General features: G+C 62.0%; 53 protein-coding genes (1 of these 53 running past the window's edge). 37 read left to right on the forward strand and 16 right to left on the reverse strand.

Going from position 1 to position 57,671, the window contains the following annotated elements; genetic code table 11:
- Positions 1-299 precede the first annotated feature (299 nt).
- Together NKH29_RS17560 and NKH29_RS17565 are read right to left on the reverse strand one after the other, a co-directional pair.
- Positions 300-917, reverse strand: coding sequence for a glutathione S-transferase family protein (locus NKH29_RS17560; protein WP_023718501.1), 618 nt, complete (start codon positions 915-917; stop codon positions 300-302).
- 95 nt (positions 918-1,012) lie between these two features.
- On the reverse strand, positions 1,013-2,086 hold the full coding sequence (locus NKH29_RS17565) for a pyridoxal-phosphate dependent enzyme (protein WP_031193821.1): 1,074 nt from the start codon (positions 2,084-2,086) through the stop codon (positions 1,013-1,015).
- 87 nt (positions 2,087-2,173) lie between these two features.
- Here NKH29_RS17565 and NKH29_RS17570 point away from each other — a divergent pair, with 87 nt between their 5' ends.
- From NKH29_RS17570 to NKH29_RS17640, 15 genes are all read left to right on the forward strand, one after another.
- On the forward strand, positions 2,174-2,656 hold the full coding sequence (locus NKH29_RS17570; protein ID WP_023718499.1) for an Lrp/AsnC family transcriptional regulator: 483 nt from the start codon (positions 2,174-2,176) through the stop codon (positions 2,654-2,656).
- A gap of 263 nt (positions 2,657-2,919) precedes the next feature.
- Complete coding sequence (locus tag NKH29_RS17575) at positions 2,920-3,624, forward strand: TetR/AcrR family transcriptional regulator (protein ID WP_353000196.1); 705 nt, start codon at positions 2,920-2,922, stop codon at positions 3,622-3,624.
- A gap of 111 nt (positions 3,625-3,735) precedes the next feature.
- Positions 3,736-4,599 carry a TauD/TfdA dioxygenase family protein gene (locus NKH29_RS17580; protein ID WP_023718497.1) on the forward strand — a complete coding sequence of 288 codons (864 nt, stop codon included), beginning with the start codon at positions 3,736-3,738 and terminating at the stop codon, positions 4,597-4,599.
- Between the two features lie 24 nt (positions 4,600-4,623).
- Positions 4,624-5,571, forward strand: coding sequence for a carbohydrate ABC transporter permease (locus NKH29_RS17585; protein WP_023718496.1), 948 nt, complete (start codon positions 4,624-4,626; stop codon positions 5,569-5,571).
- Positions 5,561-6,397, forward strand: coding sequence for a carbohydrate ABC transporter permease (locus NKH29_RS17590; protein WP_352790922.1), 837 nt, complete (start codon positions 5,561-5,563; stop codon positions 6,395-6,397). The genes NKH29_RS17585 and NKH29_RS17590 overlap by 11 nt, the downstream gene beginning before the upstream one ends.
- Before the next feature lie 28 nt (positions 6,398-6,425).
- Positions 6,426-7,715, forward strand: coding sequence for an ABC transporter substrate-binding protein (locus NKH29_RS17595; protein ID WP_353000197.1), 1,290 nt, complete (start codon positions 6,426-6,428; stop codon positions 7,713-7,715).
- Between the two features lie 386 nt (positions 7,716-8,101).
- A complete protein-coding gene (locus tag NKH29_RS17600; protein ID WP_352790925.1) occupies positions 8,102-9,640 on the forward strand; it encodes an ABC transporter substrate-binding protein in 1,539 nt (512 codons plus the stop codon).
- 108 nt (positions 9,641-9,748) lie between these two features.
- Positions 9,749-10,690, forward strand: coding sequence for an ABC transporter permease (locus tag NKH29_RS17605; protein ID WP_023718491.1), 942 nt, complete (start codon positions 9,749-9,751; stop codon positions 10,688-10,690).
- Positions 10,690-11,553 carry an ABC transporter permease gene (locus tag NKH29_RS17610; protein WP_023718490.1) on the forward strand — a complete coding sequence of 288 codons (864 nt, stop codon included), beginning with the start codon at positions 10,690-10,692 and terminating at the stop codon, positions 11,551-11,553. Before NKH29_RS17605 ends, NKH29_RS17610 begins: the two co-directional genes overlap by 1 nt.
- Positions 11,553-12,776 (forward strand): amidohydrolase/deacetylase family metallohydrolase, encoded by a 1,224-nt coding sequence (locus tag NKH29_RS17615; protein WP_352639604.1) that lies wholly within the window; start codon positions 11,553-11,555, stop codon positions 12,774-12,776. Before NKH29_RS17610 ends, NKH29_RS17615 begins: the two co-directional genes overlap by 1 nt.
- Positions 12,773-13,792 (forward strand): ABC transporter ATP-binding protein, encoded by a 1,020-nt coding sequence (locus tag NKH29_RS17620; protein ID WP_352639603.1) that lies wholly within the window; start codon positions 12,773-12,775, stop codon positions 13,790-13,792. Before NKH29_RS17615 ends, NKH29_RS17620 begins: the two co-directional genes overlap by 4 nt.
- The gene (locus NKH29_RS17625) at positions 13,789-14,781 is read left to right on the forward strand and encodes an ABC transporter ATP-binding protein (protein ID WP_352639602.1); all 993 of its coding nucleotides are present in this window, start codon (positions 13,789-13,791) and stop codon (positions 14,779-14,781) included. Before NKH29_RS17620 ends, NKH29_RS17625 begins: the two co-directional genes overlap by 4 nt.
- A 13-nt stretch (positions 14,782-14,794) precedes the next feature.
- The gene (locus NKH29_RS17630) at positions 14,795-15,286 is read left to right on the forward strand and encodes a RidA family protein (protein ID WP_352639600.1); all 492 of its coding nucleotides are present in this window, start codon (positions 14,795-14,797) and stop codon (positions 15,284-15,286) included.
- 28 nt (positions 15,287-15,314) lie between these two features.
- The gene (locus NKH29_RS17635; RefSeq protein ID WP_352937478.1) at positions 15,315-16,514 is read left to right on the forward strand and encodes an aminotransferase class V-fold PLP-dependent enzyme; all 1,200 of its coding nucleotides are present in this window, start codon (positions 15,315-15,317) and stop codon (positions 16,512-16,514) included.
- Between the two features lie 57 nt (positions 16,515-16,571).
- Positions 16,572-17,393 carry an IclR family transcriptional regulator gene (locus NKH29_RS17640; RefSeq protein WP_353000198.1) on the forward strand — a complete coding sequence of 274 codons (822 nt, stop codon included), beginning with the start codon at positions 16,572-16,574 and terminating at the stop codon, positions 17,391-17,393.
- A 269-nt stretch (positions 17,394-17,662) separates the two neighbouring features.
- Here the strand turns inward: NKH29_RS17640 and NKH29_RS17645 are convergent, their stop codons facing one another.
- The 3 genes from NKH29_RS17645 to NKH29_RS17655 form a co-directional block, all read right to left on the reverse strand.
- Entirely contained in the window at positions 17,663-19,252 is a 1,590-nt protein-coding gene (locus NKH29_RS17645) for a hypothetical protein (RefSeq protein WP_353000200.1), read from the reverse strand.
- A gap of 463 nt (positions 19,253-19,715) precedes the next feature.
- Positions 19,716-20,048: a hypothetical protein gene (locus NKH29_RS17650; RefSeq protein WP_023718481.1), complete on the reverse strand. Its 333-nt coding sequence runs from the start codon at positions 20,046-20,048 to the stop codon at positions 19,716-19,718.
- Between the two features lie 140 nt (positions 20,049-20,188).
- Complete coding sequence (locus tag NKH29_RS17655) at positions 20,189-20,695, reverse strand: hypothetical protein (protein ID WP_023718480.1); 507 nt, start codon at positions 20,693-20,695, stop codon at positions 20,189-20,191.
- A 102-nt stretch (positions 20,696-20,797) separates the two neighbouring features.
- Between NKH29_RS17655 and NKH29_RS17660 the strand changes: the two genes are divergently transcribed.
- The 4 genes from NKH29_RS17660 to NKH29_RS17675 all read left to right on the forward strand — a co-directional run bounded on the left by NKH29_RS17660 (position 20,798) and on the right by NKH29_RS17675 (position 28,445).
- Positions 20,798-23,995 (forward strand): AfsR/SARP family transcriptional regulator, encoded by a 3,198-nt coding sequence (locus tag NKH29_RS17660; protein WP_353000201.1) that lies wholly within the window; start codon positions 20,798-20,800, stop codon positions 23,993-23,995.
- Positions 23,996-24,535: 540 nt separating this feature from the next.
- Complete coding sequence (locus tag NKH29_RS17665) at positions 24,536-24,904, forward strand: hypothetical protein (RefSeq protein ID WP_156948050.1); 369 nt, start codon at positions 24,536-24,538, stop codon at positions 24,902-24,904.
- Positions 24,905-25,181: 277 nt separating this feature from the next.
- Positions 25,182-26,993, forward strand: coding sequence for a hypothetical protein (locus tag NKH29_RS17670; RefSeq protein ID WP_156948049.1), 1,812 nt, complete (start codon positions 25,182-25,184; stop codon positions 26,991-26,993).
- Positions 26,994-27,002: 9 nt separating this feature from the next.
- Positions 27,003-28,445 carry a hypothetical protein gene (locus tag NKH29_RS17675; RefSeq protein WP_352639592.1) on the forward strand — a complete coding sequence of 481 codons (1,443 nt, stop codon included), beginning with the start codon at positions 27,003-27,005 and terminating at the stop codon, positions 28,443-28,445.
- A gap of 237 nt (positions 28,446-28,682) precedes the next feature.
- On the opposite strand, the gene NKH29_RS17680 is transcribed toward NKH29_RS17675, so the two are convergent.
- Positions 28,683-29,483 (reverse strand): IclR family transcriptional regulator, encoded by an 801-nt coding sequence (locus tag NKH29_RS17680; RefSeq protein ID WP_353000203.1) that lies wholly within the window; start codon positions 29,481-29,483, stop codon positions 28,683-28,685.
- A gap of 241 nt (positions 29,484-29,724) precedes the next feature.
- On the opposite strand from NKH29_RS17680, the gene NKH29_RS17685 reads away from it, so the two are divergent.
- From NKH29_RS17685 to NKH29_RS17700, 4 genes are read left to right on the forward strand one after another with little or no spacing between them, the layout of a single operon-like run.
- Positions 29,725-30,777: a substrate-binding domain-containing protein gene (locus NKH29_RS17685; protein ID WP_031193806.1), complete on the forward strand. Its 1,053-nt coding sequence runs from the start codon at positions 29,725-29,727 to the stop codon at positions 30,775-30,777.
- A gap of 18 nt (positions 30,778-30,795) precedes the next feature.
- A complete protein-coding gene (locus tag NKH29_RS17690) occupies positions 30,796-32,304 on the forward strand; it encodes a sugar ABC transporter ATP-binding protein (RefSeq protein ID WP_023718472.1) in 1,509 nt (502 codons plus the stop codon).
- A complete protein-coding gene (locus NKH29_RS17695) occupies positions 32,301-33,266 on the forward strand; it encodes an ABC transporter permease (RefSeq protein WP_023718471.1) in 966 nt (321 codons plus the stop codon). Before NKH29_RS17690 ends, NKH29_RS17695 begins: the two co-directional genes overlap by 4 nt.
- Entirely contained in the window at positions 33,263-34,234 is a 972-nt protein-coding gene (locus NKH29_RS17700; protein WP_156948048.1) for an ABC transporter permease, read from the forward strand. The genes NKH29_RS17695 and NKH29_RS17700 overlap by 4 nt, the downstream gene beginning before the upstream one ends.
- On the opposite strand, the gene NKH29_RS17705 is transcribed toward NKH29_RS17700, so the two are convergent.
- Positions 34,208-35,149: an amidohydrolase family protein gene (locus NKH29_RS17705; protein WP_023718469.1), complete on the reverse strand. Its 942-nt coding sequence runs from the start codon at positions 35,147-35,149 to the stop codon at positions 34,208-34,210. The genes NKH29_RS17700 and NKH29_RS17705 overlap by 27 nt on opposite strands.
- 74 nt (positions 35,150-35,223) lie before the next feature.
- Between NKH29_RS17705 and NKH29_RS17710 the strand changes: the two genes are divergently transcribed.
- The 6 genes from NKH29_RS17710 to NKH29_RS17735 all read left to right on the forward strand — a co-directional run bounded on the left by NKH29_RS17710 (position 35,224) and on the right by NKH29_RS17735 (position 41,008).
- Positions 35,224-36,543 (forward strand): alanine racemase, encoded by a 1,320-nt coding sequence (locus tag NKH29_RS17710; protein WP_353000205.1) that lies wholly within the window; start codon positions 35,224-35,226, stop codon positions 36,541-36,543.
- Positions 36,544-36,584: 41 nt separating this feature from the next.
- Complete coding sequence (locus NKH29_RS17715; RefSeq protein ID WP_023718467.1) at positions 36,585-36,929, forward strand: RidA family protein; 345 nt, start codon at positions 36,585-36,587, stop codon at positions 36,927-36,929.
- A gap of 9 nt (positions 36,930-36,938) precedes the next feature.
- Entirely contained in the window at positions 36,939-37,949 is a 1,011-nt protein-coding gene (locus tag NKH29_RS17720; RefSeq protein ID WP_023718466.1) for a succinylglutamate desuccinylase/aspartoacylase family protein, read from the forward strand.
- A gap of 56 nt (positions 37,950-38,005) precedes the next feature.
- Complete coding sequence (locus NKH29_RS17725; protein WP_023718465.1) at positions 38,006-39,184, forward strand: hypothetical protein; 1,179 nt, start codon at positions 38,006-38,008, stop codon at positions 39,182-39,184.
- Positions 39,185-39,449: 265 nt separating this feature from the next.
- Positions 39,450-39,701 carry a helix-turn-helix domain-containing protein gene (locus NKH29_RS17730; protein WP_023718464.1) on the forward strand — a complete coding sequence of 84 codons (252 nt, stop codon included), beginning with the start codon at positions 39,450-39,452 and terminating at the stop codon, positions 39,699-39,701.
- Complete coding sequence (locus tag NKH29_RS17735; RefSeq protein WP_023718463.1) at positions 39,701-41,008, forward strand: type II toxin-antitoxin system HipA family toxin; 1,308 nt, start codon at positions 39,701-39,703, stop codon at positions 41,006-41,008. The genes NKH29_RS17730 and NKH29_RS17735 overlap by 1 nt, the downstream gene beginning before the upstream one ends.
- Before the next feature lie 89 nt (positions 41,009-41,097).
- Here NKH29_RS17735 and NKH29_RS17740 read toward each other — a convergent pair whose 3' ends face one another.
- Positions 41,098-41,541, reverse strand: a complete 444-nt coding sequence (locus tag NKH29_RS17740) for a MarR family winged helix-turn-helix transcriptional regulator (protein WP_353000206.1) — start codon at positions 41,539-41,541, stop codon at positions 41,098-41,100.
- A gap of 97 nt (positions 41,542-41,638) precedes the next feature.
- Between NKH29_RS17740 and NKH29_RS17745 the strand changes: the two genes are divergently transcribed.
- A complete protein-coding gene (locus NKH29_RS17745) occupies positions 41,639-42,403 on the forward strand; it encodes an FAD-dependent monooxygenase (RefSeq protein ID WP_353000207.1) in 765 nt (254 codons plus the stop codon).
- Complete coding sequence (locus tag NKH29_RS17750; protein WP_353000242.1) at positions 42,337-43,182, forward strand: FAD-dependent monooxygenase; 846 nt, start codon at positions 42,337-42,339, stop codon at positions 43,180-43,182. The genes NKH29_RS17745 and NKH29_RS17750 overlap by 67 nt, the downstream gene beginning before the upstream one ends.
- A gap of 271 nt (positions 43,183-43,453) precedes the next feature.
- Here the strand turns inward: NKH29_RS17750 and NKH29_RS17755 are convergent, their stop codons facing one another.
- Both NKH29_RS17755 and NKH29_RS17760 read right to left on the reverse strand, forming a co-directional pair.
- Positions 43,454-43,927 carry a phosphatidylglycerophosphatase A family protein gene (locus tag NKH29_RS17755; RefSeq protein ID WP_352483659.1) on the reverse strand — a complete coding sequence of 158 codons (474 nt, stop codon included), beginning with the start codon at positions 43,925-43,927 and terminating at the stop codon, positions 43,454-43,456.
- A 41-nt stretch (positions 43,928-43,968) separates the two neighbouring features.
- On the reverse strand, positions 43,969-44,262 hold the full coding sequence (locus tag NKH29_RS17760) for a hypothetical protein (RefSeq protein WP_352850207.1): 294 nt from the start codon (positions 44,260-44,262) through the stop codon (positions 43,969-43,971).
- A 13-nt stretch (positions 44,263-44,275) separates the two neighbouring features.
- Between NKH29_RS17760 and NKH29_RS17765 the strand changes: the two genes are divergently transcribed.
- Complete coding sequence (locus tag NKH29_RS17765; protein ID WP_051409644.1) at positions 44,276-44,902, forward strand: CDP-alcohol phosphatidyltransferase family protein; 627 nt, start codon at positions 44,276-44,278, stop codon at positions 44,900-44,902.
- Positions 44,903-44,958: 56 nt separating this feature from the next.
- On the opposite strand, the gene NKH29_RS17770 is transcribed toward NKH29_RS17765, so the two are convergent.
- The 6 genes from NKH29_RS17770 to NKH29_RS17795 form a co-directional block, all read right to left on the reverse strand.
- Positions 44,959-45,978 (reverse strand): LLM class flavin-dependent oxidoreductase, encoded by a 1,020-nt coding sequence (locus NKH29_RS17770; RefSeq protein ID WP_352483658.1) that lies wholly within the window; start codon positions 45,976-45,978, stop codon positions 44,959-44,961.
- A 156-nt stretch (positions 45,979-46,134) separates the two neighbouring features.
- Positions 46,135-46,338, reverse strand: a complete 204-nt coding sequence (locus NKH29_RS17775) for a hypothetical protein (RefSeq protein WP_023718458.1) — start codon at positions 46,336-46,338, stop codon at positions 46,135-46,137.
- Positions 46,339-46,355: 17 nt separating this feature from the next.
- Positions 46,356-47,498, reverse strand: a complete 1,143-nt coding sequence (locus tag NKH29_RS17780; protein ID WP_352483657.1) for a DegT/DnrJ/EryC1/StrS family aminotransferase — start codon at positions 47,496-47,498, stop codon at positions 46,356-46,358.
- A gap of 253 nt (positions 47,499-47,751) precedes the next feature.
- On the reverse strand, positions 47,752-48,675 hold the full coding sequence (locus NKH29_RS17785; RefSeq protein WP_352483656.1) for a carbohydrate kinase family protein: 924 nt from the start codon (positions 48,673-48,675) through the stop codon (positions 47,752-47,754).
- On the reverse strand, positions 48,672-49,118 hold the full coding sequence (locus tag NKH29_RS17790) for an RbsD/FucU family protein (RefSeq protein WP_023718455.1): 447 nt from the start codon (positions 49,116-49,118) through the stop codon (positions 48,672-48,674). The genes NKH29_RS17785 and NKH29_RS17790 overlap by 4 nt, the downstream gene beginning before the upstream one ends.
- A gap of 2 nt (positions 49,119-49,120) precedes the next feature.
- Positions 49,121-50,350 carry an ROK family transcriptional regulator gene (locus tag NKH29_RS17795; RefSeq protein WP_352494808.1) on the reverse strand — a complete coding sequence of 410 codons (1,230 nt, stop codon included), beginning with the start codon at positions 50,348-50,350 and terminating at the stop codon, positions 49,121-49,123.
- Between the two features lie 229 nt (positions 50,351-50,579).
- Between NKH29_RS17795 and NKH29_RS17800 the strand changes: the two genes are divergently transcribed.
- The 5 genes from NKH29_RS17800 to glgB form a co-directional block, all read left to right on the forward strand.
- Positions 50,580-51,596, forward strand: coding sequence for a sugar ABC transporter substrate-binding protein (locus tag NKH29_RS17800; protein WP_023718453.1), 1,017 nt, complete (start codon positions 50,580-50,582; stop codon positions 51,594-51,596).
- Between the two features lie 89 nt (positions 51,597-51,685).
- Positions 51,686-52,768, forward strand: a complete 1,083-nt coding sequence (locus NKH29_RS17805; RefSeq protein ID WP_023718452.1) for an ABC transporter permease — start codon at positions 51,686-51,688, stop codon at positions 52,766-52,768.
- Positions 52,765-53,553: an ATP-binding cassette domain-containing protein gene (locus NKH29_RS17810; protein ID WP_023718451.1), complete on the forward strand. Its 789-nt coding sequence runs from the start codon at positions 52,765-52,767 to the stop codon at positions 53,551-53,553. Before NKH29_RS17805 ends, NKH29_RS17810 begins: the two co-directional genes overlap by 4 nt.
- Positions 53,554-53,719: 166 nt before the next feature.
- Entirely contained in the window at positions 53,720-56,188 is a 2,469-nt protein-coding gene (locus tag NKH29_RS17815; protein WP_023718450.1) for a glycogen/starch/alpha-glucan phosphorylase, read from the forward strand.
- A 145-nt stretch (positions 56,189-56,333) separates the two neighbouring features.
- Positions 56,334-57,671, forward strand: the 5' portion of a protein-coding gene (glgB, locus tag NKH29_RS17820; protein ID WP_353000209.1) for a 1,4-alpha-glucan branching protein GlgB. 876 nt of this gene lie beyond the right edge of the window; 1,338 of the gene's 2,214 nt are visible here — the first part of the coding sequence; the start codon lies at positions 56,334-56,336; its stop codon lies off the right edge, out of view.

The raw sequence follows: 57,671 nt of genomic DNA on the forward strand, positions 1-57,671 counted from the left end.
ACCACCGTGCCATGGCCGCTCGCCCTTCAGAGCAAGCGCCGTTCTCTCTCCAAAACTTTTTGCAGAACCTTCAGGACACTATCACGTTTCCCGTACGGTCACTTGTGCCATGCGGGTTTTACCCCTGCAGCGGAGCTAGGCGCAGTGACGAAGAAAAGGCCTTGATGGCCGCCCTCAAGGCTGCCCGAGGCAAGGTCACCCGTCTCGCGCAATATCATCCAGGCCGACCAGCAAATGGCCTCGAGAACGCTTGGCTGGTGACCGACACATACTGGATTTCGAAAGCCTAGCGATCGATATCAATCACGCGTGTCGCCGTCGTAGGGTGTGGCACGCATTGAAGGGCGTTCCACGAAGGATCTATACCATCGTGTCAGTCGTGGCCTTCCCTGCAAGAAGTCGGGCAGTCCCCGGAATTCCAGCCAGCTTAGACAAGTGGCGAGCGCGATGTGGCCGACATGGAGCGGTGCGTCGAATTCGACCTCGCGTTCCACGAAGTTATAGGATTCGATGAGCTTCATCGTCATGCCTGCGCCCAAGGCAGGATAACGCAGATGTTCAGGGCGGCGCTCGTTTTCCCAGCGGATGGAAATGCCTGCGTCGCACATGCCGCCGGCGAGCGCCTGGAGGCGCAAGGCGGACCATTTTGCTCGCCCTGTTTCGGGGATGAGCCGAGGACTGCTTTCGAGATTGTCGAGATAGCTGCAGATTACGCTCGAATCGAAGATCGCATAGCCGTCGTCGAGAACGAGAGCGGGCACCTTGCCAAGCGGATTGATCGCAAACACATCATCGTTGCGATTGATGGGGCTCGTCTCGTGATGAATGACGCGCAGACGTCCGGCAAGCCCGGCCTCGTGGGCAAAGACCAGAACCTTGCGCGCGTAGGGGGAGTGGGTCTGGTAGATGAGCTTCATGGACCCGTTCTGCGTTGAGTCTGAAGCGTGGGCATCTCGAGCAGTCCGCGGCCCAGCCGCTCTTTTGTTCAATGGTCCGGGGTTTGGCGCCATCGTCATGCGTCCTTCTCCAGTTCGGCCTCGGTCACGATGATCAGCACCCGGCTCGATTCGTCGAGCGCAAGCTCCCGCGACGGGCCGGAAGTCGCGACGGCGGTGGCGAGGCCGGCGAGGCCGGCCGCACCCGACGGGGTTGTGCCTGGACCGTTTGCCTCGCGAAGTCGGCTCTTCGCGTCGGCAAGCGCCGCTTCGGACACGGTTATGACCCGAGCGTTGCCTTGGCGGAGTACGTCGAGCGCCGATGCGGCTGCTTCGCCACAGGCGAGCATGTCTGCCGACGTCTTGAGATCGCCGGATATCCGCACGGACCGTGCTTGCGACAGCCCGGCCGCGACGCAGGCTGCGGCCTCTGGTTCTACTACGACGATCATGGCTGGAGGCATCAACCAGTCCTTCAGCCCAGTCGTCAGGGCGGCGGCAAGTCCGCCGACACCGGCCTGCACGAAGAGGTGGGTTGGCCTCAGATGGCCGATCTCGTTGACCTGGCGACGAATTTCCGCAGCAAGCACGCCATAGCCAGCGACGACATCTGCTACAGCTAGGTCGTCCGGGTCGCTAGAGGTGTCGGCCACCAGAATGCCTTCTCCGGCCCGGGCCGCCGCGGAGGCCCGATCGACGGCATCGTCGTAGGTGCCGTCGACCCACACGATTTCGGCGCCTTGTGATTCGATACGCCTGACCCGCGCCGCAGGAACGCCCGTGTGGAGGTATATTTTTGCCGTCCCACCGGCAAACTTCGCCGCCGCGGCAACGGCAAGTCCGTGATTGCCGGCGCTGGCCGTGATTAACGCCGGCAACGGCGTCCTGGCCCGCTCTGGATCGAGCAATTCGTCGATATCCATCCCGGTAGCCCGGGCCAGAGCACACAGACCAGCATAAGTGCCGCCGAGGGACTTGAAGCTGCCCAGGGCACGGTGTCCCTCGTTCTTGGCAAGCACCTGGGCCACATCCAGGCTCGCAGCGAGGTTTGGCAGGTCGAGCAACGGTGTCGGTGCATAAAATGGCGACAGGCGCTGTAACAGCGCCGCGATCTGATCAGGGTCAAGGCCCGGCTGTGTGTCTATGGCCATGAGGCGAAGTTCTATCCCGGAAACCACGCCGGTTGGCGCCTATTATCGTTGCTCGCCTGCCTGATTTCGTCATACATGCCTGTCCTCATGACGAAAACTGCCGTCCTCGATCGCTTCGACTATGTGCTGCTGTCGCTGGTTCAGCGCGACAACCAGATCCCGGCGCGGCGTCTCGCCGAGCAGGTCGGGCTTTCCCAGAGCGCGGTTCTGCGCCGCCTGCGCCGGCTGCGGAAGGATGGCGTGATCGCAGCAGACATTGCCGTCGTTCGCCCGGGGGCCGTGGGCCTGCCGCTAACCATCCATGTGCTCGTTTCCCTGGAACGGGAGAGCGCTGTCGAGTTGGACGCCTTCATCGGCAAGCTTCGCGGGCGCTCGGAGGTTCGTCAGGCTTGGTATGTCACCGGTGAAACCGATTTCGTGCTCCTCCTGCAATTGCCAGGGATGGAGGCGTACGATGTCTTCACGCGGGAAGTCTTCCACGCCGATTCGAACGTGAAGGCGTTTCGCACCATCGTGACGATGCGAGAAGTGATCGGCGCAGCCGATGCGCAGCCGCTATCCACTGCCTGAGTTTGTGGCCTGTCCCCAGCAAGGTCATTGCCCTTTTGACCCGTAATATCAGTCAAGGGCGCGAACCAGGTTGAAGGTCGATATACGCGTTCCCGTATCTACTCACCCGCCCCACCGCGAATGTCTGCACCTGGCGCAAATTAGTTCCGCCAGTGCGTAGAAAGAGACTCTAGTACGACGGGTACATCGCATGGCAATTTGTGATAGCAACGCTGATCGCGTCTGGTGCCGGTCGGTGGGCGGTTACGGCTCGTTCCGGCATAGTGATCGTCGCGGCAGCGAGCGGCATGAATTTCGGAAGGCATATGAGAGCCAACATTTCAGGACCTCCCGGTGACGAGGCGCACTCTACGCGGACCAGAATCAAAGAGGTCGCGGCCGAGTTCTATGTCCTGCGCGGCCACGATGGTTTCAGCTTCGGCGATATAGCGACGGCGATCGGCACGACGCGCGCCAACATCCATCATCACTTCGGTAACAAGCGTCAGCTGATGGAGGAATTGATCGCGGACTTCGCTGCCAATGCCGAGGCCCGGATCAAACGCTTCTGGACGACTCCCGACATCCGGTTCTTCGACCGGCTCGATATGCAGCTCGAGGATCTGCGCCGCTTCTACGAACGTTTCAACGCTGAGAAGGGAGCTCGCAATATGTGGAGCCCGCTTTCGCGCCTTCGCCACGACCTCCCGGTTCTCGGCGAACCGGCGGAACGTGCCCTGGAGCGCGTCAACCGGGTCTATGATCAGAGCCTGCGTCATGCGGTAGACCAGGCGGTGAAGGACGGAGAGCTTTCCTCCCACACACTCAGCGACGAGCTCGTGCACATGCTGCGCATTACCCTTCTGTCCTGTCCACCAATGACGCAGGACACCGGAAGCTTCGACGAGGTCGCCAGGACCTTCGCAGCGCTCGCCGCGATCATCCGCGCCGCTTGGCAGGATGCGGGGAAGGGCTCGGGTCGAGGCTAGACATCCAGTGGATCAAAGCGAGGGTGAGTTGACAGCCTTTGGCTTTCAAGTTACTTACTTGCAGGTAAGTCAGCCCATGATGGCGACGAGGCGCGTATTAGGGAGGATCACGTGCTGCGCGATGACGCATTCACTCGTTTCGAGGTCAGCCCCTTCACTGGAGCGCTCGGTGCAGAAATTCGTGGGATCGATCTGGCGAGCGCGAGCGAGGATGCCTTCCAGGACGTTCGCCGCGCGCTCTACAAGTATCATGCGCTCGCCGTGCGCGATCAGGAGCTTGACGCCGCCGGCGTCCACAAGGTCGCCCGCCGGTTCGGACCATTTAGCGGCAATCCGGTGCACACGCCGATCGACGGCTTTAACGATATCGTGCGCTTCGTGCGCGAGCCGGACGACACGGGCAAGGTGATCGGCGAGGACTGGCACATGGACCTCGCCTGGCTACCGAAGCCGCCGGGCATTACGATCCTCTACGGTGAGGAGGTGCCGCCGGTTGGCGGCGACACCTGCTTCTCCAGCCTCGAGAAGGCATATGACTCGCTTTCGCCGCGGCTGGTCGAGATCCTGCAAGGCCTGACGGGCGTCCATAGCGGCCGCGGGGTCTTCGCCATCAACGCGGCCCACAGCCGGCTCGGCGTCAAGGCCGATGTCGAGGCGATCGAGAATGCCGTCGTCGAGCATCCTGTGATCTGTCGCCACCCCGAGACTGGCCGGCGCTATGTCTTCGTCAGCAGCGTGATGACCAATTTCAAGGGGATGACGGAGGAAGAAAGCAAGCCGATGATCGACTTCCTGATGGCGCGGGCTGTCCGGCCCGAGTTCAACTGCAGGCTGCGTTGGGAACCGAAGACGCTCGGTATGTGGAACAATCCCCATGTCCTGCACACCGCCATCAACGATTATCCCGGATATCGCCGGGTGATGTATAGGACAACGGTGGAGGGCACCGTTCCACTTGCCGCCAGGGACGGCTGACGCGCAACCGCTCAGGGAGGAGCAATGGCATTTGGTTCCGAGGCATCCGTCGGCCACAGGGGGGAGGGGACGGCGGAAGCGGCTGGCGAGACCAAGAGGCGGCGCTTCGCGTTTTCGCCTGCCTACCTCTATGCGACGCCCGTACACCTCCTGGTGCTTGGGATCATCGTGCTCCCCGCCATCTTCGTCCTGTGGCTGAGTTTCGAAGCCTCGTCATTCGGCCAATCGGCAACCTTCGTTGGGTTCGATAACTACATCCGCGTCCTCACCGATCCCTATTTTTGGTGTTCGGTCTGGAACACCGTCCTCGTCGTCGCCGTGGCGGTTCACATCGAACTGCTGCTCGGCCTTGGCCTGGCCCTGCTTTTCGCTTCCGGGCTTCCCCTCCAGCGCGTCATGCTCGTCGTGGTGCTCGCTCCCTACGCCATCAGCGAGGTGACGGCGGTCGCAATGTGGCGCTTCCTGTTCGATCCGGACGTCGGCCCAATCACGCTAATGCTGCGATACACCGGTCTGCCGACGCTCGACTGGACGTTCATCCCTTCCCACGGCCTCGTCCTCGTCGGCCTGCTCACGATCTGGCTGCACCTGCCATTCACATTCATCATCCTCTATGCGGCACGACTCGCGGTTCCGAAGGAGCTCTACGAGGCTGGGCGCACCGACGGGGCCAATGCGTTCCAGCTCTTCCGCAACATCACGCTGCCGCTCCTGGCGCCAGCGATGCTGATTGCGCTGCTCTTCCGCTACATCTTCGCCTTCCGCCTCTTTTCCGAGGTCTGGCTCCTGACCCAGGGCGGCCCGGCACGCACGACCGAGGTCGTTTCCGTTTATCTTTATCAGGAAGGCTTCCGCTACAACTCGTTCGGCACGGCGGCCGCGACGGCGTGGATGATGGTCGTCATCTCGCTGCTGCTTGCGACTGGCTATGTATGGCGGCTGCGCAAGGAATCCCTGGCCAATGCGTTCTAGGCGTCTCGCCATCGGTGCCGGAAAGATGCTCGCTGTTGCGGCAATCGTCGTCTGGTCACTGTTTCCGATCGGCTTCATCGTGCTCTCGTCGTTCAAACCCGGTCGCGAGATTTTCGCGGTTCCACCGGAGCTCTTCTTCGAACCGACCTTCGAGCACTACGCCTCGCTGTGGCAGCGCTGGCCGGCCTTTTTCGACGGGCTCGTCAACAGCCTGGTCATCACCACCGGGGCGACGGCGCTTGCCGTCATGGCAAGTCTGCTCGCCGGTTTTGCCTACTCACGCTATCGGGGCGTCCGTTTCCTGGAAGGATCGGTGATGTTTCTGATCGGATCGCGGCTGATCCCGCCGATCGTCGTGACGCTGCCACTGTTCCCGGTCGTCAATCGGCTCGGGCTCAACGACACCCATCTGGTGCTGATCCTGCTCTACGCGACGTTCTTTGTCTCGCTCGGCACGCTCTTGATGCGCACGTTCATCGATCAGGTACCGCGCGAACTCGACGAGGCGGCTGTCCTCGATGGCGCGCGGCCGCTGACGATCCTTGTGAAGATCATCTTGCCGCTCGTAGCGCCCGGCATGCTCGCCGTCGCCGTCTTCGTCGTCGTCTTCGCGTGGAACGAGTTTCTGTTCGCCTATATCTTCACCGCCAACCACGCCAAGACCGCGCCTCTGGTCCTTTCGGAGATGATCAGTTCGATCGATGGCGTCGACTGGGGCGTGCTCTTTGCTGCCTCTACCGTCCAATTGCTGCCGGTTCTCGTCTTCGTGGTCCTGATGAACCGGTTTCTGGTCGCCGGATTGACCGCCGGCGCGACCAAGGGGTGACGACGTCACCGAGAAAGGGAGGAAGACAATGCCTTTGCACATGACACGCAGGGCCCTGCTGAGGACCGCGATGGCCGCCGGCGCGACGGGCGCCTTGGGTCGGTTGGCCCATGCCCAGGCAAAGACGCTGAACGTGCTTTGCCATCGCGTCCACCAAGCCAACCTGACGACCGGTGCCGCCGGCGATGTCATCAGGCCCTGGGAGGACAGGAACAACGCCCAGATCTCCTGGACCACGCTCGACAGCAATCCGCTCCAGGACCGGCTATTCCGGGAGGCGAGCCTGAGCGAGACCGACTTCAACGTCGGCTATATCATCGACAACCGCATGACGTCGCAGATCGCCTCGCTCTTCGAGCCGCTCGACCACCTCAAGAAAGCCGAGCCGATCGAGGATTTCGACGATATCGCCGAGGGCCTGCGCCAATCGATGACCGTCGGCGGCAAGCTCGTCGGCATCCCCGTGCGCCATGCCACGCAGGGGCTTTTCTACAACGAGGAGCTGCTTCAGGAGGCCGGCATTTCGTCGCCACCGAACACATTGGAGGAACTGGTCGAGCAGGCGAAGAAGCTGACCTTCACCTCCAAGTCCGGCACGCCCGTCGTCGGCATAATCCTTGCGAGTGACCTCGCTGTCTTCCCGGTCATGTTCGCCCGCGCTTTCGGCGGCGATTTCATCGACAAGCAGCTCCAGGTGGTCCCCGATCCGGAGGCGATGGAAAAAGGCCTGTCCGTGCTTGCCGACCTCTTCAAGGCCGGCGCGCTCCCCCGCAGCTATGCCACAACGCGCAACGACGACATGGTGACGTGGATGCAGCAGGGGCGCGCTGCCTTCGCGGTGCTGCCTTTCGCCCGCTACGCGCAGCTCAACAACAAGGAACAGTCGACCGCACCGGGAAAGATCAAGGCGATCGAGTTCCCCGGCTCCAAAACCCTCGGCAGCGGTCACGAAATGCATCCGGTCGTCGAATCCTGGGCGATGGCCATTCCCGCCAATTCGACGGACAAGAAGCTCTCCTGGAGCTACATCCGTTTCGTAGCGAGCAAGGCGGCCACACTCGACATGGCGCGCAACGGCAATGGCCCCGTCCGCACCTCGACCTATGCCGAGCCGTCGTTCGCCGGGTCGCTGCCACAGGCGACGGTCGAGGCTGCCGCGCTCGCCAAGGCGCGACCGGCCTTCCCGGCTTTTCCCGAAGCCGCTCGCGCTCAGTCGACATTTCTCGAGGAGGTTCAGCTCGCCGTCCTCGGTCGCAAGAGCCCGAAGGAAGCGGTCGCCGCCATTGTCGATCGCGTCAAGCCGCTGATGCCAGCTTGATCGTATGGACTGACGTGGCCATGTCGCCTGCTCGACCAACCGGCGAGGATCAGCGCGGTCGTAAAGTCGTCGTCGGGTGAGGCGGTGTTCCATGGACCTGAGTTCGATCGCGCGAGCTCAGGACTGCTTAGCAGTGCGCTGGCGGCAGACAGCAGGTTCAGCGCGCCGCCACCGATATCCCACCACGCGGCCTAGGCGCCTGGGCGATCGCGTGATGCAGGCCTGTGGCAAGGCCACGCCTTGGCGCACGAGGATCATCAGCGACTCCAGCCGCGCGACGTCCTCTGGGCGAAAAAAGCTTGACGACGTCATATTCGGATGCGTTTACTTCGTCCGTAACTAGGATATAAATTCCATTACTATGGAACAGAGCGAAGGGAACCAAGATGAGGCGTTTCTTGCAAATCGTCGCTTCACTCGCCGCGCTTATGCTGCCGGCGACAGGCGCTGCCTGGGCCGAGCCCGCTAGAGGTGGAGTGATTGATGTGGCGACCATTGGGGAGCCGCCGACACTGGATCCGATGGCCTCGACCGCCGATCTGGTTGGCATTGTCACACAGCACATCTACGAGACGCTCTATACCTTCGACAAGGACTGGGGCATCACGCCGCTGTTGGCCGCCGACATGCCACGGATTTCACCGGATGGCCGTACCTACACCATCGCGCTCAGAACCGGCGTTAAGTTCCACGACGGCAGCGATATGAATTCGGCCGACGTGGTCGCTTCGCTGCAGCGTTGGATGAAGATTGCCACGCGCGGCAAGCAGGCAGCCGAAGTCATCGCCACGGTCGACGCCGTTGACGACCACACCGTCAAGCTCACCCTGAAAAAGCCGTTCGCGCCACTTCTGTCGCTGCTCTCACTCAACAATGCGGCCGCAATCATCATCCCGTCCGAAAACGTGGGACAGGAGCCGCTGACCAGCTTCGTCGGTACCGGCCCCTATATGTTGAAGGAACGCAAGCCGGACCAGTACATCCAGCTTGCCCGGTTCGACGGCTACAAGTCGCGCGACGGCGAACCCAACGGCTATGGTGGCGCCAGAAAACAGTATCTCGACGAAATCCGTTTCGTGCCGGTTCCCGATGCGAACACGCGCGTCGAAGGCGCTGTCTCCGGCCAGTTCGCCTATGTTGACTCGCTGCCGGTCGAGTCCTTTGACAAGATCTCGGGTGGCAAGACCCAGCCGGTCATCTTGAAGCCGTTCGGTTGGCCGGTATTCGTCCTCAATACCAAGCAGGGGCTGAATTCCGACATTCGCATCCGCAAGGCGATACAAGCAGCGCTGGCGCCGAACGACATGCTGCTCGCCGCATTCGGATCGAAGGAGTTCTTCGCAGCCGACGGCGACATGTATCCCGAAGGCTTTGCCTGGCACACGGACGCCGGCACCGAGCCCTACAAGCCCGATGGCGACACTGAGGCGGCTGCGGCGCTGCTGAAGGAAGCCGGCTATGACGGCAAGCCTTTGCGCATCCTCACCAGCCGCCAATACGAGTTCCACTACAAGCTGGCGCAGGTCGCGGCCGAGTATCTGAAAGCCGCCGGCTTCCAGGTCCAGCTCGACGTGGTCGAATGGGCGACGCTGACCAAGAACCGCACCGACCCGGCGCTGTGGGACATCTACATTAGCCACAGTCCGTTCCTGCCCGAGCCGTCGCTGACCGGCATAATGTCGGACTCCTCTCCGGGTTGGTGGGTTTCGGATCGCAAGCACCAGGTGCTTGAGGCGTTCAACGCCGAAGCCGATCCGGCCAAGCGCGTCGCGCTGTTCGCAGATGTCCAGAAGGCGATCTACGACGAGGTTCCAGCGTTCAAGGTCGGCGACTTCAACGCCTTGGCCGCCCAGGCCCCCAAGCTGAAAGCCGTGACGCCGGCGCCATGGCCCTATTTCTGGAACGCTTATCTGGAAGGCAACTGAGACGGTCCTGCTTTCCGCCTCCACTCAACGACAGGCGACCGGGTGCCGGCCGACAAAGCCGGCGCCCAGCAAACCGTTCGATGGTTGCTCAGGGATGCTATAACGCCGATGCTGCACTCAATCCTCAACAGACTTCTCGGCATGATCGTCGTCATGGCGCTGGTCGTCACCATCGTGTTCGTCATCGTACGGGTGACGCCCGGCGATCCGGCGGCAGTTATGCTGGGTCCAGACGCCACCGCCGCCGATATAACCGCGCTGCGGTCCAAGCTCGGGCTCGACGGTTCCATCCTCGAACAGTTCGGGCGCTACGTTCTCGATGTCGTCCAAGGCGACTTCGGCCAGTCGATCTTCCTCGGCGAGCCGGTCACGACCGCGCTCGCCCAACGCGCCGAACCGACGTTTTTTCTCACCGTCTTCTCCCTGGTAATCGCAACGCTCATCGCGCTGCCGGTCGGAATCCTGTCGGCCTATAAGCGTGGCTCTATCTTCGACCAGGCGGCAACTACCATTGCCATGTTCGCAGCCAGCGTGCCGAGCTTCTGGCTAGGCCTTGTGTTCATTCAGTTCTTCGCCGTGAAGCTCGGCTGGTTCGACACATCTGGCTATGGCGGGCCGGGAGCTTCGTTTGCCGACCGGCTTGATCATCTGGTGCTGCCGGCGCTGGCGCTCGGTCTCATAAGCTCGGCATTGATCACCCGCTTCACGCGCGCCTCGATGCTCGACGTGCTCAATGACGACTATGTGCGGACCGCCCGGTCCAAAGGCATGAGCGAATGGCGTGTGGTGCTGAAGCATGCCTTCAGAAATGCCTTGATCCCCATCCTCACCGTCATCGGCCTGACCGCGGCACTGCTCATTTCCGGTGCGGTGGTGACCGAGACGGTGTTCGGCCTGCCCGGCGTCGGCAGCTTGGTCGTCTCGGCGGTGTTACGGCGCGACTATCCGGTTATCCAAGGCGCGCTGCTGGTCATTGCCGGGCTGTACGTCCTGGTCAATTTCGCCATCGACATGCTCTATCTGGCTGTCGATCCGAGGGTTCGCTACTGATGGCCGCTATCTCGGTGCCGCTCCAGGCGGAGCCAAATATGCTTTCGCGGCTGATGACGCGGCCGACGGCGGCGGTGGGCATCGCCGTACTGATCGCCATCGTGCTCGCCGCGATCCTCGCGCCGGTCATCGCGCCCTACGCACCGACTAAGCTCTCCATTGCCAGTCGGCTGCATCCGCCGAGCCTCGACCACCTGTTCGGCACCGACGATCTCGGGCGCGATATCTTTACCCGCACGCTCTACGCCGCGCGCACTTCGCTGGCGGTCGGCTTTGCTGTCGTGATCTTCGCCTCGATCATCGGTGTCGTTTTGGGACTGACTTCCGGCTTCTTCAGAAGGCTCGACGCGCCGGTGTCGCGGTTGATCGACGCCATGATGGCTTTTCCCGACATATTGCTCGCAATTGCACTCGTGGCGGCACTTGGCGCCACCGCCGTCAATGTCGTGGTCGCCCTCGGCGTGGTTTATGCGCCGCGGCTCGCACGCGTCGTGCGCGCCTCGACGCTGGTCATTCGCGAACTGCCCTATGTCGAGGCGGCCCGCGCACTCGGCGTGCCGACCCCGATTATCCTGGTGCGGCACGTACTGCGCAACGTCACCTCTCCATTGCTGGTGCAGGCAACCTTCATCTTCGCCAACGCCATCCTGGCCGAGGCCGGTCTGTCCTTCCTCGGCGTTGGCATATCGCCCGACATCCCGACCTGGGGCACAATGATCGCCACCGGCCGTCAATACATGGATCAGGCCGGCTGGATCATGATGTTTCCGGGCGGCGCCATCGTCATCACCGTGCTGTCGCTGCAGCTCGTCGGCGACGGCTTGCGCGATCTTCTCGACCCTCGTCTCGCAAAGGACATCTGATGTTCAGCAATCGCTCTTCCCAAACCGAAAGGCCGCTGTTGATCCGGGGCGCAAAACCAGTCGGCTTCGGCGGCGAGTTTGGCCAGACGATCGACGTGCTGATCGGCAAGGATGGCCGTATCGCCGAAACCGGTTCGACCATTGCCGCCGGCGAGGATGTGACGATGCTTGACGCCAATGGCGCGTTCCTGTCGCCCGGCTGGACCGATCTTCACGTGCATGTCTGGTACGGCGGCACCGACATTTCGCTGCGGCCGCAGCAATGTGGCGCCGCCCGAGGCGTCACCACGATGGTCGATGCCGGCTCAGCCGGCGAAGCCAATTTCCACGGCTTTCGCGAGTTCATCATAGAGCCGGCGCGAGAGAATATATACGCGTTCCTGAACATAGGTTCGATCGGTCTCGTCGCCTGCAACCGTGTCAGCGAGCTGACCGACATGCGCTCGATCGACATCGACCGCACCATTGCAACCGTCGAGGCCAACCGCGACGTCATCGTCGGACTGAAGGTGCGTGCCAGCCACGTCATTACCGGCGGCTGGGACCTGACGCCGGTCCGGCTGGCGAAGAAGCTCGGCCGCATCCTCAAGCTGCCGCTGATGGTGCACGTTGGTGAGCCGCCGCCACTCTATGACGATGTTCTCGGCCTGCTGAGCGAAGGCGACATCGTCACTCATTGCTTCAATGGCAAGGCCGGCGGCTCGATCATCGAGGACGACGATCTTTATCGGCTCGCCGAGGATGCGGCGCAGCGCGGCATTGTGCTTGATGTCGGCCACGGCGGCGCCTCGTTCTCCTTCGATGTCGCCAAGGCGGCGCTCGAGCGCGGTCTGCCGCCGAAGACGATCTCGACCGATCTGCACAACCGCTCGCTCGACGGCGCGGTGTGGGATATGGCAACCACCATGTCGAAGCTGTTGTCGCTCGGCATGGCATTCGACGATGTGGTGACGGCCTCGACGACGGCGCCGCGCCGCGCCATCCGGTTGCCCGCCGACGGACTGCTGGAAAAGGGCAGGCCGGCAGAATTCACTTTGTTCGACCTCGCCGACGCCGAGCTCACCGTGAAGGATTCGCAAGGGGCGACAAGCACGCTGCACCGGCTGTTCGAGCCTCGCCACGCTATCCTCGGTGCCGAGGCGATCATTGCCCACCGCCACCTGCCGCCGGAAGGTTCTGCGGGCAGTGTGCACGTCTGTCCGCATTGCGGGTGGAAATCATGAGCGGCGCGATCGCCAGCGACGTCATCCTGTCGGTTCGGGACTTGCGGACCTGGTTTCAGACCCGCCGTCTTACCGCCAAGGCGGTCGATGGCGTCACCTTCGACCTGAAGCACGGCAAGACGCTGGCCGTGGTCGGAGAATCCGGTTCCGGCAAGTCGGTGACCAGCCTGTCGATCATGGGCCTGCTGTCACGGCCCGGAAGGATCGCCGGCGGCCAGATATTGTTCCGCGACCGGCAGGAGCGTGTCCACGACCTCGCCGGATTTACTCAGAAGGAATTCCGCAAGGTCCGCGGTCGGGAAATCACGATGATTTTCCAGGAGCCGATGACCAGCCTCAACCCGCTCTTCACGGTCGGCGATCAGATCGGCGAAATGATCGCGGTGCACGAGCCGGTGACCCGGGAGCAAGCGCGCAGCCGTGCGCTCGCCATGCTGAAGCATGTCGAGATTCCGGACGCCGTCTCGCGGCTCGACGACTATCCGCACCAGATGTCCGGCGGCATGCGCCAGCGCGTCATGATCGCCATGGCACTCGCCTGCAGTCCGTCGCTGCTGATCGCCGACGAGCCGACTACGGCCCTCGACGTCACCATCCAGGCGCAGATCCTTGATCTCTTGCGTCGCCTGCAGGTCGAGATGGGCATGTCGATCCTTTTCATCACCCACAATCTTGGTGTCGTCGCCGAGATCGCCCATGATGTCGTCGTCATGTATGGCGGCCGTGTCGTCGAGCAGGCACCGGTCAACGACCTGTTTGCGCACCAGCGCCATCCCTACACGAGGGGGCTGCTGGCCTGTACGCCCAATGCCGCGCGCGACATCGGTGACGACGGCAAGCGCCGGGCGCTCTATTCCATTCCCGGCAGCGTGCCGCCGATCACCGCATTGCCGCCGGGTTGCGCCTTCGAGCCGCGCTGTGACTTCGCCATTGCGCCCTGTCGCGCGGCACCGCCGCCATTAATGCCGGCAGGGCCGCATGGCGCTTCCCGTTGCATCAGGAGTGCAGAGCTGTGAGCGCCGGGGTGATACCAAGTCGTGCGGCGACTGCGCCATTGCTCAGCGTGCAGGGTCTGACAAAGCACTTTCCCGCCCGCAATGGCCGGATCGTTCATGCTGTCGAGGATGTCAGCTTCGATGTCGGACGCGGCTCGACGGTCGGGCTGGTCGGCGAGTCCGGCTCTGGCAAGACCACCGCCGGGCGCGCCATCCTCAGGCTGGTGGAGCCGACCAGAGGCAAAGCGCTGTTCGACGGCGTCGATCTGTTTTCGCTGTCCACACGTGAAATGCGCGGCTATCGGCAAAAGCTGCAGATCGTGTTCCAGGATCCATTCTCCAGCCTCAACCCGCGCATGCGCATCGCCGCCATCATCGGCGAGGCACTCGACGCGCGCGGCTTTCCGCGAGGCAAGCGACGTGCCGACAGGGTCGCCGAACTGCTGACCCTGGTCGGCCTGTCGCCTGATCACGCCACGCGCTACCCGCACGAATTCTCCGGCGGCCAGCGCCAGCGCATCGGCATTGCGCGCGCGCTCGCCGTCGAGCCGGAATTCGTCGTCGCCGACGAGCCGGTCTCGGCGCTTGACGTGTCGGTGCAGGCGCAGGTGCTCAACTTGCTCGGTGAGTTGCAAAAGCGGCTCGGCCTGACGCTGCTGTTCATCGCGCATGACCTCTCGGTGGTCGAATACCTTTGCGACGAAGTGGTGGTGATGTATCTCGGCCGCGTCATGGAGCGTGGTCCGAGCCGTCTTCTCTACGCCGCGCCGCGGCACCCATACACCAGGGCATTGCTGGCGACAGCACCCGTGCCCGACCCGACCCGCCGACGCACTCACGTCGCCTTGCGTGGTGACATTCCAAGCCCGATTGACCCGCCTTCCGGCTGCGTCTTCCGCACCCGCTGTCCGGACGCAATTGCTGCCTGCGCCGGGATCATTCCGCCCGTCGACGACATCGGCGGCGGGCATCACGTGGCCTGCATCCGGCACAACGAAAAAACGATCTGATTGGAGTTTGTGTATGACTTTTTCCGAGCTCATGAAGCGACCGGAAAGCACGCCCTACGACCGGCTTTTGGCGCTTGGAATAACGCTGCCCGAGGCGCCGCCGCCGATCGCCAATTTTGTCACACACGTGCAGGAGGGCAAGCTGCTGTTCCTATCCGGCCAGGGGCCGAGTGAGGCCGACGGCCGGGTCTATACAGGCAAGGTCGGTGCCGACGTGACGGTCGACCAGGCCTATGCCCATGCGCGGCTGACCGGTGTCAACCTCATTGCCGTCATGCAGGCAGCGCTCGGCGATCTGTGCCGCGTGCGACGTGTGGTAAAGCTGTTCGGCATGGTAAACGCCACGCCGGATTTCGCCGACCACCCCGCAGTGATCAACGGCTGCTCGGACCTGCTCATCGACGTTTTCGGCGAGCGCGGCACCCATGCCCGCTCTGCGGTCGGTCACGGATCACTGCCGGGAGGGATCAGCGTCGAAATTGAAGCCGTCATCGCCGTTGATTAGTCGCATCGAATAGTCGGAGCACAAGACCATGCCTGTCGAAGATTTCCGCAGCCAGTTGGGCCTCAGGCCCGTCATCAACGTCTCAGGCACGATGACCTCGCTCGGCGCCTCCATTGTCGTTCCCACGGCTGTCGAGGCTGTGTCCGGCATTCTCACCGAGTTTGTCGAAATGGCCGATCTGCATCGCAAGGCCAGCGCCGTGATCGCCGAATTGACGGGCGCGGAGGCCGGTTTCATCACCGCCTCCTGTTCCGCGGCAATCAGCCTGGCCGTGGCGGCCAGCATGACGGGCCCGGACCTTGCCGCGATCGAACGGCTGCCGGATACCGCTGGACTGAAAGACGAGATCGTCATCCAGTCCGGCCACATGGTCAGCTACGGCGCACCGATCGAACAGGCGATCCGTCTCGCCGGCGCCAAGGTCGTGCCGGTCGGTCAGGCGACCAGCGCCTCGGCGTATCAGCTCTCAGGCGCTATCACCGAGCGCACTGCTGCAGCAATCTACGTCGTGTCGCACCATGTCGTCGAGTATGGGCAAATCCCGCTGAAGATGTTCGTCGAAACCGCCCATGCACGCGGGGTCCCGGTCATCGTCGACGCAGCGTCCGAATACGATCTGGCGGGCTTTCTCGCCAGCGGAGCCGATCTGGTGCTGTATTCGGGTCACAAATTCCTGGGCGGCCCGACATCCGGTATCGTCGCAGGCACGAAGGCGCGGGTGCGCGACGTCTACTTGCAAAACCGGGGCATCGGGCGCGGCATGAAGGTCGGCAAGGAAGGCATCGTCGGTGCGCTCGCTGCTCTCCAGGCCTGGAAAACGCGTGACCATGAGGGTATTCGCGCTCGCGAACGCCGAGCGCTCGACTGCTGGGCGCAAGCACTCGAGGGGCGGCCTGGCGTCACCGCCGCTATCGTACCCGACCCGACCAGCAATCCGCTCGATCGCTTGAAGGTGTGGGTGAATGCCGCCGAATCGCGCATTACAGCCTGGGATCTGGCCGACCGGCTGGCAGCTGGCAATCCGCCGGTGGTCGTCCGCGATCATGAAGTCGAGCACGGCTATTTCTTCCTCGATCCATGCAATTTGCATCCCGACGAAGAATTCATTGTGGCGGCACGGCTTGCCGAGGAGCTTGATGGCGCGCGCAAGTCGAATGCGATCATCGCCACACCATGGAACGAGCGTCTCATGGCCCGCGAGGCTGCGATCCTCAACTGGCCGGATTGAGGCTGGCTGTGGTAAATGCCCCGGCTGCCTTACAGTGCCCGCAAAACCGAGAATGCCATGCCCACGATAGCGCCCGACCTGCACCTGAACCCCGCCGAAGACCCGCGGGAACCCCGCCGCTCGCGCACCAGCGGTATCGACCGTGCGCTGCAGATACTCGACTATCTGCAAAAGCAGGGGCGGCCAGCAACTGCATATGAGATAGCGCACGACATCGGCGCCCCCCTGTCGACGATCTACGTCATCGTCGACGATCTGGTCGAAAAGGAACTGCTGGACCGCAAGGACGGCGGCCTGCTCTGGCTGGGTCCGCGGCTCTATCAGTACGGCCTGACCTACGCTCGCACATTGGACCTGCTCAACGTGGCAACGCAGGAGATGCACGAACTGGCTCAGAGTTCGAAAGAGACGATCCAGCTATGCGGCCGTGACGGTGACCATATGGTCGTGCTTGCGATGGAAGAGGGCAAAGATCATTTCCAGGTTACATCTCGCGTCGGGACCCGGACGCCGCTGAACTGGACCGCGTCGGGTCGGCTGCTCGTCGGCCATTTGCCGGAAGCCGAACGCCGCGCCATTTTCGCCCGATCCGCGATCGCATCTCCGACCGGACGCGCCGAGACGGACGAGGATGTGCTCGCTCGGGCGGCCGCCACAGCACTGGAGCAGGGCCTGTCGATCCAGGCTGGTGAATCTGACTTTTCAGTTGCCTGCATTGCGGCTCCCATCCGTGACAATCAAGGAGCCTGCCGTGCGACGATCTCGATCGTCGTCCCGGATATGAAGCTGAAGCAAAAGAACCCGGATTTGATTACGATGGTCAAGACCAGTGCGCGCCGCATCGAGTCGCGGCTCGGTTGGCGAGCCGACCGGCCATAACGAACGCCCGGCGCGAGTTGGCAAAATCGCGGGATGGTGCGCTTCTGCACATCCCGCTCACCGAACCAGAAATGATCCCATTGGGCTCAGCAGCCCGTCCAGACGAAAATTTGACGCATTGAACCGACGGGCGCCGAGTCTCCAGCCGTTCCAATCAAGCCTGCGCTCGCATCTTCAAGCTGGCCGATCTGGTGGTTTTCGGTGCCTGACAGGCTTGAGCAGTGAAACGAGAATGTGCTCTCTGGCCTGTTGATCAGACGCTCCCGTCGTCAGGCAACCGAGTACAGCGTCATCGCTGCATCGAAGCCGCGCTGACCTCTCGGGTCGAGGGCTGCCCTGATCCCCAGGGATCCGGGGCCCCTTGCGGTGTGGCCGCGCGCACCGAGCCTCGCGTCGCCGAAGAGGCCGGAGGCGATGTCGAAGCCCAAAGTGTACATGCCGGGCGGCTCTGCAGTGCGGGCAGCTTTAAACGCATCCGTCGAGGTCTTCTCCGCGATCTTCGCGCCGACGGTCGCGAGGCCGAGTTGCGCATTCCGGGCGACGATGAAGAACGCCGAATCCTCGCAGCCAACGCGCTCGTCAGCATCAAGGCCATCCATGAAAAGCTGCTTTCCCGGGCCCCATAGCGTGTCTGCGCCGGGCATCGCGACGCCAATATCAAACCCGATCTTGGCGGGGCCGTCTGGCTCTAGTTCTCGCATCCCGCTCAACAAGGCGTCGCGGCTGACCATCATTTTTCCCTTGTCTGCATAAACGCTTTTCAGCCCCTTCGCGCCTTCCGGAAATGGATCGGGCGTCAGCCCTTGCGGGAAACGCCGGGCCGGCGTCTGCTTCGCGGCGAAATCAACCGGCAGGCACGCTGTTTTAGGATCGTTGATCGCCGCGGCGGCGGCTTGCGCGATGATGTCTATATCGACTTGGAAACCACGGAATGCCTCCTGAACCATCTGCAGGGTTGTCGGTGCCGTGAAGGTGAACTTGCCTGGATTGAGCGTAATGAAGTCCATCAGGTTCATCTGGTCTAGCCGGCTGCTGCGCTCCTTCGCGCACTCAACCAGAACATCCTGGGCTTGCCGGACCTGCGCTGCGTTCGGCGGGATCGGTCCATCTGCGATGGAGATTGGAGCTAGGGTGACGAAATAAGGAACGGCATTGGCGTTCGGATCGGTCTGGAATGCGTTCAGCCATTGCTGGAGAAGCCCATACATCTGGCTGGGATCCGTTACGTCCCCCATGATCAGATTGATCGGGCCGCCTTCGTGGTAGACGGTCGTGCGCACGTCTTCATGGAAATGCCTCTGCATGCTCTCCATTTTCATCTTGGCGTCGGCAGAAAACAGCCCGTAGGACCCCGACAACTCCATCGAAACGGCTTGGGCCTCCTCGGAACTGGCTGTATCCATCTGCAGGACGGCCAGGAACATCCCGCCGCGTCCTACCCCGTTCACGAACATGTTCCCGTAGCGTGATTGGAAGAGCTCGGGATTGCTCGATATCGCCGCCGCCGAGCCGCTCAGCTTTGGTTCGTCGATGCCGTGAAAGGGCAGCGTTACTTTGGCGGAGATGAGCAGGAACAGGGAACTGCTCTGGATCTTGGAACTTTCGGCGAAGTCAAACCTTCCGGACGCGGAGAAGCACCCGCACCCGCCGCTCGCTTCGACATTGATGCTCAGCGACTTTTCGAGTTCGGCGGTGGTGTGAATACGGCGTATGTCGAATGAAGATATGGACCCCATTGCATCGTCGACGCCGGAAAATGCGCCATCGACGACATGACCCATCGGACTACCCGTCGCAAGATCGACACCTTTTCCATAGTCGTAGCCGGGAGAGTAAGGTACGGTTACTTGAGTAAGCATTTCAATCTCCTGATAGGCCTATTGGCATTACTCTTAAATGAACCAGTTCAGCAGAGTATAATCTGCATGATTCTATCTGGCCGCCAGAGTGCAGTCTAAGGGGCTAGTTGGCGGCGTCCTCCCCACATTCCTAGCAGGAAGGCTCAAGCGTCGTCGGGAGGCGCTACCCAAGCCATCTGTCGAGTTCCCGTTTCGGAACCAAAATTACAGGGCCGGGCGCTCCGCCCCGGGAACAGCTCCCAGACGTCTTTGATGTCCATGACCTTCTCTGCAAGGTCTTCAAAGAACGGTCCGACCGGAACCGATCCATGCATGTCAAGAAGCTCGATCGGAACCGGATCGCTCGCCGAGCTTGAGTTCGGAGCAGTTCCTGGCGCGGAGAGGCCACCCTCGCCGGAGGCACCAGACATCCAAGGCGGAGCAGGCGCGATCCTGCTTCGAGTGCGGATCGCGCATGCTAGAGCTAGTCTGATACGGATTGGACGAGGATGGTGATGTCGTAACTGGCATCCGCGCCCTGCACGTTTTTCACGGTTTGGAAATCCATGATCGCGGACAGGTCGATCATCCCTATCTCGTCATCGCCTGAAAGGTCGGTCTCGATAATATTAAGGTAGAATTCACCGGCTGGAACGATCTGTTTGATGTCGAGATTGTAGTCGTTTCCCGGAGTGAAGGATCCAATCGGGAAGCGAACAGGACCCATCACTCCAACAAGGTCGTCAGAACCTGTATAGTCGTTCGTCGAATGACATTTGATGCGGCTTATGTTCAGAGAGTAGGGACGCATGGTCATTGCTCCATCAACTTGTTGCGAGACGGAATGCTCACCTGCCCGAGCTTACGAATGGCTTACGGGGTGGTCACGGCCCGCTGCTTTCTGCTCGCTGAGGTGTTGTCGGCGACCGTGGACATCACCCGATGCCTGTCGCGCGGTCAGTCAATCCGGTAAATGACGTAGTAGGCCGAACCCTCAATCGCTGAGCGGGCGATCTTGGCGATTGGACCCATGCCTTGTTCTTCCTTGTCCATGGTGACGGAGCCGAGTGGATCGTTGCCATTAAGAGGGCCGTCTTCATCCCAAAGAGAGAGATTCTGGCTATACTCGAACGGCAGCACGAGGCCAGGTTCGAACGACTGGTCCGCATTGACTTCCCTGGTGGCTCCGGGAGAGGGCCAGACAGCGTCATCGACATTGCCTTCAGTCCCGGTGGTGATGAACAGGTTGTCCGGATCGGCCCGTATGGCGTCGATCGCTCCAAGAACGCTTGGCAGTGACTTGATCCCTTGCAGCAGGCTGCCGGCGAAGTCGTTCTGGATGAATTGCGGCGTCAGGCCCATGATGGCGTCGACTAGCGCCTGGTTGGCCGCGAAGTCGGTTCCGGTGGCGGGCTGGACACAATAGATGGTTTGAACGGTTGCGGTCGGCATGGTTTCCTCCATGAGTTGGAACGATGCCGACAGTGACCGAGCCGCGCTTACGTTTGGCTTACATGCTGAAATGACGCGCACCCGGCCCATCATCTGCTATAAGAGTGCAGCCTGGTGGATCTGGATGCGGCGGTGCACGGCGGCACGATAGCAAAACTTTCAATGCCAAGACCCGCGGGAATCTCGCGGCGGCCGCGCATTGCTGCACTGGTCGACAGGTGCCTGGAATCCGGCATGTGCTGGATTGCTGCCCCTGGCGGATACGGGAAGACCACCGCAGTCATCGATTACCTCCAGGAAAAGCGGGCTCCGCATGTCTGGTATCGCGTCGATGACGAGGACCAGGATATCGCCCGGCTGTTCTACTATCTGGCGATGTCGCCTGGGGCGCGGGAACTCAGCCTTCCTGTTTTCGGAACCGAATATGCGGAGGATGCTGCTGCATTCGCGCGTCTGTTCTTCCGCGCTTACTTGGCGCAGATGGTGCCGGACACGGTCATCGTCCTCGACGATATTCACCGTGCCGATACACCAGAATTCCGCGAAATTCTGGCTGTCCTGCTGCGGGAATTGCCCAACACGGTCCGGTGCATCTGCATATCGCGTACACTGCCTGGTGGGGGCGTGGCCGAACTCGCGCTCGCAGGCAAGCTGCCGGTCATCGGCCAGACGGCACTGGAATTCTCGGAGGACGAAGCACGCTGCCTCGTCGGTCTCAGGGAACCAGGCCATGAGAAGGGGATCGAGGTCGCCGCCGCCAAGGGGTGGGCGGTCGGCCTGGTCATGATCGCCAACCAGAAATCAAGTACCCCACAGTTGATGAGCGCCATGCCTCTGGGGCAGGGAAATTTCCAGGAGGTGGTCGGCAGACTGTTCCTGCAGAACGTTCCAGGCGACGACCAGAACACCCTGTTGAAGCTTAATCTGCTTCCCGAAATCAATTCCGGTCTTGCCGACGCCTTGCTCGGACCCAGAGTCGGCGGCCCGGTGCTGGAGCGGCTCTTTCAAATGCAGCTGTTGGTCACCCGAACAGGCCTCAGAGGCGGAGGATTCCAGTTCCACGACCTCCTGCGCGACTACCTGTCCAGGCTCTTCGAAGCGCGGCTGCCGCCGGAAGAGCAGGCAAGTTTGCGCGAAAGGGCAGCTCGGGTCCTGCGCGACGCAGGATTGGTCGACGCTGCCGTATCGATGGCTCTCCAAGCAGAAGCCTGGCCGCTTGCCCGCGAGTTGGTCATCGAGCACGCCGAGGCGATGCTGTCCCAAGGCCGCAGGGCTACCTTGATCGAATGGGGCACCAGATTTCCTGCTGAAGAACTGGAAGGCTGGCTTCTCCACTGGATCGGGGCCGCTCACGTTCCTGACGACGCCGCAGCCGAGCGATGGTTCTCACGGGCTTGGGAGGCGTTCGAGAAGGACGGCGATTTGCGGGGGCAGTGGCTGACCGTAATCCGCGCCGTGCTCGTAAAGACAAGCAGCTGGCGGACGCACGGGGGCCTGGACGGGTGGACGCGAAGGGCAGCCGCCATCCTTCGCGGGAGGCAACCCGATCTTGTCCCGAGAGAGCGGATGCTGGTTGGTGTCGGCATGTTGCGCGCGGTTGACTACGGCGAGGCCGACGAAGAGACCGCACAGGCAGGAGTGAAGATCGCCGACGAGCTCCTGCAACAGCTGTCGAATCCGACTGGTGAAGTTCCGGTTGACCTGAGATTGCTTGCCAGTGAAGCCCTTGTTGATCATGCGGTCTGGTCAGGGCGGCAGGACATCTTCGAACAGGCGGTCGACAGCGTCGCTTCCGAATTGAACGACCCGAAGGTGACGCCTTGGGTGCTTGGCATGTGGTTGGTCTCTTTCGGCGCCGCCAGCGGCAGGTATTTTTCATTCTCGAGGCGCGGGTTTCCATATGCCTCGGCCGAAGACGCCCTTCGCAAGGCGATCGAGATGGGCGAGAGGGAAGCCCTGAAAAGCGTCGAGTTCAGCGGTCTCTACCATCTCCAGCTGCTGCTCAAGCTGCGCAATGATTTCGCCGGCTTCGCAGATCTCGTGACAAGGCTCGGCGAAATCGCGGACAGCCGCTTCACAACTCAGGTGGCCGTAGTCGCAGATTGCCGAGCCGCCATGCATGCGCGGCAAGGCAGCTTCGTCGAAGCCTACAGGGATTGCGACACGTTCATGACCGCGATCGAAGAGGCGAACGAGCCGATGGTCGAGCGCTGGCCGCATTATGTCACCAAATTCCAGGTTCTTCTCGCCGACAGAAGACCGGCTGAGGCCGCCTCGCTGTTGGCAGATGTCGTCGATCGGCTGGACGGCGGCCCGCGGGAACGGGTGAAGATTTGCGTTCTTGCCGCTGCCGCTTTTGAAGAGAAATGGAGGGGCGGAGCCGCTTATGAAGAGAAACTGACGGAGTTCATGGCAGCCCTGAGGGCCGTCAACCCGTCTGCAATCCTACTCAACCTGCCCGATCTCCTCGCCGAACTGCTGGCGGATGCACTTGACCGCGGAATTGAAGCGGATCTCTGCCATTCGGTCATTCAGACGCGGCGTCTCGTCCCGCCAATGAGACGGCCTGCTAAATGGCCATGGCCACTGAAGATCTTTGTACTGGGCGGCTTCAGGATCGAGCTCGACGGAACTCAATTCGATCTCGGATCGAAATCGCCGACGCGTGCCCTCGATATCCTGCGGGTTCTCGCCCTGGCGCGCGACCAGACCTGTCCCCTCGAAAGCATTCATGACTGGCTTTGGCCCGATCTCGACGGGGATCAAGCCAAACCGGCGTGCGAGCAAGCCCTTCACCGCCTGCGCAAGACGCTCGGCAAGGGCGACTTCATCGTCCAGAGGGAGGGGCGGATCAGTCTGCCCCCGGATAAGGTGTGGGTCGACCTTGCTGATTGGGAAGCCCGTCTCAACCGCGGTCTTTCCAGGAAAGGGGATACGACAGCCCCCGAAAAGGAACAGCTTCTGGCGAGATTCCCCGGCCCGCCACTGTCACCGGGTTCTCTTCCGTCTTGGGCGATACCGGTGGCCGACAAGGTTCGGGACGGCTATATCGACCTGGCGATCAACGTCGGAAGACATTGGGAGAATGCCGGAGAAGGTTTCCGGGCGCGAGAAGCCTATCTGAGAGCACTCGAGTACTACCCAGATTCGGAAAGAGTGTACCAAGCCCTCATCAGGGAACGTCTGTCCAGCAGTGATCCTGCCGCAGCTGTAGACGACTTCTCGCGCTACGAAAGGGCGGTTGGAGCGAACGGGGAATACAAATCCTCACACGTGATCCGCACGCTGGTGCGTCCGTATCTGAGATCTTGAACGCCCAAAACCCGTAAGCCATCCGTGAGCTGCGTCTTGCCAGCGTGCTCCGAACCTCTTCTTTGCACGGCCCGATAACTTCACGGGCCATCCCAGGTCGATCGTGTGCGGGGCGGTTTTGTCTAACCAGCAATCCGGGATCGGAAACACTGAGAGACCGGAGCGATAGACTCTGCGCTTGGGCAGCGTACCTGCGTGTCCCCAGCGGCGTTCAAGACTACTCGCGCTGCGAGCGGGTGATAGACCGGCGGAACCGGGCTTTCGATGCAATCCACTTGCGTGTGGTTTCTTCCAGAGCGAATGAATCCAAAAAATTTCGATCTGTAAGCCATCCGTAAGCTGCGGTCAGAGAAACTCAATCCGTCGAAAACAAACAACCGCTTCGTCCGGCCCCTCGAGGGGCTACCCCGCTCGCGAAACCGCGCATGCAAGCAGCCCGATGAGGATCAAAACATGTCTACATGGCAGGATAGAGCATACCGGATATTAAATCTTTTCGAGGGTTCGGCCGACGAAGCTGGCGACCGGACCTGGCAGATTATGAACCACGTTCTCGACGAGAACAATCAGGACGACTACATCAGCAGAGACTTCTACAACGTCCAGCAGACCGCAGGCGGGCTGCCGGAAGGCGTCAGCTTCGAAGTCTTCCTGTCAGCGGTGTCCGGTCATGTCAGGGACGAGCTGCAAGGCGGAAGCTTCGACGAGGGGCTTGGCGATGATGACATTCGCACGGCAGGCCTCTCTTTCGACGACAACATTCGCCGGCATATCCGGTTCCTCAACGGAGTGGTCCACCAAGGCGCTCCCGGCGAGGTTCATCTCGGACTATGGGAGAGAATTCTGCAGGCCCGCGACAATGGCCGGAGTATCCACTCGCTGTATCACGATTACCTTGTCGATGCCTAGCCGGCTCAGACACTCACGGGTTTTGTCACAGGCACAGGTCCGCGGGAAGCCATCGCCCTAGTGACGCGTGCCCGGAAGGCACAGCCGCAGACTTCGGCTGGGAGATGCTCGGCAGCCAAGGAGGCGGCTGGGCCCGGCAAGGGCATTCCTGACCTGGTGATTGTCTACTCGGCCGATGTCTGAACGAGACGTAACTTGCTCTTGGGCCAGGGCTCCCGGATCGACGGAGCGCGGGCTTTGCACATCCGCAACCTGTCGTTGGTCTTTCCCCGTCCGCGTGACGATCCATGGTCCAACGCCGCAACAAACAAGGAGAGTTCTCATGCCTGGTAACGATCTTCAGGTCACCGGCGGCATCACGCAAGCACTGCTTGACGCGCTGAACCAGATACACACCGCCGTTGCGGCCCAGCTTGTGAATCCCGACGGCACGCCGTCTGGCTCGGCAGTCTACATGCACCTTCCAGTCGGCCAGCCGATCGACCCGAAGATGTATGCCAATCCCTGGACGCCCGCCGGCGGCAGCGCCTACGGCGCGGTTTCCACCACGGGCGCTTTCTCAGCACCACCCGCTCCCCCTTCTGCCGGAACGCCCGCGACGCCGGCCGGTCAGCTGGCCGCAATGCCGGCACCAGATCCCAGGCTGCAATTGGCGATCAGCAGCGCCTTCAACACGGCTCAACGGGTTGACGACATGTTGATGGTCACCAACAAGGGGGTTGCGGTGTCGTGGCCCCAGCGAACCGTCAGTATCGAGTATTTCACAGCCCTGGCCGGCATGCAGGCGGAACCGATCCCTGAGCCCTCGACCGATATCAAGAAACGCATCGCCGATGCCCAGAAGACATTGTATCTGATGGATGCCGACGGCAATTTTACCGGCTATACGCCGCGCCACACCGCCTACAGACACAACCAGAAGGTGCTGGCAGATGCACGCAGCGAGTTCGCGCTCGCTTACTCCCAAGCCATGTCCGATCCTATCCAGGGACAGGCATGGCCGGTCACCAGCGCCAGATACCAGAACGCCGTCGACCAAGCCTATAACGACTTCAAGGATATGGGCGGGCAACAGATCGACGACGCGATTGCAACCCTTCAGTCCGTCGGCGGCAGCGCCGCGGCCGCCCTGATTGCCAAGGCCCGCAAGATGTACGACGAGTATAGCGTTGGTCTCGGTGGCGCCGTGGCAATCAAGGTGCCGTGGTCGTATATCGATCCGGTCTCCTGGTGGGATCACACCAACCATGACTTCGGGGTGATGAAAATCACCGCCACATCGAAACAGTACCAGGCGAGCGGTGGCGGCGGCCAACACAGCTTCGGACACAGTTTCTACAACAACGAGTCGTCATCAACATCGGGCAGCGTCGGCTACAGCGTTCTGGGTTTCGGCGCCTCAGCCAATGCATCGCACAGCGAGACCAGCCACAACGACGGTTGGAATGCCGACCAGTCCTCCTGGCAGTCGCATCAGGACAGCAGTTCTTCGGCAACTGTCACATTCGAGTGGTTCATGGCCAGCATCGAACGGCCATGGCTGCTTGGCGACCTTTTCCACATGGACGGCTGGTATCTCGCCGGTCAGAAGAAGAATGCGATCAGCGACGGGACCATCGAAGGTCAGATCGGCGACGTGCCCAAGCTGCTCCCGATGATCCCGAAGGGTTTTCTGATTGTTCGAAACGTGAAGATTACCGCTAATTCCTGGGGCAGCATGGGCAGCGCATTCCAGAGCGCCGTCGACAGCGCTAGCGGACACACGGAAAGCAGCTCCACCTCCTATGGCGGCAAGGTTGGTTGGTGCGGTATCGGCGGATCGGTCCAACATTCCAATTCGGACAGCAGCGGCGCATTCAGCAACCAGCACGATGCATCTCAGGGTTTTTCCTTCAGCAGCAATGAACACGGTGGAACGCTTGAACTTTTCGGTTCGCAGATCGTCGGCTGGGTAGGCCAGATACAGCCGGCCGCACCGCGCAAGGACGACCCTGCACTCAGCGCCGAAGTCGTGGCCAACCCTGCGACAGCCGCCAATGCCGGAGCGCCTGCGATACCGGCTGACGCGCCCGCTGCTCCGCAAGGCTGAGGTGTCCCTGTGAGCACGAACAGCGATCAGCTCGCGATCCTTGGCCAGCAAGTGGTGGACACGTTAATCGCGACCTACAACCCCAACAATGACCCGTCGTTGGCGCTTGCCATTCATCCGGGGCAGGCGCTAGCCGATGGCATCGTGCAAAATGGCGTGACCAATCCGCTGCGGCTGTCGGAGTGGCTGGAAGACCAGTACGACTACCCGCTATGGCTGAAACGGTCCGATGCCTCCTCCGTTTCCGCCTCGTCTGTCGGCAGTCTTACCGCCAAGTCTGCCTATTTGGCGATGATCCCATGGGCGCAACCGGGGGTTCCGGTTGATGCTCCTTCCTATGCGCGCATCGCCGCGATGGTTGCCGAGGCACGAAAAGATATCGGGGACAATCCCGATGCGCTGCCATTCAGCTGCGAGCCGACAGATTTCGCCGAGCCCAGCTGCACGGCCTGGCATGTCTTCGATCAAAGGATATCCCGCACTACCGCAACCACGACCGAGACACCCGGCGCCATTAAGGCAAATCCCCACTTATGGAAGATGCGAGTGTTGACAAAAGAGGTGGTGTCGAACCTCACCGCAGTTTCCGAGGCGGTCGAACGGCGCAAGGCATTTGCCGCCGAATTAGCTGTTGTGCCAAGGGTTGAAGCGGTCAGAAAGCTGCGCATGCAGCCACATCTCACGGACTACGCTACCCAGCCAGTCGAGTTTCTCGGTATCCAGGATGCAGCAAGCACCGCGGTCAATCTGAGCCAGTTCAGCGCGAACCATCTGGGTGGCCTCACCGCTTCGCCGCTCCACGCCCGGGCGCTGGCCGCTACCCTGCCAACATTCAGTCGAATTCGCGCTGCCCGGCGACACTTCACAGCCGAGGCAGATCACGTCTCGCCGCCCAGAGAGCAGCCAAATGCTTCCAGCACGCAAATGCAGTTGGACACCTCGCTCGTGAACCGATTGGCCACAATCCAGCTTCACGATCTCATTAAAAACCCGGTCGTAACGGAGGTAACTACCTCGGACAGTGAACTGCATGTGCATTTCGAGTATTGCATGCTCACCATCACCCGGCGGATCGCCGGCACGAGATGGTGGCATCCCGACCTCGTCGACGAGGAGGATTGGTATGTACCGGGAATGAAGCGCGGCGACATGATCAAGGCTTCGACCGACGAGACCTATGCGCATTGCCTGCCTCAGGGCCTGCTTCTGGTTCGTAACGTGGAATTCAGCGGCTCGTGGACCGCCGAAGCCCGCACGACGATGCAAAACGCCGTCTCGTTTCTGGGTCCCTTCCTGATGCAGGCGCCAACCGGCTCTACATCCAGCACGTCCGACCTCGAACAGATAAGTGTGCTTGGCGTGGGCGTTCAGGTAATAGGCGAGCTTTGCTTTCCATTGCCGCCGCTCCCGCCGATGGATGATCCGGCGGAATCGGAACGTCCCGTTGTCTAAGCAATCAACGACGCTCAATGAAGAGGGTAAGTGCGTTGTGGCCGGGCCGGACGAGGTGTCCCAGGCACCGGTATCATCGCGTGCACTCTGCGGTGCTGGCACGCTGCGGACTGTGGGCAAAGGTGGTCGCGGGAGCGCGCTGCCGCCTTTGCCATACCCACCGGAATACCGGTTCCGGCCTCGCTGCTGCGGCTGAACGAGCGGAGCCTATCCCGAACCTTCGCGCGCCGATTTTTACTAGCTTCCCGCCAGCGACAATCCACGGGCGCGCTCGCATAGCAGGGCAAGCAATTCGCTGCGCCTGGCTTCCGGCGTGTCGACGGGCAACACGAAACAAAGCGTCTTGTTGATGCCCCCGTCGCCATCGCGGATGGGCGCGGCCATGCACCAGGTGAAGCGGTCAGCCAGAGCGGCGGTCTCGCTGAAACCTTGCTGGCGCGCCAGTGCCACATCGCCGAAGAACTCGGCTGGCGCAATGACGCGGCCGTCGGGAAGCTTGTAGTCGCCAGGCGGAATGAAGTCCTGTATTTCCTGCGCGCTCATATGGCCGAGCAGCAGCCTTCCGGACGCCGTCCACGGGATCGGCACCTCGACTCCGACATCGCTTGAAATCCGGAACGGGCCGGGCGAGTCCCGGCAATCAAGGACGACGTATTTGTTCCCGCGCAGGCCACACAGTTGGACGGTCTCGCCCGTCTCCGCGCCTAGTCTGTCCAGGGTTTCGATGATGCGTCGATAATGGGCATTATGATGTGAGTAGGCCCAGCCGAACAGATGCATCGCCTTTCCGAAATAGACATAGCCTTCCGTCCCGACGTTCTCGAGCATTTCGGCTTCCAGCAGGCTGTTGACGATCTCATAAGTGGTCGAACGCGGCGCGCCGATCATCTTGGCGATATCGCCGACGCGCATCGGCGCGCGCTGCCGCAGAAGCGCTTCAAGCAGCGTGATGACGCGGTCAATCCCGCGGCGCCGTTCGCCATTGCGCGGCTCGGCGCGGACTTCCCTTTCGATCAAACCAGTGACGCCATCGCTCATGTGGGCCGCACCCCGCGCAAAATCATTTCGGCCCTCGTCTCAAGACGCTTGAAAGATGTCAAGGCTCAGTCTAGCATCCCATCTGTCCGATATACAGGCCTCTTGTCTGGAATATCGGACAATAAAGAGCCAGGCGCAGAGAGTCCTGACGAGAAAAAGGGCGGTTTCCGAGATGCGGCAACCGGCGGGTTTTCTCGTCTCGACCCCGCACGTCCAGGCATAACCTCAGAAGGGAACAATCATGACCAAATCATCGTTTTTCGCATCCGCCAGCGCCCTTTGCCTCGGTCTTCTCCTCAGCGTTGGCGCCGGTTCGCAGGCCAACGCCGCCGCTAAATGCATCAAGGGCGACCGCAAGGCGCCGTATACGATCGGCTGGGCCAACATCTATTCAGTTCCGACCTGGATGAAGCAGACACAGGGCACGATCGAAGCCGAAGTCGAAACTTTGAAGAAGCAAGGCTTGGTCGACAAGCTCGTCGTGACCGACGCCCAAGGCGACGCCAACGTCCAGATTCAGCAGATCCAGTCGATGATCGATTCCGATGTCGATGCCATCATCCTGATCGCTGGCTCGTCGACCGCGCCGGCGCGCGTGCTGGCGGACGCCTGCGCCAAAGGCATCGCGATCATCAATTTCGACAGCCTCGTCGACACCGACCAGGTGACCGCCAAGGTCAACACCGATTCCTCACAGTGGGGCGATCAGGCGGCCAAGTTCCTGATCGACGCCATCGGAGGCAAGGGCAAAATTCTGATCCTCAATGGCCCAGCCGGCGTTTCGGTCAGTGACGACCGGCGCAAAGGCGCCGATGCCGAGCTTAAGGCTCATCCCGATGTGAAAGTGCTTGCCGAAACGAACACGCCCTACAATGTCGCGCCCGCCCAGGAAGCGGTCACCAGTCTGCTTTTCGCCAATCCCGAAATCGACGGCATCCTGTCGCTCGGCGGCGCTCTGTCGGCGGGTGCCGTGCTCGCGCTCGACAAGCAGGGTCGCGACCAGGTGCCGATCACCGGCGAGAATGCGCGCCAGTTCCTCGAACTGTGGAAGGAAAAGGGCTTGAAGAGCTGGGCGACGATGCAGCCGAACTGGCTCGGCGCTTTCGCCACCTACACCGCCGTACAGGCGCTGGACGGCAAGGATGTGCCGGCTTTCGTCAAGATCCCGCTGCCGGTGATCGACAATTCCAACGTCGACGAATATCTCGCCCGGGCTAAGGATTTCCCGGCTGACGGTTACATCTATTCGCCGTTCGATGAGGATCTGTTCAAGAAGCTGCTGGCCCAGAAATAAGCCTGAAGGGTTGCAACATTGACAACCACGGCTACGCTTCTCGCCGCGCGGGGGGTGTCGAAGTCCTTCTTCGGCAACCCCGTCCTGCGCAACGTTTCCATCGCTCTGCAGCCGGGCCGCGTGCATGCGCTGCTCGGCGAGAACGGCGCGGGGAAGTCGACGCTGATCAACCTTTTGTCCGGCGCCCTGCGCCCGGACGGCGGGGCGATCGAGGTTGATGGACGCCCGGTATCGCGCATGAGCCCCGCTCATGCGCGGCATGCCGGGATCGCCGTTGTCCAACAGGAACTCAGCCTGACGGCCAGCCTCTCGATCGCCGAAAATATCGGGCTCGGCGCCTATCCCAAGAGATTCGGCTTGGTCGATTACACGGAACTTGCCGCACGGGCCAGGGCCGCATGTGATCTTGTCGGCCTTCGCGAACCGCTGTCTACGCCGGTGGGGCATCTGTCACTCGGCCGGCGTCAGATGGTGGAGATCGCCAAGGCGCTCTACCGGCGGCCGCGCGTGCTCATTCTCGACGAACCCACCTCATCGCTATCGGCAACCGAGACAAAAACCCTCACGGACTTGCTGGAAAGGCTTCGGGCCGAGGGCATCGCCATTCTCTACATCTCACACCGGCTGAACGAAGTGATGACACTGTGCCAGCATGTCACCGTACTGAAGGACGGCGCCTGCACGGCGGACCGCTCGCTGGAAGAAACTGATGCCGCCGGGCTGGTGCGGCTGATGGTCGGCCGCGACCCCGGCGATCTCTTTCCACGATGGCAGCCTTCGCCATCGCCAGCCAACGCCATCTCGGTTCGTAATTTTTCGGCCGGCCTGATGCGCGACGTCGATCTCGACATCAGGACAGGCGAGGTGCTTGGGATCGGCGGCCTGGTCGGGCAGGGGCAGGAAGATCTGCTGCTTGGCCTCTACGGCGCGATCCCGGCTAGGTCGGCATCCGCGACCGTAAACGCTGCTTCGGGTCTGCCGGGCGGCGTGCCGAAAGCCAATGCGCTCGGCCTCGCCTATGTCCCGGCCGACCGCAAGCGCGAAGGCCTGCACTTGATCCATCCCATCATCACCAACATGATGCTACCAGCCTTCGCAAGGCTGCCGGCGTTGAAGCTGCGCAGCCGGCGTGCCGAGCGCGATTTGGCGAGGGGACTCGCCGCCCAGCTTGCCATCAAGGGCGACCTCGATCGCCCGGCGCAGGCACTCTCAGGTGGCAACCAGCAGAAAGTCGCGCTGGCGAAATGGATGCCACACGATCCGCTTGTGCTTCTCCTCAACGATCCGACGCGCGGCGTCGATGTCGAGACCAAGCGTGAGATCTACATGATGCTTCGCAATCTCGCTGCCGCCGGCAAGGCGATCGTCCTGCTCAGTTCCGACACACCCGAACTGGTGCACCTTTGCGACCGCGTCGCCGTGGTCCGAGAAGGTCGCATCAAGGCCATGCTCGAGCGCGAGGCACTGAGCGAGGAAGTCATCGTCTCCGCCGCAATGGGCGCCGAACAGCAGAAAGTTGCGGCATGAGCACGGTTGTATCCTCAAGCCAAGCCGGCGCCCTCTACTGGCGAGTTCAGCTGCGCCGAAATGTTGGCGTGCGCAGCCTGTTTGCCGTGGTTCTGGCGTTCCTCGTTGCCTACGGCGTGTTGTTCCCCGGCCTCTTGACGGCGTCCGGCTTCGCCAAATTCACCCAGAGCTGGTTTCCGCTGGCGCTGGTCGCGATGGCCCAGGCGATCCTCATGCTCACCGGCGGCATCAGCTTGGCAATCGGCGCAATGGTCAGTCTCGGCGCGGTAATCGCCGCGACGACGATGATCGGGCCGCTGGGCGTAGCCGGCGGCACCGCCGTGGTGGCGCTGACCGGTATCGGCATCGGTGCCGCGACGGGGTTCATCGTCGTGAAACTTCGGTTGCCGGCCATCGTGGTGACGCTCGCCGGCTCCTTCATCATCGGCGGTGCTGCGTTGCTCATCCTGCCGAGGCCGGGCGGCGCCATTCCGGAGTGGCTGTCGGACCTGCTTGCCGGCAACACGCCGGCGGCATTCGTGTTGCTGGTGCTCGTCGTGCTTTTGTGGAAACTCTATCTCGCCACCCCGCTTGGGTTGAGCCTCTATGCCGCCGGTGAGAATCCGGTCGGCGCCTATCGCTCCGGCGTGCCGGTCGACGGCGCGCGGATCGCGGCCTATGCGATCAGCGGTCTGCTTTGCACAGGCGCCGGCCTGTTCGTCGCCGCGCAAACGGGTTCGGGCGACCCGGTCATAGGCACAGCCTTCACGCTGAATTCCATTGCCGCCGCGGTGCTCGGCGGAATCGGCTTCCTCGGCGGCCAGGGCACGATGCGCGGCGCGCTTGCCGGCAGCCTGCTGCTCAGCCTGATGATCAGTGTCATGTTCTTCCTCGGCTTCACGCCAGTTGCTCAGTATGTCGCCCAAGGCCTCATCATCATCGGGGCGGTCGCCATCCCGCAATTCCGCAAGGTGCAGCAATGACAGCACGGAAAGAGAGCGCGCGCGGCGGGCGGGCGTTGACGATCCTGCGCAGCCGGCCCTTCCTCACGGTCGCTATCGTTGCCGCGGTGTGGATCGCGGCGAGCTTCGCTTCACGTGGCTTCGGCGCTTATGGTCATTTGCGCTATTTGGTCGAGTTGGGCGCGGTGATCGGCCTGGTCGCGGCGGGCCAGACCTTCGTGGTGATTGCCGGCGGCATTGACCTTTCCGTCGCGGCGATCGTCACGGTCAGTGCCGTCAGCCTCCCGCTGCTCTCATTGCAGGCGGATCCGACCGGGCTCACAGCCGTTCTTGCAGTACTTGCGTTGACGACCGCGATAGGTCTCGTAAACGGGCTGGGCGTGGCGCTGTTGCGCGTTCATCCAATGATCATGACACTGGCGATGGCGACATTCCTGCAGGGCCTCCTGATCATCATCGCCGGCGGCAGCGCCGTGACCGCCGAGAACCCGCTGGTCAGCTGGCTCGGCAATGCGCGGCCAGCCGGTATTCCGGCAGGCGTGCTTTTGTGGGTGGTCATTTCCGTGATCGTTCTGACCACGATGCATGCGACATCCCTCGGCGCCCGGATTTTCGCGATGGGCGCCAATCCGCTTGCCGCGGCGCTGTCCGGAGTTTCCGTCGCCTCGACCACGCTCGCCGTCTACGGCATCAGCGGCTTCTGTTCGGGACTTGCCGGTGTGTTGGTCCTCGGCATGAACGGCCAAGGCTATGTCGGGATAGGAGATCCCTATCTCCTCGCGTCGATTGCCGCCGTGGTGCTCGGCGGCACCTCGATACTGGGCGGGCTCGGCACCTATGCCGGTACTATCCCCGGCGCGATCCTGCTGGTCACGATCACGGCGCTGATCACCGTCGTCAACGCATCGCCCGGCTGGCGCAGTATCCTGTTCGGGTCGCTGATTCTGGGGCTGCTGCTTCTCTCAGGCAGGGAGCAGGCCCGCCGATGAAATATCGTGCAGCCGGTAGATACGCCTTGCGTTGCCGAAGAACAGCGCCGTTTGCTCGTCCGCGGAAAGCTCTCCTGCAATGGCTTTGAAGCTGTCATATACTGCATCGAATGACGCATGCAGGCCGGCGACTGGGAAGTCACTGCCGAACATCGCTCGCTGCGTACCGAAACAGTCGATGCAATGCATGACAACCGGCTTCAGGCTGTCGAGTGTCCAATCATGATCGTAGGCGACCAGATCCGATATCTTGATGGCAGCGTTGTCGCACTCCGACAAAAGCCGCAGCCCTTCGCGCCACACCCGCATGCCGTCTGCATCGCGATCGATCGGGCTGCCGCAGTGGTTGAGAACAAAGAGTTGGTCCGGAAAGGCCGCTGCGAGGCGCGCCGCACCGGGGAGCTGGCGCGGAAACACCATCAGGTCGAAAACCAGCCGGTGGCGCCCAAGCAGGGACAGGCCGGCACGCCAGGCCTGATCGTCCATGATGCCGTCACGGGCAGCAAAACGGCGGGCAGGATCCGGATCCCAGCTCAGTATGTCGCGCACACCGACGACACGGTCGAATGCCGCCTGCGCCTCGACCAGCGCCGGCGCTTGGCGGCTCGCCAGCGGTATGTGAACAACATAACGGGCGGCCACGCCGCGCGACTTGTCGAGCGTTTCAAGCCACCGCGTTTCGCCGACGCATTCATCCCCGGTCCAGCCGGCTTCGACATGGACGGTTGCGACGACATTGTGCCGGCCGGCGTCGCGCAAATAATCTTCAGGAAGGTAGTTTCGCCGCAAGCGGCCAAGCTCCCCCAGACCGCCGCGTTCGCCAGCCGTTGTGGCGAGCCAGGGGTGCCGGCTGAGGCCGAGATCCCAAAGGTGATGGTGGGCATCGATGATCGGTCCGCGGTAAGGTGTTGGCACGCATCTCTCTCATGGTGTGGCCGGAATCGGAAATCGATCCGGACTTCATCCTGTAAAGGAAGGACTAGCATCGGATGACCGAAAGCTCACCCGTACTGTTGCTGGCGACCCGAGAAAATTTCCTGCTCGATGACCGTATCCGCGGCGTGCCGCCTGGCACCCTCGGCTTGGACAGCAGCCTTGTCGCATCTGAGCGCTGGCATCCAGCGGATGGGCGTATGTCGTTGCCGGTGTTGACCGTCGACGAGGGGGCCTTCATCGCCAATCGTGACCTGTTCCTGCGCTATGCGCGAGAGCAGGGCGCCGTGATCGCCCCGCATGCCAAGACCCCGATGGCGCCTGATCTTGCCCGGTCCCTGATCGAGGCCGGAGCATGGGGCACGACCGTCGCCGACATAAGGCAGGCCACGGTGATGCTCAGAGCCGGACTCTGTCGGCTGATCATCGCCAATGAGGTCGGCGGACCAGGTGGTGCGAACCGGCTTGCGGTTCTTGTCAGCGCCTGGCCAAGCGCTGAGTTCTACGTTTTCGCCGACTCGATCGCCGCCGTGAATGCGCTTGCCGAAGCCTGGCGGGCCAATGCGAGGCTGCCGCCATTGCGCGTGCTCGTCGAACTTGGTGCGGGCAGGGCAGGCGCCCGGACCACCGGCGAAGCCGAGGCGATTGCCGACGCGATTGTAGCAGCCCGCGGCCGGCTGCTGATCGCCGGCGTCGCAACCTATGAAGGTGCCGCGGCGCAGCCCGATCCTGACCGCACCGATGAGGCGATATCCGCCCTGCTGACAATGACAGCCGACATGTTCCTGCGGCTCCGCGCCCGCGTCGGCGGCGACACCCCGCTGATTGTCACGGCAGGCGGCTCGGTCTACTTCGACAAAGTGGTCGCAGCGCTTTCGCCTCTCGTTTCTAGGGACAGCAGCGCGACGCTGGTGCTGCGCAGCGGCGCCATCTTCTTCCACGACCATGGCGTCTACGACCGCTCGCTCGGCACACTCGACGCCCGCGAGGGTTTTGCAGTCGGCGGCTTCAATGCGTCCGCACGAAATTCGTTCCGTCCGGCTTTGCGCCTATGGGCCGAGGTACTGTCGCGGCCGGAGCCCGGCCTTGCGATCTGCGGCATGGGCATGCGCGACGTGTCGTTCGACCAGGGCTTTCCAATGGTCCTGACCATCTTTCGTGCCGGCAAGCAGCTGCCGATAGCGCGTGCCGAGGTCTTCAAGCTCAACGACCAGCACGCCTTCCTGACAATTGCGTCGGGCGACGACATTGCCGTCGGCGACACCGTTGAATTCGGCATCTCCCATCCCTGCACCTGCCTTGATCGCTATCGCGTGATCTTTGGCGTCGACGCGGCCGGGTATGTCAGCCACGCCTTTCCCACCTATTTCGGCTGACCATCGTCGCGCTTTCCAAAAAAAGAACGAAAGGATCCGATATGATCAAGTACTTCCAATCCGGCTCCCGCATGTCGCAGGCGGTCGTCTATGGCGGCCTCGTGCACATAGCGGGCCAGGTCGCAGACGATCGCAAGGCCGGCATCGAGGGTCAGACGAGCGAGGTACTCTCCAAGATCGAGGCGCTCCTGGTCGAGGCCGGCAGCAGCAAGTCGAAGCTCGTGGCGGTCAACATCTTCCTGCCGCAGATTGGCGATTTCGACGCAATGAACAGTATCTACGATGCCTGGGTGGATTCCGCCCGTCTGCCGGCGCGTGCCTGCGTCGAGGCGCGTCTCGCTGATCCTGACCTCCGCATTGAGGTCACCGCCGTCGCGGCTGTGTGAACCGCCGCCATGCACACCGGCATCAGCCATTCGCTCGATTTCGATCGGGACGGCAAGACGCTCAGCCATCTGAGCATCCCGTTCTCGATAGACCGTTCGCCATATTTCCAAATCAAGGTCCCGATCTGCCTCATGCGCAATGGTGAGGGTCCGTCGCTGCTTCTTATGGCCGGTAATCACGGCGATGAATATGAAGGCGAGCTGTGCTTGGCAAAGCTGGTCCGCCGGCTCGATCCAGCGCGAGTCAGGGGCCGCGTCACCATCCTGCCGATGGCCAATGTGCCGGCGGTGATGGCCGCCAAACGCTGCTCGCCGCTCGATGGCGGCAATCTCAATCGCGCCTTTCCCGGAGATCCGTCGGGCACGCCGACAAGCCGGCTCGCCAACTTTCTCGAGACAGACCTGTTCCCCCGACACGACATCGTCTTCGACATCCATTCGGGGGGCACTTCGATGGAACATCTGCCGACTGCACTCGTCGAGCGCAATGCCGATCCCGAGCGCCACAGGCGCGGGGTGGAGCTGATGCGGGCGCTCTGCATGCCCTATGGGTTCGTGGCCGACAATGGCCAGGCCTCGCCGACCTCCATGGGTGCAGCGCGCCGTGCCGGCGCCATCGGCGTCAGCGGTGAGTTCGGGGGCGGCGGCACCGCCACGGTCGACACGATGGCGATCACCGCTCGCGCGATCGACAATCTGCTGATTGCACTAGGCCTGGTCGACGGGCCAGTTGTTGGCGCGGAGTCAATGCATTCGATGCCGACGCGACTGCTTTCGCTTTCGCGGCATAGCCAAGGCCTCTACGCCGCCCGCCGCGGCTGGTTTGAACCCGCCGTGAGGGTTGGCGACAGCGTGAACGCCGGACAATTGGCTGGCTGGTATCACGATCTCGAAAGGCTCGATCTTGCCGAGGAAGCCTTGCATTTTGCCGAAAACGGCATCGTGCTTTCGCGGCGGCTGCATACAATGTGCGAGGCAGGAGACTGCCTCATGCAAGTCGCCGAACCCGTAGAAACCTAAAGGGAAAACGCACGGCGTCTAGCTGCTGCGCCACTCTGGAGAACTGAGGATATCTTATGCAGCTTTCCATGTGGACCTACCCCTGGGATGTCCAGGATCTCGGTTTCGAGATGGTCGAACGCGATCTGGTCGAACGCGCGGGACTCAACATGATCAGCCTTGCTGCCTCGTATCATGCGGGACGCTTCCTTCAGCCGCGCAGCCCGCGCCGCAAAGCCTATTTCCCGGAGGACGGCACGATCTACTTCAAGCCAACCGCCGCGCGATGGGCCGACCTCGCAATTCAGCCCAAGGTGGCGGACGTGATCTCGCAGGGAGGCGACGTGCTTGGCGAGCTCGTCCGCAGACGAGACGCCAATGGGCTCGGTGTTTCGTGCTGGACGGTGTGCCTGCACAACACCCGCGCCGGCATGCTTTATCCGCAGGTGGTTACCCGAAATGCCTTCGGCGATCCCAATTATTACAACCTTTGTCCCTCGCATCCGGATGCGCGCGCCTATGTTCGCGCGCTGGTCGCCGACGTTACGCACACCTACAAGCCGGACAGAATCGAGCTCGAAAGCCCGTCATTCATGAGCTTCGCCCACGAATATCATCACGAGAAAGACGGTGTCGGGCTGACCGCGGAAGATGACTTCCTTCTGTCGCTGTGCTTTTGCCCGTCCTGCCTCGCCCGCGCCGCTTGTGCCGGCATTGACGGCGAGGCGGCGCGCAAACTGGTCAGAGGGTGGATCGTCGAGACCTGTGATCGTGCCGTTCCGGCACCGCGTTTTCCGGACTTTCCGAACGGTAGCTTCGATACCTTCCAGCCCTGGCCAGAATTATACGACTTTCTGCTGTGGCGGTTCGAGCCGGTGACCAGCTTGGTTGCCGAGCTGCGCGACGTTGCCGATCCGGGCACACGTGTCCTCATCATTGACCTGAAGGACGGCTGGTTGGGCGGCTGCGATCTGGCGGCTCTCGGCCAGGCTTGCGACGGCGCGATCCTGTGCGCCTACGATATGCAGGCCAGCGATGTCGCAGATCTGATGGCCACTGGCCGTGCCACGCTCGGAGCAGAGAAATTCCTTGGGACCGGTTACCGGCTGTTCCATCCGGAAATGGCAGGCCCGGACATTCTCGCCGCCAAAGTGAAACCGGCGCTGGCGGCGGGCGTCGATGGCATCAATTTCTACAATTACGGCCTTGTACCTGCCGCACGCCTCGATTGGGTGAGTGCCGCACGATCTGTGTGAACAATCGATCCACTGCCGACCCAATAGGCCTAATTTTGCCTCGAGCATTGCGCGTAATGGAGAGGCGTTCGGAGGACTTCCCGCATGGATTCTCGCATTGCTTTGGCCGGCGGCCAGCAGCCTAGCTGAAAATCGAGGCATGGCTGTGAGGGCCACGCGGGAGGGAGGCGGGTTATACGGTGAAGCGCATCTTCCAATTTATTCGCTCTAGCGCATATTGAAATCTATCTTCTGAGCGTATATCTCATAGCTGGAGAGGTACGCTGTGGACCAAATCGCCCGAACGCCTAAGCAACTCGGAGATGCCATCCGCCGCCGGCGCCGCAAGCTCGGCCTGAACCAGGCCACTGTCGGGGAGCACACGATGCTACGCCAAGCGACCATCTCGGCCGTCGAGAATGGAGCGCCCGGGACACAGCTCGGAACGCTTTGCGACATTCTCGCAGCGCTCGACCTTGAATTGGTTGTCCGCTCTCGGACCAGAGCAAAGTCGACCGAGATCGAGGACGTCTTTTGATGGCTCGTCCGCGGCGGCACCTCCCGCTCAACGTCTTCTTGAACAGCCGTCTCGTCGGGCGGCTGAATAGACAATCCAGCGGCGCGATCGATTTTCAGTATGATCCGTCCTGGCTTGCCTGGGAGCATGCGCTACCAGTCTCGCTATCTCTGCCCCTACGTGAAGATCGCTATATCGGTGCACCCGTCATTGCCGTGTTCGACAATCTCCTGCCCGACAGCATCCCGATTCGCCGCCGTATGGCTGAGCGTGTTCATGCCCGAGGGATAGACGCCTACGACTTGCTTGCCGCTGTCGGACGGGATTGTGTCGGCGCACTGCAATTCCTGCCGGATGATGTCGAGCCGGGCCCCGCCGGTATTGTCGACGGCAAACCCGTTGACGATATCGAAATTGCTCGTCTCGTCCGCGATCTGGCATCGGCCCCCCTCGGGCTGGGCGAGGATGAAGATTTCCGGATCTCGATCGCTGGCGCTCAGGAAAAGACTGCGCTCTTGTTCTGGAAAGGACGTTGGTACAAGCCGCTGGCGACGACTGCTACAACGCACATCCTCAAGCCACAGATTGGACGCTTGCCAAATGGCATCGACCTTTCCTTCAGTGTTGAAAACGAATTTTTCTGCCTCAAGATGACAGCCGCCCTGGGACTCCCGTGCGCCGTCGCCGCAATCGAGGAATTCGAAGGCAATCGCGTGCTCGTAGTCGAACGTTTCGATCGCCGATGGACGAGTGACAACCGTCTCCTGCGCTTGCCCCAGGAAGACTGCTGCCAGGCTCTGTCTGTGCCTCCGTCGCTGAAATACGAATCCGATGGCGGGCCTGGGGTTCCGGCTATCCTTGGTCTGATGAAGGGAAGCGACCAACCGGAGCTAGATCAAGCTGCGGTTCTGAAGGCCGTGGTCGCCTTTTGGCTGCTCGGCGCCACAGATGGACATGCCAAGAATTTTAGCGTCTTTCTTTCTCCCGGCGGCCGGTTCCGCATGACGCCGTTATATGATGTGATCTCAGCGCAGACCAGCCTTGATGCGGGACAGATCAGGCGCAACAAAATGAAGTTGGCGATGGCTATAGGCGACGCACGCCACTACCTTATCGATAGCGTCATGCCGCGCCATTTCATCCAGACCGCCGCCAAGGCAGGAATTGGTCCAAAACCCGTCACAGCGATCTTTGACGAGCTGCGCCAACGGGCGCTAGCGGCAATCGAACTGGTTTGTGCATCGCTCCCAAAGGGTTTCCCTTCGCAAGTCGCAGATGCCATTGGCAATGGGGTCAAAGCTCGCGTGCGCAGACTGGAAGAGGTGTGATGCTTAAGATCGAGGCACAACCAGACTGATAGCCATTGGGACGTCCAAATGATCTTCTTTTAGCAGCAGCAACGCCGCGCGGGATGTAATCAGCGCACGGACTTGCCAGCCTGTAACTTTCTGACCAGGCCGATCAGCTGATCCAGATCAGCACGTGGAAGCGCAAGCATCTCGGCAGGGGGGTTGTGATATTCCCTTGTCAATTCCTCAATGGTTGCAGCACCCTTGGCCGTAAGCTTGACACGTTTCACACGGCGATCGCTTGGCGACGGAACCCGTTCGGCGAGCCCCGCCTGCTCCAACCGGTCGACCAGCCAGGTCGCCGTCGAAGGGTCGCAGTGCCATTGAGTGGCCAATGCTCCGATCGGCTTGCCCACATCTTTGTCGAGGGTGAAGAGGGCGCGCGAATCGTTGGGCGTCAGGCCTAATTTCTGCTGGATCGCCAACCGGTCCGGCGCGGACCGCATCAGGAAATCAAACATCAGGCGCCAAGCCTCGGTGGCGTGCTGCAAGCGGTCTTGGCCCGGTCCCATTCCACGCTCCTTCGTGTCTTGACACATATTTGGACCAATCATATGATTTGATCAATCAAAATATTTAAGTGATCAAATCAATGAGAGGAGATCCGAGATGACCAACACCACGGTTCTCGTCGTCGGGGGCGGCCTGAACGGTCTGACGGCGGCCGCCCTTTTGGCTCACAACGACATTCCGTGCGTCCTCGTCGAGCGCCATCCCGACACGTCAATCCAGTACAAATTTGCCGGCATTTCCCCGCGCAGCATGGAGATCTTTCGAAGCCTCGGCCTCGAGGAGGAGATTCGTGCAAATCGTACGGGGGACCAGCAGGCAGGCGCTATTGCGCGCGCCAGGAATCTCACCGATCCCGAGATTCAATGGGGCGGACCGGCGTGGCCGGATGCAAGTGCCCTCAGCCCCACGCAACCGGCGACGTGTGATCAGCACGTCCTGGAACCGATTCTGCGCCGCTACGCCGAGCGGAACGGTGCAGACATACGTTTCAGCACGGAACTGGTGGCTTTCGAACAGGATGAGAATGTCGTCCGCGCGGAAATTCGCGATATCGCGACCGGCGTAAAGGACGCCATCTCGGCCGACTATCTGATCGTCGCGGACGGTGCGAACGGCTCGATGCGAGAGAGGCTGGAGATCAGCCGCAGCGGGGCAGGCGGCCTTCAGCACTGGATAAATGTCGTCTTTGACACGGACATGCCTCCGACGATCGGCGGCAAGCGTTTCACGTCGTGCTTCGTGACGGACCTCAACGGGACCTTCCGCCCAGGGAGGGTGGACGATGGCTTCTGGCGATCCAATACTTTCCCGAAAAGGGCGAGAAACCCCAGGATTTTGATGAAGCCAGGTGCAGGGAACTGATCATACGAGGTGCGGGCCGGTCGGATATCACGACTAGGCTTGTCGATGCGCGCTCCTGGGAAGTGGCCGCGATGACAGCGCGCCAATTCCGCCGAGGCCGCGCGTTTCTTGTGGGGGATGCCGCACATGTGATGCCCCCAACAGGCGCTTTCGGTGGCAATTCAGGTATCCACGACGCCCATAACCTTGCCTGGAAGCTTGCGATGGTAACAGGCGGGCATGCCGGTCCCTCGTTGCTGGATAGCTATGACATGGAGCGCCGGCCGGTCATCGAGGCTACGTTGGCGCAAGCGCTCCCCCGCCTTCAGAAATGGTTCGACGATCCGTCGAAGCGATTGCCTCCCCCAGTCGCGATCGTCGAGGATTACGACGTGGTATTTGGCCAACGCTACGCTGCAGGTGTCGTGGCTCAGGAAGTCACGCGGGACGATCACCCATTCCAAAAATCCACGGAGTTGTCGTGCCGCCCTGGCACGCGTTTACCGCATTTCGCGGTCGGGCGTGCCGGCCAGCGGATTTCGAGTCTCGATTTGTGCGATCGCGACCCTCTTCTCCTCTGCGCCGACGACGCATGGTGTCAGGCCGCTGACGCCGTAAGCCAGCGCCTCCGCATGCCGCTGACCTGCCACGCCTTGGGTGCCAATGGGGGTCTGATTGATTTGGACCATCGGTGGCCTTCCGCGCTCGGGGTTGAAAGCGGCGGGCCGCCTTGGTCAGGCCGGGCGGGTTTGTCGCGTGGCGGTCAACGCACGGTGTGCCTGATCCTGTACAGATGCTGATCGAAATACTTGACGGCTTGGGTTTCCGCACGCAGGCGTGCGAACATCATCAGTGAGGGGCGGATGCCTCCGGTCTTCCGGCACGACTTCCTTGCCGATGTCGTCGCCGGGAATGCCGGCGATGTTCAGCCGTTTGCCCGTCTCGTCATGCCTCCTTCCTACTCGTTGTCACCGAGTAGGGCCGCGCCAACCGCTTCGGTCCTCCCCTTGTGTCGCTAAACTCGCATGGACCATCGTGCTGGCCTTTGGCATTGGAGGCCGAATGTCGCCGTTACGGCAAATGATCAATCAACTCGTTCAGCAGGAGCAGCAACGCCCCAGCGACGACAGCCGCGGCCGCGTCGTCCAGCATGATGCCGGCCCCACCCCTTACCTTGTCATGCATGATACGGATGGGCCAAGGCTTGACGACGTCGAAAAACCGGAAAGCAAGGAAGCCTGCTGCCCACCAGAGTGGGTCGAGCGGCAGCATGGAAAGCGTTACGGCGGCGCCGAAGGTCTCATCGATGACGACGATTTGCGGGTCCTCCGTCCCGGTATGGAAGATAACATGCGATGACGCCCATACGCCGACGGCGAACAGGGCCGCATAGGCAAGCACCGTCAGCCAAGGCGATGCGGGTATCAGAGCCGCGGCAACAGCCACTCCAACCATTGCGCCGGCCGTGCCCGGCCATGTTGGAGATAATCCCACGCCGACAGAGGTCGCGAGCAGGTAGGCGAACTTGGGTAGAAATTTATGCATCGAGTTTCGGCCGGCTTCCGACGGGTCGCAAGCAATCATAGTCACATCGTTCGGGTGTTGCCGCCAGACCGCCGCTCGATTTGCACACCGGTCACAAGGCATCGCCCAAACCGTGAAATGCTGTCGGGCAGCTGTCGCTGCGACCGGAAGTTCTGTTTCGCCGTCAGCTTGGCGAGCATCTTAATCCGCCGGCCACATTCGCCAAACGAGATCGCTTTTGCGGCGAGTTGAGAACGTTCCTGAGCCCGGTCTCGGCCCGCATTGGCCAACTGAAACGGTGGCGATGGTGGAACAAACCCGCAAATTGCTGGTAAAGCTCCGTCAAACGACATCATCAGAGGAGCCGCCATGATCGCCGGTCTCATGAAAAGTCGCATCGACCCGCTATGGGAGCAGGCCGCCTCTCCGCTGATCGGGATCGGCATGACGCCGAACCAGGTTACGGCCAGCGGGCTCGTGCTCGTGGCTTTGTCTTCGGCCGCCTACGCGTATCACCATTCAAGTCTTGCCTTTGGCTTGTGCCTGGCGTTTGCCTTCAGCTTCGACGCGCTGGACGGTGCGGTCGCCCGCCGGACAAATATGAGCACCAAGGCCGGTGGCTATTTCGACGCTATCGTCGACCGTTATCAGGAATTGGCCGTCTTTGCGGCAATAGGCTGGGTCGCCGATCTGTGGGCGATCGCAATGTTCGCGTTCGCCGGCGGGATTCTCACCAGTTATGCCAAGGCGCGGACGGCGCTGGAAATCCCTGTGGAAAACCATGGTTGGCCGGATTTCTTCGAGCGGATGGAACGTCTGGTGTTCATTTGCGTGCTGCTCGCCGCCGACGGAGTCGCGACTGCCATGGGCGCGGCTTCGCCCTGGATTCTGGCAGGCGGGTTCGCGTTGTACGCAGTGCTGGCCAACGCGACGGCCCTGCAACGGATCAGTCGCGCATTTGCGATGCTGAAACGAGCCGACGGGAAGCAGCCGTGAGACCGCTAGAACGCGAGCATCGTATTGACCGCCGTGGCTTTTCCAACAAAGTCGCGTCAGCGCCAGCCCAAGCCTGGGGCGACGTGGGTCAGGATCGCCTCGATGGCATGGACATTGTAGTCGACACCGAGCTGGTTGGGGACTGTGAGCAGCAGCGTATCGGCCTCAGCGATGGCTTCGTCGCCCTTTAGCTGCTCGATCAGGACGTCTGGCTCGGCGGCATAGGAGCGGCCGAACACGGCAAGCCTGTCTGCCTCGATATAGCCGAACTGATCTCCGCCCTGGTTGCCGCCGAAATAGGCGCGGTCGCGATCGTCGACCAGCGCAAAAATGCTGCGGCTCACCGACACCCGCGGCTCGCGCGTGTGGCCGGCCGCCTTCCAGGCTTCGCGAAAAGCCTTGATCTGTTCGGCTTGCTGGATGTGAAACGGCTTTCCGCCTTCATCGAATTTGAGCGTGGAACTCTGCAGGTTCATCCCAAGTTTCGCCGCCCATTCTGCGGTGGCGTTTGTGGCGGCGCCCCACCAGATGCGCTCGCGCAGGCCCTCCGAGTGTGGCTCGACGCGAAGCAGGCCGGGCGGGTTGGGAAACATCGGCCGCGGGTTGGGCTGGGCAAAGCCTTTGCCCAGCAACACTTCGAGCAGCACTCCGGTGTGTCTGCGGGCCATGTCGGCATCGCTCTCGCCCTCTTGCGGGGCGTAGCCGAAGTAGCGCCATCCGTCGATCACCTGCTCCGGCGAGCCGCGGCTGATGCCTAGCTGCAGACGCCCTCCGGCGATCAGATCGGCGGCGCCGGCGTCCTCGGCCATGTAGAGCGGGTTCTCGTAACGCATGTCGATCACCGCCGTGCCGATCTCGATTCGGCTGGTCTTCGCCCCAACCGCTGCGAGCAGCGGGAAGGGCGAGGCGAGCTGGCGGGCGAAGTGATGCACGCGGAAATACGCGCCGTCCGCACCCAGCTCCTCGGCGGCGACGGCCAACTCGACGGACTGCAAAAGCGCATCGGATGCCGTCCGCGTCTGCGATTGCGGCGAGGGCGTCCAGTGCCCGAACGAGAGGAAACCAATCTTCTTCATGAAATAGCCAGCCTAGAGGGAAGACAGGTGCAGACTATGCTTCGGCGCAGAGCAAAGCATCCCGAAAATCGGTACCGACGGCCCAGTTTGAGGTGAACGGTCCGTTGTTGATCAGCGATGCCGTCAATGGCGAGCCTGTTGCTGGCGCGAGCGCATCTAGGAAGGTGCCGCGAACGCGAGCACTATCGCGATGAGGATCAACAGCGGCCCCATCCATTTAAAATGGGTTCCAAAGTTGGTCCACCATGCTTGCTGGCCGGGGCGAGCTTGGAACGGGTCCGCGAGAAATCCGAAGCCGATGCCAGCCATCCACAACCCGGCGCAGAACATGATGAACTCGTCGATGTAATCCGCGACCATGTTCCGCAACTTTCGAATTATGCCGCCGCCACGTGCGCCGAATTCGAGCCGATATAGTTACGGATCGTTTCGATGATCCGGTCCTGGTCGGCCTCGCTCAGATAGGGATGCATCGGCAGGCACAGGATGCGCTTCGGCAGCTCTTCCGAAACGGCAAGGCCGGTCGGCGTGCGCGGGTAATCGCGATAGGCAATCTGGCTGTGCAGCGGTTTCACATAGTAGATGACCGACGGAATGCCCTTTTCACCGAGATGTGCCTTGAGCCCGTCGCGCTTCGGCGTTTCGATGGCGTATTGCGCCCAGGCCGAGCGGCCGCCGCCCAGATTGCGCGCCGTCTTGACTATATCGCCGAGACCTTCGGCATAGCGATTGGCGACCGCTTGCCGCGCCACCATCTCGTCCTCGAGGATGGCCAGCTTCTCGATTAGGATCGCCGCCTGCAGTGTATCGAGCCGTGAATTGATGCCGACGCGGACATTGTCGTATTGCGTTTCGCCCTTGCCGTGAAAGGCGAACGAGCGCAGCTGTTCGGCCAGCGGATCGTCATTGGTGAACATCGCACCGCCGTCGCCGTAGCAGCCGAGCGGTTTTGCCGGATAGAAGCTGGTCGAGCCGACGGTGCCGAACGAGCCGCACATCTTGCCGTCAGCCGAGCCGCCGGTCGCCTGCGCCGCATCCTCGATGACCATCAGGCCTTCGCGATTGGCGATGGCCATGATTGCTTCGTAATCGGCGGCGAGGCCGAACAGGTCGACGGGAATGATTGCCTTCGGCCTCAGCCGCCCCTCCGCCTTGATCATGGCGATTGCCGCCTCGAGGCTGGCGATGTCGATATTGTAGCTGTCAGCATCGACATCGACGAACACCGGCTCGGCCTTGGTCAGCGCCACCACTTCGGCCGTGGCGGCGAAGGTGAAGCTCGGCACGAATACCGCGTCGCCCGGGCCGATGCCGGCGGCAAACAGCGGCAACAGCAGCGCGTCGGTGCCGTTGGCGCAAGCGACCACGTGCTTGGTGCCGATATAGGCGGCGAGCTTGTTTTCGAATTCGGTGACCTGCGGTCCAAGAATATAACGACCTTCGTCGACGACGCGGTCGATTGCCGCCTTCAGCCTGTCGCGGATGCGTTCGCGCTGTGCGCCAAGATCGATGAACTGCATGTCGGCCTCAAACGGTTTTAGCCAGATAACCGGCCGCTGGTAGCAGACTTGGCACGGCCGAGAAAGCCGCAGGGCAAAGCCCTGAATTGCTCAAGTGTCGCAGCCTGTTACCTCTGGTTTCCGATCTGCCCTCTTAAACGCGGGAAAATCCGGGCTTCGGCATGCTTGATATGGGCTGCGCATCCCGCCCGCCAGGTTAGGCGAAACATAAAGTGATCGCCGGCAGGCAGTCCGTGAGGCGGTTGCCAGCCGGTCAGGCGAGTTCATGCCGCCATGGCGGATTGGCGCCGGCCCGCGAGACCGTCACCGCCGCGGCCTTGGCGCCGAGCGTCAGCGCCTTATGGATGGCTTCTTTCGGCAGGCCGGCGATTGCCGTCTTCGACAGCAGGCCCTGCTCGTGCAAGGAGGCAAGGATGCCGGCATTGAACGTGTCGCCGGCGCCGACCGTATCGACCACCTCGACCTTGTCCGGCACGACCGTGACCCGGTGCTGGCTGCTGTAACCAACCGCGCCCTCGCTGCCGTGGGTGACGACGATCAGCTTCGGGCCGCGGTCCAGCCAGTTGCGGACGACGTCCTCATGCGAGCCGGCTTCGTCGAACCAGTTCAAATCCTCGTCCGACAGTTTCACGATGTCGGCCATCGCCATCATGTTGCGGATGCGCCTGAGATGCCTGGCCTTGTCGGGAATGAAGTTTGGCCGGATGTTGGGGTCGAGCATCATCACGCGGCGCTCATGCTCACGTCGCATGAACTCCTCATAGGCCGATCCGGCCGGTTCCGAGATCAGGCTGATGGCGCCGAACAGCATGGCCTCGATCTCGCTGCCGAGCTCCGGCAGGTCCTCGATGGTCAGCATGCGCCCGGCGGTGTTCTCGTCATAGAATGTATAGGTCGCCTGGCCGTTGGTGAGCCGCACGAAGGCGAGCGTGGTCGGCCGCGGCGAGGTGTGCGCATAGGTGGAACTGACCTTGCTGGCCCCCAGCGCCTCCCTGAACTGCCCGCCGAACAGATCCGACGACAGGCCGGAGAAGAAGCCGGCCGGCGCGCCGAGTCGGCCGAGCGCAATGGCCGAGTTGAAGACGGCACCACCGACATAGGGGGCAAAGGCCGCTTCGCCCTCCGTCGTGGTGCGCGGCAGCATGTCGATCAGGGCTTCGCCGCAGCAGAGGATCATGAAGTCTTGCTTTCCGGCGGATAGATCACGCCCTTGCGAATGATGATGTTGGCGTAAAGCCGCGGCTCGCTCGTCGCGACGATCGCGTGCGCGGCCTTGACCCGTGCATAGAAGTCGGCGCCGGCAAGCGCAACCACCTTGCGGCCCGGCGCATGCCTGGCGCAGATCGCTTCAATCTCATGATGAACCGGATCGGCGAGCAGGGGATCGCCTTTAGCCGAGGCGCGAAACAGCGCCTGCGGCACGGCGTCGTCGACAGGCAACACGCTCAATACGGCATCCAGCACCGGGACGAGATGATGACCGTCGGCGCGGATCAGCCGCTGTGCCTGCTGTTCGGCCGGGTAGTTGCCGTCGACCAGCGCGATCTCGTCGCCATGGCCCATGGCGCGCAACATCGCCAGAAGCTCCGGGCCGAGCAGCGCCGGGATACCGATCAGCATGCTCAGAAGCTCCGGGAAATCGTGGTCGAGCCGATGAGGAAGCGCTCCGATAGCGGCAGACTGGCGCCACCCAGCGCCCGCGCATGGATGCCGACCGTTCCCTCGCGGACGGCCGGCAGCCTCAGGCCTTCGCCGTCGATCCTGCCGATGGCCTGGATGACGGCATCGACAAGCCGCCTGCGCACGGCGAGCGGCATCCATCCGTCGATCACCGCGGCTTCGAAATCGATGACGGACGACGCCGCAACGATGGCATAGGCGAGCGCCTGCGAGGCGCTGGCGATCCAGTCGTCAAGCTCGGCACCGATCTCGCCCCAGTCCCCCGGTGATGTCCACAGATGCGAGGCCTCGACGCCGCGTGCGTTGAGCGCCTTCTCCAGCGTGGCGATCGATGCAACGTCGATCAACTGCGTCGGCTTGCCGTCAGGCCCGGGCACTGGCATTGAGCCCAGCGCGCCGGCATTGCCGGTTGGGCCGCCAAACAGCCGGCCGTTCAGCACGATGCCGCCGCCGGCAAAGGCACCGATGTAGAAATAGACGAAATCGCGCGCCGCACCCGCCGCCTGGCCGAACACGAGCTCGGCGCCGCAGGCCGAGGTGGCATCGTTTTGCAGGTAGACCGGAAATTCGCATTGCGCCTGGATGTCGGCGCGGATGTCGCGATGGCGCCATTCGTCCATGATTTCACGCGGCGCGCCGGCGGTATCGGCCCAGTTCCACAATTCGAACGGCATGGCGATGCCAAGCCCGGCGATGCGCTTGTCCTGCGCAGGAGTGAGCTCGCCGCGCATCTTCTTCATGCCGCTCGTAACGAATTCCACCGTCTCGCGCGGCGCCGGATAGCGGTACGAATGCTGCAGCATCGAGCGCACATTGCCGAGGAAATCGATCAGCACGAGCTCGGCGCTGCGCCGGCCGATCTTCAGGCCGATGAAATAGGCGCCGTCGGGATTGAGCGCCATGGGTATCGAGGGCTGGCCAATCTTGCCGCGCAACGGCGCCTGGCGAACGAGCAGGTCGTCCTCCTCCAGCTCGCGCATGATGACTGATACTGTCTGCGCCGAGAGGCCAGTCATGCGTGCGATGTCGGATTTGGCCAGGCTGCCGTGCTGGCGCACCAGCGACAGCACCAGCCGCTCATTGTGGTCCCGCATGCCGCTTTGATTGGTGCCGCGGTGCAGGCGGCTTTCGGCCGCATCGGGCGAGCCGTGCCTTGTAATGCCGGTCTCCACCCCTGTTCCTCCCGTCGTTTCCCCTCAATGCTTTTGGTCTAGAGTGAGTGAACAATCCTGCGTTGTCAATAATAAATAAGAGTGATTTAATTATTGACAGTGCTGGCCGACTGGTGTCTCTTGAGATCGGCGTCGACACTGGGAGATTTCGTCGGACGCGCTGCAGATGCCGGTTGGCCGGCATCCTAAATGGTTCAATGGGAGGAAAATCGTGACCACGTCAAAACTGTTGAAATCCACCGTGTTTGCCGCGGCCGGACTGAGCCTGATGGCGTTTGCGTCGACGGCATCGGCCGCCGGGGTCGGCGCCTGCTTGATCACCAAGACCGACACCAATCCCTTCTTCGTGAAGATGAAGGAAGGTGCCGCCGCGAAAGCCAAGGAAATCGGTGTCGATCTGAAAGCCTATGCCGGCAAGGCGGAAGGTGACAATGAGGGCCAGGTTGCGGCGATCGAATCCTGCATCGCCGACGGCGCCAAGGGCATTTTGATCACCGCCACCGACACTGCGGCCATCGTGCCGGCGGTGAAGAAGGCGCGCGATGCAGGGGTGCTGGTGATCGCTCTCGACACGCAGCTCGAGCCTGCCGATGCCGCGGATGCGACGTTTGCGACCGACAATTTCAAGGCCGGCGAGCTTATCGGCTCCTGGGCAAAGGCTACCTTGGGCGACAAGGCCAAGGATGCGCACATTGCCTACATGGATCTGATCGCCAGCCAGCCCTCCGTCGACGTCCAGCGTGATCAAGGCTTCATGAAGGGCTTCGGCATCGACCTCGGCGATCCCAAGAAGATCGGCGACGAAACCGACGCACGCAACGTCTGTCACGATCTGTCGAGCGGCAATGAGGATGGCGGGCATACTGCCATGGAGAATTGCCTGCAGAAGGATCCGGATATCAACGTCGTCTACACCATCAACGAACCTGCGGCCGCGGGCGCCTACCAGGCGCTGAAAGCCGTCGGCAAGGAGAAGGACGTCCTGATTGTCTCGGTCGATGGCGGCTGCCCCGGTGTCAAGAACGTTGCCGAGGGCGTGATCGGCGCCACTTCACAGCAATATCCATTGCTCATGGCCTCGCTCGGCATCGAGGCGATCAAGACCTTTGCCGACACCGGCAAGAAGCCTGAGCCGTCGCCCGGTCTGAACTTCTACAACACCGGCGTCACGCTGATCACCGACAAGCCTGCCGCCGGCATCGAATCGATCGACACGAAGCAAGGCCTCAGCAAGTGCTGGGGTTGATTTGATCCCCTGATTGGCTCAACTTCAAAAGAACAATAGGGAATGTGGAGCGGTTTCGGCCGCTCCACATCACAGGCGGGGAGGCCGACTTGAGCGTCGAAACAACCAGGAGCAAGGGACCGCAGGAATTCGAGACGGTCCTGGCCGCTAGCGACGCCAGCGTCGCATCATTCGAGACGCATTCCCGCTCGACGTTGGAGAGCATCCAGCACCGCTTGCATAAAAGCCCGGCCATGGTGCCGCTGATCATCCTGCTCATCTCGGTGGTTCTGTTCGCAGTCGTCGTCGGCGGACGCTTCTTTTCTCCCTTCACCCTCACCCTGATCCTCCAGCAGGTGGCGATAACCGGCATGGTCGGCATCGCGCAGACACTGGTGGTGCTCACCGCCGGCATCGACCTGTCAGTCGGCGCCATCATGGTGCTGAGCTCGGTTGTTATGGGCCAGTTTGCCATGCATTACGGTGTTCCAGCGCCGGTCGCCGTTGCCATCGGGCTGCTTGTCGGCGCGATTTGCGGCTTGATCAACGGCATTCTCATCGCCTGGGTGAAACTGCCGCCCTTCATCGTGACGCTCGGCACCTGGTCGATCTACGCTGCCATCAACTTCATCTATTCCGGCAACGAGACCATCCGCAGCCAGGATCTCGAGGCGACGGCACCGCTGCTGCAGTTTTTCGGCGGCTCGTTCAGGATCGGCGGCGCAGTCTTCACCTATGGCGTGCTGTTGGTGCTGATCATGGGGGCAATTGCCTGGTACGTGCTCAATCACACCGCATGGGGCCGGCATGTCTACGCAGTCGGCGACGACCCGGAAGCCGCGGAACTGTCGGGGGTGCGCGTCAGCCGGATGCTGGTCACGGTCTATACCCTGACCGGCATCATTTGTGCCATCGCCGGCTGGGCCTTGATCGGACGCATCGGATCGGTCTCGCCGCAGGCCGGGCAGTTCGAGAACATCAATTCGATTACCGCCGTGGTGATTGGCGGCACATCACTGTTCGGCGGCCGAGGTTCCATCCTCGGGACCATCTTCGGTGCGCTGATCGTCGGGGTGTTCGCGCTCGGCCTCAGGCTTTGGGGGACAGATCCCCAATGGACGCAATTGTCTGTCGGCGCCCTTATCATCATCGCTGTTGGTATCGACCAGTGGATCAGGAAGATCTCGGCATGAACCAGACTCAGGAACCGATCCTTACCGCCCGCAGCCTGGTCAAACGCTACGGTCGCGTCACCGCCCTCGACAATGCCGATTTCGATCTCTATCCGGGCGAAATCCTTGCTGTCATCGGCGACAACGGCGCCGGCAAGTCGTCGCTTATCAAGGCGATTTCCGGCGCGGTCGTGCCCGACGAAGGCGAGATCCGGCTTGAAGGCAAGCCTATTGCATTCAAATCGCCGATGGAGGCCCGCGAAGCCGGCATCGAGACCGTCTACCAGAACCTGGCGCTGTCGCCGGCGCTGTCCATCGCCGACAACATGTTTCTCGGCCGCGAGATCCGCAAGCCGGGCTTTCTTGGCAGCTGGCTGCGCATGCTCGACCGTCCGGCGATGGAAAAGCGCGCCCGCGACAAGCTGACCGAACTTGGCCTGATGACCATCCAGAACATCAGCCAGGCGGTGGAAACTCTCTCCGGCGGTCAACGCCAGGGCGTGGCGGTGGCGCGCGCCGCGGCCTTCGGCTCGAAGATGGTCATCATGGATGAGCCGACGGCCGCGCTCGGCGTCAAGGAGAGCCGCCGCGTGCTCGAACTGATACTCGACGTCAAACGCCGAGGCCTGCCGATCGTGCTGATTTCACACAATATGCCGCATGTCTTCGAGGTGGCGGACCGCATTCACATTCATCGGCTCGGCCGTCGCCTGTGCGTCATCGATCCGAAGCAATATACGATGTCCGACGCGGTCGCCTTCATGACCGGCGCCAAGGTGCCGCCGGAGGCGGCGCTGGCGGCCTGAACAAGAACTTGAGGCCCGCCGCTGAGGGCGCGGTGTTTCAATGCCAAATTGCCGCAGGGCAACCCGGCTTGCGGTCGCCTGAATCCATTGAACATCCGGTGGGATGCATTAGCATTGGCGGAGATGGTGAAAGCCGCATGATCCTGGCAACGTCACGAGAGGCAGCATGACGCGCGCGATGACAACCGAAGCTCCTCTGCCCACCCTCGAAAACCCGGATCCCAAGACGCTCGCCGACGAAGTCTTGCAGGCCCTCAAATACAGGGTCGGCAAGGGCACCAACGTTGCAACCCAGTACGATTGGCTCACCGCCTCGATCAAGGTTGTGCGCGACCGCATCGTCGATCATTGGATGCAGGCGACCCAAGAGGCCTACGCCCAGCAGGAAAAGCGCGTCTATTACCTGTCACTGGAATTCCTCATCGGCCGCTTGATGCGCGATGCCTTCTCCAATCTCGGCCTGATGGACAATATGCGCGAGGCGCTGTCGTCACTTGGCGTCGACCTCGACATCATTGCTGCGCTCGAACCGGACGCTGCCCTTGGCAATGGCGGCCTTGGCCGGCTCGCCGCCTGCTTCATGGAAAGCATGGCTACCGTCGATATCCCCGCGCATGGCTATGGCATTCGCTACGCCAACGGCATGTTTCGGCAGGAGATCCATGACGGCTGGCAAGTCGAACTGCCCGAGACATGGCTCGATCACGGCAATCCTTGGGAGTTCGAACGCCGCGAACGCTCCTTCGAGGTCGGCTTCGGCGGCTCGGTGGAATCGATCACCTCGAAGGATGGCAGGCTCGAGCGCCATGTCTGGAAGCCGACCGAACATGTTCTGGCCGTTGCTTACGATACCCCGGTGGTTGGCTGGCGGGCCAACCGCGTCAACACGCTGCGTCTGTGGTCCGGCATGCCGGTCGATCCGATCCTGCTCGACAAGTTCAACGCCGGCGATCACATCGGCGCGCTCGCCGAGAGCAACAAGGCCGATGCGCTGTCGCGCGTCCTTTACCCGGCCGATTCCCACAAGGCAGGCCAGGAGTTGCGGCTCAGGCAGGAGTATTTCTTCTCCACCGCCTCGCTGCAGGACATCCTTCAGCGTCATCTCAGCCAGTATGGCGACCTGCAATCGCTGCCCGACAAGGCGGCGATCCATCTCAACGACACCCATCCGGCCATCGCCGTCCCCGAGCTGATGCGCCTGTTGATGGATGTCCACGGCATGGATTTCGACCAGGCGTGGAGCATCACCAAGCGCACCTTCGGCTACACCAACCACACGCTGCTGCCCGAAGCGCTGGAAAGCTGGCCCGTGCCGCTATTCGAGCGGCTGTTGCCGCGCCACATGCAGATCGTCTACGCCATCAACGCCGAGGTGCTGCTCGAGGCGCGCGTCTCCGACCAGTTCTCGGACGAGCAGATCAGCCGCATCTCGCTGATCCAGGAAAATGGCGATCGCCGCGTGCGTATGGGCAATCTGGCCTTTGTCGGCTCGCACTCGATCAACGGCGTCTCGGCACTGCATACGGAATTGATGAAGGAGACGGTGTTTGCCGACCTCCACAGGCTCTACCCGGACCGCATCAACAACAAGACCAACGGGATCACACCGCGGCGCTGGCTGATACAGTGCAATCCCGGCCTCACGGCACTCACCCGAGAGGCGATCGGCGACGGCTTCCTCGACGACATCGACGAGATAAAGCTGCTCGATCCTTTCGCCGAGGACGCTGCCTTCCGCGACAAGTTCGCCGCTGTCAAACGGGCGAACAAGACGAGGCTTGCCAATCTCGTTGCCGACCGGCTCGGCATCAAGGTGGACCCCTCGGCGCTGTTCGACATCCAGGTCAAGCGCATCCACGAATACAAGCGCCAGCTCTTGAACATTCTCGAAGCGGTCGCGCTTTACGACCAGATCCGCTCGCATCCGGAGCGCGACTGGATGCCCCGCGTCAAGTTCTTCGGCGGCAAGGCGGCGCCCAGCTATCACAACGCCAAGCTGATCATCAAACTTGCCAACGACGTCGCCCGGGTCATCAACCGCGACCCGGCGGTGCGCGGCTTGCTGAAAGTGGTGTTCGTGCCGAACTACAATGTCAGCCTAGCCGAGATCATGATGCCGGCCGCCGATCTTTCGGAGCAGATATCGACCGCCGGCATGGAAGCGTCCGGCACCGGCAACATGAAGTTCGCGCTGAACGGCGCGCTGACCATCGGCACGCTCGACGGCGCCAATGTCGAGATCAAGGAATGCGTCGGCGACGACAACATCTTCATCTTCGGCCTGACCACCGATGAGGTCGCCGAGCGGCGCAACAATGGTTACGATCCGCGCGCCGTAATCGAGGGATCGCCTGAATTGGCGCAGGCGCTTGCCGCGGTTTCGTCCGGGGTCTTTTCGCCTGACGATCCGGACCGTTATCGCGACCTGATCAACGGCCTTTACCAGAGCGACTGGTTCATGGTCGCTGCGGATTTCGATGCCTACGCCGCCACCCAGCGCGACGTCGATGCCGTCTGGCGCAACAGCCCGGACTGGTACGCCAGAGCCATCCGCAATGTCGCCCGCGTCGGCTGGTTCTCGTCCGACCGCACGATCCGCCAATATGCGAAAGACATCTGGCACGTGCCCGCCTGATGTGATTGCATGAGACCAGGAACAATGTGGCCCTAGTGGAGTGATTTGACCTTCGCATCCCTTGGAAGGTCAGGCGGCCTGCGACTGTCGAATTCAAAACTTCACTAGAAACACGCACTTGGTGCCCGAGGAGGGACACTGCCTGATGAGCAAGCCGCGCGCGACCGTTGCGACAAGCGGGCCGTACGGACTGGCGCCAGCCGGCGATGTCGCGGCGATTGTCGCCGGCACGCATGGCGACCCGTTCTCCGTGCTTGGCGTGCATGAGGCGGGGAAGGGCTTTGTCGGCCGCTGCTTCGTCCCTCATGCCGAGTCCGTCACCGCCTATACGCTGACCGGCAAGAAGGCCGGCGAGCTGTCGAGACGCGACGATCGCGGCTTCTTCGAGGGCAAACTGTCGCTGCGCAAACGCCAGCCGCTGCGCTATCACGCCAGGAACGCCGGCGGCGACTGGTGGCTGACCGATCCATATTCCTTCGGCCCCGTGCTCGGCCCGCTGGACGATTATTACATCGCCGAAGGATCGCATCTCAGGCTGTTCGACAAGCTCGGCGCTCATCTCATCGACCATGAGGGTGCATCGGGCGTACATTTTGCGGTGTGGGCGCCCAATGCAAGGCGTGTCTCGGTGGTCGGCGACTTCAACGAGTGGGACGGCCGCAGGCACACCATGCGCGACCGCCGCGATACCGGTATCTGGGAGCTGTTCATTCCCGACATCGGCGCCGGCCGCCCTTATAAATACGAGATCATCGGGCCGGATGGCGTGAGATTGCCGCTCAAGGCAGATCCGTTCGCCTTCAAATCCGAACTGCGCCCGGCTACCGCCTCGGTGACGGCGCTGCCGCCGGTGCATGAATGGGGCGACGAGGCGCACCGGAACTACTGGCGCAATGCCGACCACAGGCGCGAAGCCGTATCGATCTACGAGGTCCATGCCGGCTCATGGCGGCTTCACGACGACGGCAGCTTCCTGTCATGGGACGAGCTCGCCGACCGGCTGATCCCCTATGTGGTCGAGACGGGTTTCACCCATATCGAATTCATGCCGATCTCCGAACACCCCTATGACCCGTCCTGGGGCTACCAGACGACCGGCCTCTATGCGCCGAGCGCCCGCTTTGGCGATCCGGACGGTTTTGCCCGCTTCGTCGACGGTGCCCACCGCGCCGGCATCGGCGTCATCCTCGACTGGGTGCCGGCGCATTTCCCGGTTGACGAACACGGTCTGGCAAAGTTCGACGGCACCGCACTCTACGAACATGCCGATCCGCGCAAGGGCTTCCATCCCGACTGGAACACCGCGATCTACAATTTTGGTCGTCGCGAGGTGGTCTCGTTTCTTGTCAACAATGCGCTGTTCTGGGCAGAGAAATATCACGTCGACGGTCTGCGCGTCGATGCGGTCGCCTCGATGCTTTATCTCGATTATTCGCGCAAGGCCGGTGAATGGATTCCCAACGAGAGGGGCGGGCGCGAGAAC

Origin of the sequence: Mesorhizobium sp. M1295 (genome assembly GCF_040318135.1) — a bacterium.
Taxonomy (GTDB): domain Bacteria; phylum Pseudomonadota; class Alphaproteobacteria; order Rhizobiales; family Rhizobiaceae; genus Mesorhizobium.

Bases quoted from the DNA above. Each gene is read 5' to 3' on its own strand.
- NKH29_RS17560 (WP_023718501.1), bottom strand. From the start codon at position 917: ATGAAGCTCATCTACCAGACCCACTCCCCCTACGCGCGCAAGGTTCTG.
- NKH29_RS17565 (WP_031193821.1), bottom strand. From the start codon at position 2,086: ATGGCCATAGACACACAGCCGGGCCTTGACCCTGATCAGATCGCGGCG.
- NKH29_RS17570 (WP_023718499.1), top strand. From the start codon at position 2,174: ATGACGAAAACTGCCGTCCTCGATCGCTTCGACTATGTGCTGCTGTCG.
- NKH29_RS17585 (WP_023718496.1), top strand. From the start codon at position 4,624: ATGGCATTTGGTTCCGAGGCATCCGTCGGCCACAGGGGGGAGGGGACG.
- NKH29_RS17590 (WP_352790922.1), top strand. From the start codon at position 5,561: ATGCGTTCTAGGCGTCTCGCCATCGGTGCCGGAAAGATGCTCGCTGTT.
- NKH29_RS17595 (WP_353000197.1), top strand. From the start codon at position 6,426: ATGCCTTTGCACATGACACGCAGGGCCCTGCTGAGGACCGCGATGGCC.
- NKH29_RS17600 (WP_352790925.1), top strand. From the start codon at position 8,102: ATGAGGCGTTTCTTGCAAATCGTCGCTTCACTCGCCGCGCTTATGCTG.
- NKH29_RS17605 (WP_023718491.1), top strand. From the start codon at position 9,749: ATGCTGCACTCAATCCTCAACAGACTTCTCGGCATGATCGTCGTCATG.
- NKH29_RS17610 (WP_023718490.1), top strand. From the start codon at position 10,690: ATGGCCGCTATCTCGGTGCCGCTCCAGGCGGAGCCAAATATGCTTTCG.
- NKH29_RS17615 (WP_352639604.1), top strand. From the start codon at position 11,553: ATGTTCAGCAATCGCTCTTCCCAAACCGAAAGGCCGCTGTTGATCCGG.
- NKH29_RS17620 (WP_352639603.1), top strand. From the start codon at position 12,773: ATGAGCGGCGCGATCGCCAGCGACGTCATCCTGTCGGTTCGGGACTTG.
- NKH29_RS17630 (WP_352639600.1), top strand. From the start codon at position 14,795: ATGACTTTTTCCGAGCTCATGAAGCGACCGGAAAGCACGCCCTACGAC.
- NKH29_RS17635 (WP_352937478.1), top strand. From the start codon at position 15,315: ATGCCTGTCGAAGATTTCCGCAGCCAGTTGGGCCTCAGGCCCGTCATC.
- NKH29_RS17640 (WP_353000198.1), top strand. From the start codon at position 16,572: ATGCCCACGATAGCGCCCGACCTGCACCTGAACCCCGCCGAAGACCCG.
- NKH29_RS17645 (WP_353000200.1), bottom strand. From the start codon at position 19,252: ATGCTTACTCAAGTAACCGTACCTTACTCTCCCGGCTACGACTATGGA.
- NKH29_RS17650 (WP_023718481.1), bottom strand. From the start codon at position 20,048: ATGACCATGCGTCCCTACTCTCTGAACATAAGCCGCATCAAATGTCAT.
- NKH29_RS17655 (WP_023718480.1), bottom strand. From the start codon at position 20,695: ATGGAGGAAACCATGCCGACCGCAACCGTTCAAACCATCTATTGTGTC.
- NKH29_RS17665 (WP_156948050.1), top strand. From the start codon at position 24,536: ATGAACCACGTTCTCGACGAGAACAATCAGGACGACTACATCAGCAGA.
- NKH29_RS17680 (WP_353000203.1), bottom strand. From the start codon at position 29,483: ATGAGCGATGGCGTCACTGGTTTGATCGAAAGGGAAGTCCGCGCCGAG.
- NKH29_RS17685 (WP_031193806.1), top strand. From the start codon at position 29,725: ATGACCAAATCATCGTTTTTCGCATCCGCCAGCGCCCTTTGCCTCGGT.
- NKH29_RS17695 (WP_023718471.1), top strand. From the start codon at position 32,301: ATGAGCACGGTTGTATCCTCAAGCCAAGCCGGCGCCCTCTACTGGCGA.
- NKH29_RS17700 (WP_156948048.1), top strand. From the start codon at position 33,263: ATGACAGCACGGAAAGAGAGCGCGCGCGGCGGGCGGGCGTTGACGATC.
- NKH29_RS17710 (WP_353000205.1), top strand. From the start codon at position 35,224: ATGACCGAAAGCTCACCCGTACTGTTGCTGGCGACCCGAGAAAATTTC.
- NKH29_RS17715 (WP_023718467.1), top strand. From the start codon at position 36,585: ATGATCAAGTACTTCCAATCCGGCTCCCGCATGTCGCAGGCGGTCGTC.
- NKH29_RS17720 (WP_023718466.1), top strand. From the start codon at position 36,939: ATGCACACCGGCATCAGCCATTCGCTCGATTTCGATCGGGACGGCAAG.
- NKH29_RS17725 (WP_023718465.1), top strand. From the start codon at position 38,006: ATGCAGCTTTCCATGTGGACCTACCCCTGGGATGTCCAGGATCTCGGT.
- NKH29_RS17735 (WP_023718463.1), top strand. From the start codon at position 39,701: ATGGCTCGTCCGCGGCGGCACCTCCCGCTCAACGTCTTCTTGAACAGC.
- NKH29_RS17740 (WP_353000206.1), bottom strand. From the start codon at position 41,541: ATGGGACCGGGCCAAGACCGCTTGCAGCACGCCACCGAGGCTTGGCGC.
- NKH29_RS17745 (WP_353000207.1), top strand. From the start codon at position 41,639: ATGACCAACACCACGGTTCTCGTCGTCGGGGGCGGCCTGAACGGTCTG.
- NKH29_RS17755 (WP_352483659.1), bottom strand. From the start codon at position 43,927: ATGCATAAATTTCTACCCAAGTTCGCCTACCTGCTCGCGACCTCTGTC.
- NKH29_RS17760 (WP_352850207.1), bottom strand. From the start codon at position 44,262: ATGATGTCGTTTGACGGAGCTTTACCAGCAATTTGCGGGTTTGTTCCA.
- NKH29_RS17765 (WP_051409644.1), top strand. From the start codon at position 44,276: ATGATCGCCGGTCTCATGAAAAGTCGCATCGACCCGCTATGGGAGCAG.
- NKH29_RS17770 (WP_352483658.1), bottom strand. From the start codon at position 45,978: ATGAAGAAGATTGGTTTCCTCTCGTTCGGGCACTGGACGCCCTCGCCG.
- NKH29_RS17775 (WP_023718458.1), bottom strand. From the start codon at position 46,338: ATGGTCGCGGATTACATCGACGAGTTCATCATGTTCTGCGCCGGGTTG.
- NKH29_RS17780 (WP_352483657.1), bottom strand. From the start codon at position 47,498: ATGCAGTTCATCGATCTTGGCGCACAGCGCGAACGCATCCGCGACAGG.
- NKH29_RS17785 (WP_352483656.1), bottom strand. From the start codon at position 48,675: ATGATCCTCTGCTGCGGCGAAGCCCTGATCGACATGCTGCCGCGCACC.
- NKH29_RS17790 (WP_023718455.1), bottom strand. From the start codon at position 49,118: ATGCTGATCGGTATCCCGGCGCTGCTCGGCCCGGAGCTTCTGGCGATG.
- NKH29_RS17810 (WP_023718451.1), top strand. From the start codon at position 52,765: ATGAACCAGACTCAGGAACCGATCCTTACCGCCCGCAGCCTGGTCAAA.
- NKH29_RS17815 (WP_023718450.1), top strand. From the start codon at position 53,720: ATGACGCGCGCGATGACAACCGAAGCTCCTCTGCCCACCCTCGAAAAC.